This is a genomic window from Microbulbifer rhizosphaerae, assembly GCF_014191725.1.
Lineage (GTDB): Bacteria > Pseudomonadota > Gammaproteobacteria > Pseudomonadales > Cellvibrionaceae > Microbulbifer > Microbulbifer rhizosphaerae.
The window spans coordinates 1-57,671 of record NZ_JACHWZ010000001.1 but is presented as its reverse complement, the minus strand read 5'-3'; the positions used below and the strand labels follow the sequence as shown (position 1 = coordinate 57,671).

28 protein-coding genes (1 of these 28 running past the window's edge) are annotated in these 57,671 nt (G+C 63.5%); 8 read left to right on the top strand and 20 right to left on the bottom strand.

Translation table 11 applies throughout. The features are described from left to right. The 5 genes from FHS09_RS00140 to FHS09_RS00120 form a co-directional block, all read right to left on the bottom strand. Positions 1-5,831, bottom strand: partial view of a non-ribosomal peptide synthetase gene (locus FHS09_RS00140; RefSeq protein ID WP_183455524.1) — the 5' portion only. The gene continues 3,337 nt to the left of window position 1, outside the view; the window shows 5,831 of its 9,168 coding nt (coding positions 1-5,831); its start codon is at positions 5,829-5,831; the stop codon falls past the left edge of the window. Between the two features lie 5 nt (positions 5,832-5,836). After that, complete coding sequence (locus FHS09_RS00135; RefSeq protein WP_183455523.1) at positions 5,837-15,622, bottom strand: non-ribosomal peptide synthetase; 9,786 nt, start codon at positions 15,620-15,622, stop codon at positions 5,837-5,839. Between the two features lie 215 nt (positions 15,623-15,837). After that, positions 15,838-20,457 carry a non-ribosomal peptide synthetase gene (locus FHS09_RS00130; protein WP_221191703.1) on the bottom strand — a complete coding sequence of 1,540 codons (4,620 nt, stop codon included), beginning with the start codon at positions 20,455-20,457 and terminating at the stop codon, positions 15,838-15,840. Then, positions 20,454-22,487 (bottom strand): AMP-binding protein, encoded by a 2,034-nt coding sequence (locus tag FHS09_RS00125; RefSeq protein ID WP_183455522.1) that lies wholly within the window; start codon positions 22,485-22,487, stop codon positions 20,454-20,456. Before FHS09_RS00125 ends, FHS09_RS00130 begins: the two co-directional genes overlap by 4 nt. Before the next feature lie 40 nt (positions 22,488-22,527). Next, positions 22,528-23,523, bottom strand: a complete 996-nt coding sequence (locus FHS09_RS00120; protein ID WP_183455521.1) for a TauD/TfdA family dioxygenase — start codon at positions 23,521-23,523, stop codon at positions 22,528-22,530. 261 nt (positions 23,524-23,784) lie between these two features. Between FHS09_RS00120 and FHS09_RS00115 the strand changes: the two genes are divergently transcribed. Both FHS09_RS00115 and FHS09_RS00110 read left to right on the top strand, forming a co-directional pair. Continuing rightward, positions 23,785-23,994, top strand: coding sequence for an MbtH family protein (locus FHS09_RS00115; protein ID WP_183455520.1), 210 nt, complete (start codon positions 23,785-23,787; stop codon positions 23,992-23,994). A gap of 22 nt (positions 23,995-24,016) precedes the next feature. Next, positions 24,017-25,456, top strand: a complete 1,440-nt coding sequence (locus FHS09_RS00110; protein WP_183455519.1) for a diaminobutyrate--2-oxoglutarate transaminase — start codon at positions 24,017-24,019, stop codon at positions 25,454-25,456. Between the two features lie 258 nt (positions 25,457-25,714). Here FHS09_RS00110 and FHS09_RS00105 read toward each other — a convergent pair whose 3' ends face one another. The 7 genes from FHS09_RS00105 to FHS09_RS00075 form a co-directional block, all read right to left on the bottom strand. Continuing rightward, positions 25,715-26,566, bottom strand: coding sequence for a GNAT family N-acetyltransferase (locus FHS09_RS00105; protein ID WP_183455518.1), 852 nt, complete (start codon positions 26,564-26,566; stop codon positions 25,715-25,717). A gap of 555 nt (positions 26,567-27,121) precedes the next feature. Beyond that, entirely contained in the window at positions 27,122-31,432 is a 4,311-nt protein-coding gene (locus tag FHS09_RS00100) for a putative Ig domain-containing protein (RefSeq protein ID WP_183455517.1), read from the bottom strand. Positions 31,433-31,966: 534 nt separating this feature from the next. After that, positions 31,967-32,914, bottom strand: a complete 948-nt coding sequence (locus tag FHS09_RS00095; protein WP_183455516.1) for an ABC transporter substrate-binding protein — start codon at positions 32,912-32,914, stop codon at positions 31,967-31,969. 20 nt (positions 32,915-32,934) lie between these two features. Then, positions 32,935-33,993 (bottom strand): FecCD family ABC transporter permease, encoded by a 1,059-nt coding sequence (locus FHS09_RS00090; protein WP_183455515.1) that lies wholly within the window; start codon positions 33,991-33,993, stop codon positions 32,935-32,937. Further along, the gene (locus FHS09_RS00085) at positions 33,990-35,003 is read right to left on the bottom strand and encodes an iron chelate uptake ABC transporter family permease subunit (protein WP_221191702.1); all 1,014 of its coding nucleotides are present in this window, start codon (positions 35,001-35,003) and stop codon (positions 33,990-33,992) included. Before FHS09_RS00085 ends, FHS09_RS00090 begins: the two co-directional genes overlap by 4 nt. Next, complete coding sequence (locus FHS09_RS00080; RefSeq protein ID WP_183455514.1) at positions 35,000-35,809, bottom strand: ABC transporter ATP-binding protein; 810 nt, start codon at positions 35,807-35,809, stop codon at positions 35,000-35,002. Before FHS09_RS00080 ends, FHS09_RS00085 begins: the two co-directional genes overlap by 4 nt. A 187-nt stretch (positions 35,810-35,996) precedes the next feature. Next, on the bottom strand, positions 35,997-38,279 hold the full coding sequence (locus FHS09_RS00075) for a TonB-dependent siderophore receptor (RefSeq protein WP_183455513.1): 2,283 nt from the start codon (positions 38,277-38,279) through the stop codon (positions 35,997-35,999). An 86-nt stretch (positions 38,280-38,365) separates the two neighbouring features. Here FHS09_RS00075 and FHS09_RS00070 point away from each other — a divergent pair, with 86 nt between their 5' ends. Continuing rightward, positions 38,366-39,124 (top strand): thioesterase II family protein, encoded by a 759-nt coding sequence (locus FHS09_RS00070; protein WP_183455512.1) that lies wholly within the window; start codon positions 38,366-38,368, stop codon positions 39,122-39,124. Here the strand turns inward: FHS09_RS00070 and FHS09_RS00065 are convergent. Both FHS09_RS00065 and FHS09_RS00060 read right to left on the bottom strand, forming a co-directional pair. After that, positions 39,016-39,747, bottom strand: coding sequence for a 4'-phosphopantetheinyl transferase superfamily protein (locus tag FHS09_RS00065; RefSeq protein ID WP_183455511.1), 732 nt, complete (start codon positions 39,745-39,747; stop codon positions 39,016-39,018). The two genes, FHS09_RS00070 and FHS09_RS00065, sit on opposite strands and share 109 nt — an antisense overlap. A 13-nt stretch (positions 39,748-39,760) precedes the next feature. After that, positions 39,761-40,258, bottom strand: coding sequence for a GNAT family N-acetyltransferase (locus tag FHS09_RS00060; RefSeq protein ID WP_183455510.1), 498 nt, complete (start codon positions 40,256-40,258; stop codon positions 39,761-39,763). 404 nt (positions 40,259-40,662) lie between these two features. Here FHS09_RS00060 and can point away from each other — a divergent pair, with 404 nt between their 5' ends. The 4 genes from can (at position 40,663) to FHS09_RS00040 (ending at position 44,846) form a co-directional block, all read left to right on the top strand. Further along, complete coding sequence (gene can, locus FHS09_RS00055; protein ID WP_183455509.1) at positions 40,663-41,319, top strand: carbonate dehydratase; 657 nt, start codon at positions 40,663-40,665, stop codon at positions 41,317-41,319. Positions 41,320-41,560: 241 nt separating this feature from the next. Beyond that, entirely contained in the window at positions 41,561-43,198 is a 1,638-nt protein-coding gene (locus tag FHS09_RS00050; RefSeq protein WP_183455508.1) for an FAD-dependent oxidoreductase, read from the top strand. A 95-nt stretch (positions 43,199-43,293) separates the two neighbouring features. Next, positions 43,294-43,806: a flavin reductase family protein gene (locus FHS09_RS00045; protein ID WP_183455507.1), complete on the top strand. Its 513-nt coding sequence runs from the start codon at positions 43,294-43,296 to the stop codon at positions 43,804-43,806. 263 nt (positions 43,807-44,069) lie between these two features. Then, entirely contained in the window at positions 44,070-44,846 is a 777-nt protein-coding gene (locus FHS09_RS00040) for a glycerophosphodiester phosphodiesterase (protein ID WP_183455506.1), read from the top strand. A gap of 194 nt (positions 44,847-45,040) precedes the next feature. Here the strand turns inward: FHS09_RS00040 and FHS09_RS00035 are convergent, their stop codons facing one another. The 3 genes from FHS09_RS00035 to FHS09_RS00025 all read right to left on the bottom strand — a co-directional run bounded on the left by FHS09_RS00035 (position 45,041) and on the right by FHS09_RS00025 (position 46,026). Continuing rightward, on the bottom strand, positions 45,041-45,346 hold the full coding sequence (locus tag FHS09_RS00035) for a helix-turn-helix domain-containing protein (protein WP_183455505.1): 306 nt from the start codon (positions 45,344-45,346) through the stop codon (positions 45,041-45,043). Beyond that, on the bottom strand, positions 45,339-45,482 hold the full coding sequence (locus FHS09_RS00030) for a hypothetical protein (protein ID WP_183455504.1): 144 nt from the start codon (positions 45,480-45,482) through the stop codon (positions 45,339-45,341). The genes FHS09_RS00035 and FHS09_RS00030 overlap by 8 nt, the downstream gene beginning before the upstream one ends. 112 nt (positions 45,483-45,594) lie before the next feature. Then, entirely contained in the window at positions 45,595-46,026 is a 432-nt protein-coding gene (locus tag FHS09_RS00025) for a winged helix-turn-helix transcriptional regulator (protein ID WP_183455503.1), read from the bottom strand. Between the two features lie 98 nt (positions 46,027-46,124). Between FHS09_RS00025 and FHS09_RS00020 the strand changes: the two genes are divergently transcribed. Then, complete coding sequence (locus FHS09_RS00020; RefSeq protein WP_183455502.1) at positions 46,125-46,985, top strand: SDR family oxidoreductase; 861 nt, start codon at positions 46,125-46,127, stop codon at positions 46,983-46,985. Between the two features lie 114 nt (positions 46,986-47,099). Here FHS09_RS00020 and FHS09_RS00015 read toward each other — a convergent pair whose 3' ends face one another. The 3 genes from FHS09_RS00015 to FHS09_RS00005 form a co-directional block, all read right to left on the bottom strand. Beyond that, positions 47,100-49,841, bottom strand: a complete 2,742-nt coding sequence (locus FHS09_RS00015; protein ID WP_183455501.1) for a Kelch repeat-containing protein — start codon at positions 49,839-49,841, stop codon at positions 47,100-47,102. Positions 49,842-50,638: 797 nt separating this feature from the next. Then, entirely contained in the window at positions 50,639-51,058 is a 420-nt protein-coding gene (locus tag FHS09_RS00010; RefSeq protein ID WP_183455500.1) for an energy transducer TonB, read from the bottom strand. After that, the coding region (locus tag FHS09_RS00005; protein WP_183455499.1) for an FG-GAP-like repeat-containing protein at positions 51,024-57,671 on the bottom strand (6,648 nt) is incomplete at its 5' end. The genes FHS09_RS00005 and FHS09_RS00010, both read right to left, overlap by 35 nt.

The following is a 57,671-nucleotide window of genomic DNA, read 5'->3' as shown; positions in this document are numbered from 1 at the left end:
GCCAGGCGCGCGGCCATCTCCGCCGGCAGCGCCTCGCCGCCGGCGAGGGCGACCACGCCGGAAAGGGCTTCCGCGCTCTCTTCCAGCAGCAGGCTCCAGGTGGCCGGCGTGGCCTGCACCAGTTGCACGTCCCGCTCGCGGATCAGCGTCAGCAGCGCCGCCGGGTCGCGGCGTTGGTCGTCGTCCGCGATCACCGCGGTGCCGCCGCGGGCCAGGGGCAGGCAGAGTTCCAGCCCGGCGATATCGAAGGTGATGGTGGTGAGCGCCAGGAAGCGCTCCACTCCCTCCAGCGGCAGTGCCCGCTCCATCGCCAGCAGGAAGTTGGCGAAATTGCCGCGGGAGATCTGGACGCCTTTGGGGCGGCCGGTGGAGCCGGAGGTGTAGAGGGTGTAGGCCAGTTGGTGGGGTTCGGCGGGGCGCGGATCGCGGCCATGGGCGGATGGCCGCCCCGCGGATGGCCGCCCCGCGGATGGCCGCCCCACCGCTCCTACAGGGGATAGTTGGATCTCCAGTTCGGACCAGGTGACAGTGGGAATAGCCAGACGGGGATCGCGGCCAGCGGCCGCTCCCGGCCGGACCGCTCCTACAAGGGCCCTCTCCCCCGGCCCCTCTCCCGCTTGCGGGAGAGGGGAGAACTCGTCCGCACACAGAAGCAACACCGGAGTTGCCTGCTCCAATATGTATCCATTTCGCTCCGCCGGATGCGCCGGGTCGATCGGCAGGTAGGCGGCGCCGGCTTTCTGGATGCCCAGCAGGCAGATTGCCAGGCGCTCGTCCCGCGGCAGGCAGAAAGCCACCAGCGCTTCGGGGGCGACGCCCCGGGCCAGCAGCCAGTGGGCCAGTTGATCGGCGCGCTCCCTCAGTTCGTCATAGCTCAGCCGGCGCTCCCCGCTGATCACCGCGGTGCGCTGCGGGTGGCGGCGGGCGGCGGCGTCGAAGCGGGCCACAAAGTCCACGATATCACTCTGCGGCGCCGCCTCTCCCGCCGCGGGCCGGGCCGCCGCGGATGGCAGTTCCAGGGCGGCCAGGGGCGACGAGGTGGCCGCGGCGAGGCGCCCGAGGAGTTCGATATAGTCCTCCGCCATCCGCGCCACCGTCTCTTCCCGAAACAGGGCGGTGGGGTATTCCAGCAGCAATTCGGTGCTCCCTTCTCCCTGCTCCCCGCGCTGTTCAAAGAGGTTGAAGGCCAGGTCGAACTTGGCGCTGACCCGCTCCGGCGCCAGCGGCTCCACCGTGAGCCCGGGCAGTTGGATGCGCCGCTCGCCGCGGTGGTCCACCTGGTAGTTGAAGGCCACCTGAAACAGAGGCTGCCGGGAGAGATCCCGCTCCACTTCCAGGGATTCCACCAACTGCTCGAAGGGCAGTCCCTGATGTTCCAGGTCCTCGCGGTGCCGTTGCCCCACTTCCCGCAGGTAATCGCCCAGGAGCTGGCCGGGGCACAACCGGCAGCGGTGCACCAGGGTATTGAGAAACGGCCCCACCAGGTCCTGGCTGCGGGGGTCGTCTCGCCCCGCCACCGGCACGCCGACAGTGAAATCCGCCTGACCGCTGTAGCGCCACAGCAGCAGCTGGCAGGCCACCAGGCAGACGGTGAAGGGGGACACTCCCAGGCTTCGCGCCAGGGCGTCCACCTCCCGCACCCGCTCCGCGGGCAGGGTTCTTTCCAGCCGACGGCCCGCGGCCTCCCAGCGTGCTGGCCGGGGCTTGTCCAGGGGCAGGGACAGATCGAAGCGGGCACCGTCGAGCCGCGCCCGCCAGTAGTCCAGCAGCGACCCGGCTCCCCGCTCATCCAGGGCTCGGTACTGCCGTACCGCCAAGTCGAGGAATTCCAGTTCCCGCCCGGGAAACTCGGCTTCCTGCCCCTTGCTGGCGGCGCGGTAGGCCTCGGCGAAGTCCCGCACCAGCAATCCCATGGACCAGCCGTCCACGGCGATATGGTGCACGTTGACCAGCAATCGGTAGTCTTCTTCGGTCGGTTGGAACAGGTCCACCGCCAGCAACGGGCCCCGCTCCAGGTCGAAGGGCCGGGCTGCGGCCCGGGCCGCGGCCTCGCGCCAGTCCGCCTGCTCCGCGGAGTGGTCGCGGAAGGAGAACTGAGCCTGCTCCACCACCCGCTGCCACACCTGGCCGCCTTCCTCGAAGAAGCGACAGCGCAGGGATTCGTGGCGTTCCACCAGTTGCCCAAAGGCCCGGCGCAGCGCCGTCACGTCCAGCCGACCGCGGATCGCCAGCAGTTGGCAGACGTTGTAGGCGGCGCTCTCCGGCTCCAGTTGCTGCAGGAACCAGAGGCGACGTTGGGCCGGTGACAGTGGCTGGGGCTGGTTGCGATCGACGCTGGGTATAGATGAGGTAGTGGCGGGCCCACTGCCGGGGCCCTCATTCGCCTCTGCCGCCTGCAACGCCCCAACCAGCGCCCGCGGCGTCGAGTGCGCCAGCAGCAGACGCGGAGTCAGCGCCATATCCAGTTCCCGGGCGCGGGCGACCAGTTGCAGGCTGAGGATGGAGTCACCGCCGGCGCGGTAGAAGTCGTCGTCCGCTCCCAGGTCGGGGCGGCCCAGCAGTTCGCGGAAGAGGTCGCGCAACTGGCGGAGAAGGGAATCGCCGGCCAGCTCCGCCTCCTCGGCCATGGTCCGCAGACGGCCGTCGGCGGCCACTTGGCGCGGGGTCAGGCGCAGCCCGGCGCGGGCCGCCAGGGCGATCAGGCGCAGGCTGAGAATGGAGTCGCCGCCGAGCAGGAAGAAGTCGTCGTCCGGCCCCAGCTGCTCCACCGGCAGCAGCTGGCGCCAGATATCCGCCAGTTGCGCCTCGGTTTGGCTCAGCGGGCGCTCCTCGTTCTCCCGGGGCCGGCCTGTTCCGGGCAGGGGCAGTGCGCTCCGGTCCAACTTGCCGTTGGGGTTCAGGGGCAGGCGCTCCAGCGGTATCCAATGGGCGGGTACAAGATAGTCGGGCAGTTGGTCGCGCATACGCGCCTGAAGCGCCTCCAGGTCGAAACCCTTCTTTTTCACCTCCAGGTAGGCCACCAGTTGACGGCCGTGTTCCAGCTCCGGAGCCAGCACCGCGGCGGCAGCCACTTCCGGCTGTTCACCCAGCCAGCGCGCCGCCTCCCCAGGCTCCACCCGGAAGCCACGGATCTTGATTTGGTCGTCCAGGCGCCCGAGGAATTCCAGCCCGCCGCGGGGGTTAACCCGCACCCGGTCGCCGGTGCGATAGCTGCGCCCGGAGCCATCCGCCGCCGGCGGGAAAGCGGCAGCGGTCTGTTCCGGCTGCCGCCAGTAGCCCAGCGCCAGTTGCGGACCCTGGATAACAAGTTCACCGGCGGCGCCCCGCGGCACCGGGTTGCCGTCGCCGTCCAGTACCAGCAGGCGGCAGCCGGGCAACGGGATGCCCAGGGGAAGGTAGGGTCCGGCGCGCTGCGCGGCCGGGTCGACCGGCTGGCAACAGACACCCACGGTGGCCTCGGACGGGCCGTAGTGATTGACGATGCGCAGTTGCGGCGCCAGGGCCCGCAACTGCTTTACCAGCGCCGCCTCCAGGCCCTCGCCGCCGAGCACCAGGGTGTGCCGGGGCAGCAGCCGCCGCGGCTCGGCTACCGCCAACAGCCCCTTTAAATGGGAGGGCGCTATCTTGAGGCAATCCAAGGGCTCGCGGGCCAGGTAGTCCGCCAGCGCCGGCGGGTCGAAGGCCCAATCCGGGTCCGGCAGCACCAGGGTGCCGCCGCTGTACAAGGCGCCGACCACCGCGGTCAGGCCCAGGTCCGCGGCGACCGTGGCCAGGGTGCCCTGGCGGGCGCCCGCGGGCAGTTGCAGCCGTTCGGAGATGGCGGCGGCGTAGTGGGCGAGTCCATCGTGGCTGACCAGCACTCCCTTGGGCTGGCCGGTGGAGCCGGAGGTGTAGAGCAGGTAGGCGGGGGCTTCGGCGCGGCTGCGGCTGTCCTCCCCGCCGGGTTTGCCTTGGGGCCAGCGGTCCAACACCAGCATCGGGCCCCGCAGTTGCGGGTCCGGCGTGGCCAGCACCACCAAAGCACAGTCGCTGTCCTCCAGCAGTTGTTGCAATCGCCCGGCCGGCTGCGCCGGGTCCAGGAACACTGCCACCGCGCCCAGGCGCCAGCAGGCCAGGGTGGCGGCGATCTGCAGCGGGGTGCGCCGCAGGCACAGGGCCATGCGGTCGCCCTCCCCCACGCCTTCGCTTCGCATCCGCCGCGCCAGCGCGGCGGCCGCCCCGGCCAGTTCCCGGTAGCTGTAGCGGCCGTCCGGGGACACCAGGGCGCAGGCGTCCGGCTGCCGCCGGGCCAGTTCTTCCAGCCGCCGGTCCAGCAGTTGCGGGGGCTCCGCGAGCGCGGGCGCGGCCAGATCGCTGACGGCGTCGGTCCAGCGCAGTTGGGACAGGCGCAGGCCGGGGTTGTCGAGGACCTGTTCAAAGGCTTCCTGCAGGTGCGCGAGCATCTGCCCGGCGGTGCTGCGCTCGAACAGTTCGTCGCTGTATTCCAGATCCAGGCGCAGGCGACCGTCCGGCAGTTCCACCAGGCGCAGGGTGAGGTCGAAGCGGGCGTGCTGCTGCTCCGGCTCGACGATTTCCACTTCCGCGCCGGGCAGCTGGAAACTGCGGCTCTCCGGCAGGCTCAGCTGCACGAACATGGCCCGGAAAAGGGGCTCGCTGTCGCCGCCGCCGGCGCGACCGATCAGGGCGGGCAACTGCTCGAAGGGGACATCCGGGTGATCGAAGGCGGCCGCGGTGACCTCGCGGGTGCGTTTCAGGGATATGCTGAATTCCGGATCGCCTCCCAGGTCGTGGCGCAGCACCAGGGTGTTGAGCAGGGGACCGATCAGCGGCGCCAGCTCCGGGCGCTCGCGGTTGGCGATGGAAGTGCCCAGGCAGAGATCGCGGTCACCGGTGTACCTGGCCAGCAGCCAGGCGAAGGCGGTCTGGCCGTAGATATACAGGGTGGCGCCGGCGTCCTTGGCGGCCCGGCGGATGCGCTCGCTCAATGCCAAGTCCAGCGGGCGGCTCAGGCTTCCGCCGCTGAAGCGCCGGTCGGCGACTGGGGGGCGCGGTCTGTCCAGGGGCAGGTTGAGGGCTTCCGGGGCGTCCCGCAGAACTTGGCGCCAATGCTCGCACTGGGACCGGTAGTCGTCGCTGTTCATCCACTCCCGCTGCCAGAGGGCGTAGTCCCGGTACTGCACCGGCAACTCCCCCAAGCGGGGCGACTCGCCGGCCAGCTCCGCCCGATAGCACTCGCCCACCTCCCGGTTGAGCTGCTGGGCGGACCAGGCGTCGAAGGCGATATGGTGGATGGTAAAGAAGAGCCAGTGGTCGCCGTCGCCGGTTTGGGACAGGCGGATGCGCAGGGGCGGCTCCCGCTCCAGGTCGAAGCGCTGGGCCATTTGCCTCCGGTACTCGGCCCGGCACCAGGCGGCGCTGTCGCCACCGTCCATCGACGCCGGTTGCACCGCCAGCGCCGGCGCCCATTCGGGCAACACCTCCTGCTGGGCTTCGCCGTCCCCGCCGGCGATATAGCGGGTGCGCAGTATCTCGTGGCGCCGGATTACCTGCGCGGCGGCGCGCTCCAGGGCGGCCAGATCCAGTTCGCCGCGGAAGCGCAGCACCGAGCAGAGGTTGTAGAGGGCGCGCCCGCTCAGTTCCTCCGCGGCCAGGAAGCGGCGCTGCGCCCGGGACAGCGGGTAGCGGGCCGGCTCTTCGGCGGGCTGGGTGGCGATGGGCAGCCGCCAGGCGTCTATGCCCTGGGCGGCCAGGCGGGCGCGGAACTCGCGTCGCTTTTCCGCCGGCAGCGCCGCCAGGCGGCGGGCGATATTCATTGCGTCGGGTTGGTCCATCTCTATCATTCCTCGAATTCCGCCAATAGCTGGCTCATCGCATCCAGTTCCTCCCGCACGCGGCCGCCGGCCGCTTCCACCTGTTGTGCCAGGGCGACGATGGTGGGGATTTCGAACAGGGCACGCAGGTCCGGCCTGACGCCGAACTCCCGCTCCACCCGGCCGATCAGGCGCATGGCCAGCAGCGAGTGGCCGCCCAGTTCGAAAAAGCTGTCCTCGATCCCCACCCGGGGCAGCGCCAGCAGTTCCCGCCAGATTTCCGCCAGCTGCTTCTGCACCGGCGTGGTCGGGGGCACGTAGGCGGCTCGGGCCAGGTCCTCTCCCTGTGGGCGCGGCAGCGCGCGGCGGTCGATCTTGCCGTTGCTGTTGAGCGGGAAGCGCGCCAGCGGCACCAGGGCGAAGGGCACCATATAGGCGGGCAAACGCCGCTTCAGGTGGTCGCGCAGGGCGGCCGTATCCGGCTCGCCATCCGCCTGCACCCAGGCGATAAGGCGCTGTTGCTCGTCGGCCATGACCACCGCCTCGCGCACCCCGGGCCAGGTCCGCAGTTGGGATTCGATCTCGTCGGGTTCGATGCGGAAACCGCGCACCTTGATCTGGAAATCGGTGCGGCCGATGCACACCAGGGCGCCGTCGGCGCGGCGGCGCGCCAGGTCGCCGGTGCGGTACATACGGCCGCCGGGCACACCCGAGAAAGGGTCCGGGAGGAAGGCGCCGGCGGTCTGCCCGGGGGTGTGCCGGTAGCCGCGTGCCACCCCGGCGCCGGCGATATAGAGTTCCCCGGTGGCCCCCCGAGGCACCGGCTGCAGGCAGTCGTCCAGCAGGTAGCAGCGGGTGTTGGCCAGCGGAAAGCCGATGGGCACCACCCCCCGCTGCTCGCCGTCCATCGGCTGCGCGGTGGACCAGACGGTGGTTTCCGTGGGGCCGTACATGGCGGTCAGGCGCACGCCCAGTTGGCACAGGCGGTCGGCCAGTTCGCCGGGCACCGCCTCGCCGCCGATCAGGCCACGGATCGCCGGCCAGCCACTGTCCCGATGCGCCAGCAGCAGCTGCCAGCTGGCCGGGGTGCCTTGGAAAACCGTGGCCTTTTCCAATTCCCCGAACAGCGCGGCGCCGTCGGCGGCCTGCGCCGGCTCTACCAGGCGCACCCGGGCGCCGCGGATCAGCGGCAGGAACAGTTCCGGCTTGGACATATCGAAGGCGCAGGTTGTGGTGGCCAGCCAGCAGTCCCCCGCGTCCAGTGGCAGTTGGCGCTCCATGGCGTGCAGGAAGTTGGCGAGGTTGGCGCGGGTGATCTGCACGCCCTTGGGACGGCCGGTGGAACCGGAGGTGTAGATTACGTAGGCCAGTTGGTCGGGACTCTGATCGCGGCCATGGGCGGATGGCCGCCCCGCCGCTCCTATAGTTAGCTGTTCCGCCTCCAGTTCTGACAGGGTCAGGGTGGGCACCGGCGAGTTGGGAGCGCGGCCAGAGGCCCTCTCCCCCGGCCCCTCTCCCGCAAGCGGGAGAGGGGAGTTTGGTCCGGAGCCATCCCCGGGTCCCGAAAAACTACCCAGGCACAACACTGGCACCGCCTGTTCCAGTATGCGGCGATTGCGCTCCGTCGGCTGAGCCGGATCCAGCGGCACATAGGCGGCGCCCGCCTTTAGTACCGCGAGTAGCGCCGGCAGCAGGTGGGGGCCGCGGTCCAGGTGTACCGCCACCAGTTGGTCCCGCCCCACCCCGCGTTCGCGCAGGCAATGGGCCAGGCGGTCAGCCCGGCGGTTCAGTTCGGCGTAGCTCAGGGACCAGTCCCGGGATTCCACAGCGATGGCATCGGGGGTGGCCGCCGCCTGCTTCTCGAAGCGGGCCACCAGGTCATCCTCCCGCCAGTCCAGGGGTACCTCGGTGCGGTTCCACTGCGCCGCCGGCGCTTCCCGCTCCAGGGACAGTTGGCACAGCCGCGCTTCCGGTTCGGCGAGCATGGCTTCCAGCAGGCATTGGTAATGCTCCGCGTAGCGGGCCGCGGTGGCGGGCAGGAACAGGTCGGTGCTGTATTCCAAAGTGCAGGTCCAGCCGTCCCCGGCCCGCTCTACCTGCAGGGCGATATCCGCCAGTGCGAAATCGTTTTCCACCGACAGCCGCCTGGCCGGCAGGCCGGCGAATTCTCCAGCCTCCGTCGCGGGCAGTTGGATCAGGTTGAACAGGGCCTGGAACAGCGGGGCGCGACTGGGGTTCCGATCTACCTGGAGGGCATCCACCAGCTCCTCGAAGGGCACGTCCTGATGCTGCTGAGCGTCCAGCAGCGTCCGCCGCACCTGCTGCCAGAGCTCCTCCACCGACTGCCGGGTTGCCAGGGAGCAGCGCAGCACCTGGGTGGTAGCGAAGTAGCCGATCAGCTGCTCGGTGTGGCCGTGATGGCGCTGGGCCACCGGCACCCCCAGCCACAGGTCCCGCTGGCCACTGTAGCGGGACAGCAGCAACTGCCAGGCCGCCACCAATGGCACGAAGGCGGTTAGCCCCTGCCGGCGGCAAGCCGCGTCGACCTGCTCCACCAGCGCCGATGGCAGCGGGAAACGGTGGCGGCTGCCGCGATGGGTCGGCCGCGCCGGGCGCGGCAAGTCAGTGGGCAGGTCCAGCAGTGGCGGCTCGCCGGCCAGTTGTTTCTTCCAGTATTCCAGCTGCTCTTCGATCCGCGCGCGACCGGCGGGGCCCCGCCACCAGGCGGATACATCCGCGAATTGCAGCGGGAGTTCCGGCAGCGCCGCCTGCTCGCCGGTGTGGTGCCGACGGTAGAGAGCGCCCAGTTCCCGCACCAGTATCTCCAGGGACCAGGCGTCGGCGGCCATATGGTGCACGGTGAGCTGGAGCACGTTCGACTGCTCCGGCAGCCGGTACACCGCCAAGCGCCATAGGGGGCCGCGTTCCAGGTCGAACTCTGTCTCCGCTTCGGCGCCCAGCAGTCCGGGCAGCTCGGTTTCCGTGCAGGGCAGCGGCGGGCGCGGGGCGCCGGCGGCCTCCGGCTCCAGCAGGACCTGCAGCAACTGGCCGTCGCGCTCGGCGAAGACGCTGCGCAGGCTGTGCTGGCGCTCCGCCAGGTCCATGGCCGCGGCGCGCAGGGCGCGGGACTCCAACTCTCCGTCCAGGCGCAGGGCCAGGGAAAGATTGTAGGCGCGGCTGCCGCCCTCGAAGCGGTGGATAAACCACAGCCGCTGCTGGGTGAAGTGCATGGGCGCGGGGCCGCCCTCGCCCCGCGGCGGTATCGCCTCCACCGACTCGCTTTTCGCCAGGGTCGCTGCCAGTTCCGACAGCACCGGCTGCTCGAACACCCGGCGCAGCGGCAGCTGCAAACCGCAGCGCTCGCCGAGGCGGGCCACCAAGCGGGCGGCCAGCAGGGAGTGGCCACCGAGGGCGAAGAAGTCGTCATCGGGGCCGACGCTGTCGCGCTCCAGTACCTCCCGCCAGATCTCCGCCAGGCGATGTTCCCAGGGCGTCATGGCTCGGCCGGTGGCCATGGACTCTGGGGCCTCCGGCGCGGGCAGCGCGCGGCGGTCCACCTTGCCACTGGCGGTCTGCGGCAGAGCCACCAGAGGCACCAGTTGGGCGGGCACCATATATTCGGGGAGACGTGCGGCCAGGTGCTCAACCAGTTCTGTCTGTTCCCCGCGGCCGCTGTAGTAGGCCACCAGGCGGGCGCGGTCGCCTTCGCCAAGCACACTCGCCGCCGCGGCCTCCACCGCCGGATGGCTCTCCAGCAGGGCCTCTATCTCGCCCAACTCGATACGGAATCCGCGCAGCTTGACCTGGAAATCCCGCCGCCCCAGGTATTCGAGACTGCCGTTGGCCACCCGCACCCGGTCGCCGGTGCGGTACATACGCGCGCCCGGCAAGGGGCTGTAAGGGTCCGGCAGAAAACTGGCGGCGGTCAGCGCCGGCGCGCCGAAATAGCCGCGGCCCACGCCGGTGCCGGACAGGTAGAGTTCGCCGGCGGCGCCCGGGGGCACCGGGCGCAATTGGTCGTCGAGCACGTAGCAGGCGCTGTTGGCCACCGGGGTGCCGATGGGTACCTGCAGTGGGGCCTCCCCGGTTCCGAGTGACTGGAAGGTGGCATAGACGCTGGCTTCGGTGGGGCCATAGCCATTGGTCAACACAGCGCCGCGGCCGGCGATGGCCTCGGCCAGGACGCCGGACAGGGCCTCGCCGCCGGCAATGGCGCGAATACCGTCCCAGGGCTGGCGGCTGTGGCGGACCAGCAGGCGCCAGCTCGCGGGGGTGGCCTGGACCACAGTAATTCGATGACTCTCCAGCAGGCGGTCGATCGCCGCCGGGTCGCGGGCCTGGTGGCGGTCCGCCAGCACCGCGGTGGCGCCCGCGGCCAGGGGCGCGAGCAGTTCCACCACGGCGATATCGAAGGTACAGGTGGTGAGTGCCAGTACCCGGTCGCCGGCGCCCAGGTTCAGGCGGTGGTCCAGTTCCGCGAGCAGGTTGGCGAGGTTGCCGCGAGTGATGGCGACACCTTTGGGGCGGCCGGTGGAGCCGGAGGTGTAGAGGAGGTAGGCGAGTTGTTGGGGGTTTACCGGACTCTGATCGCGGTCGTGGGCGGATGGCCGCCCCGCCGCTCCTACAACGGATTGGTCCGCCTCCAGTTCTGACAGAGCCAGAGTGGGTACCGGAGAGTTGGGATCGCGGCCAGCGGCCGCTCCTACAGCGGTTGGCGACTCGTAGGATGGGCAAAGCGCAGCGTGCCCATCAGCACACAGGCGCAGCGCGGACGCGGCCCGCTCCAGTATGTGGCGGTTTCGTTCTGCCGGCTGCGCCGGGTCCAGCGGCACATAGGCGGCGCCGGCCTTGAGTACCGCCACCATGGCCATGGGCAGGGACAGGTCGCGCTCCAAGCAGAGGGCGACGCGGTCCTCCGGGCCTATGCCGCGGCGGCACAGCGCCGCCGCCCAGCGGTCGGTGATCCGGTCCAGTTCGCCGTAGTCCAGCGCCGTATCCCCGGCCACCAGGGCGATCTGTTCGGGGGTCTCGGCGGCTCGGCGGCGGAACAGTTGCAGCCAGTCCTCCGGCTCCGCCTTTTCGCCGCGCAGGATATTACCGCGGTCCGCGGGCAACGACAGTTCGCCGCAGGGCGTCTCTGGCTGCCGCAGCAGCGCGGCGAGCAGCTGGCAATAGTAGCCGGCCATGGTGGCCACGGTGCTCTCGCGGAAGAGGTCGCCGCTGTATTCGAAGTGCAGCTCAAAGCCGGCGTCGCTCTCGTGCACGTCCAGCTTGAGGTCGCACATGGCGGTGTCCGGGCGGTTGTCCACCGCTTCCGCCAGCACGTCGCCGAGGTCGAAGCGGTCCAGCGCCATGCCCGGGAGGTAGTTGAACATCGCCTGGAACAGGGGGTTGTAGCTGAGCTGGCGTTCCAGGCCCAACTGTTCAACGAGGTAGTCGAAGGGCAGGTCCTGGTGCGCCTGGGCCTCCACGGACTGCTGGTGTACCTGCTTGAGCAGGACCTCCAGGGACTCCGCCGGGTTCAGCCGGGTGCGGTAGACCAGGGTGTTGACGAAGCAGCCTACGAGAGGCTGCACCGCCGGGTGGTGGCGGTTGGCCACCGGCACGCCCACGAAGATGTCGTCGTTGCCGCTGAAACGGTGCAGCAGCAGTTGGAAGGCGGCGAGCAGGATGGCGAAGCTGCCCCACCCCTGCCGGCGGCCAAGTGCTTTGACTTCTTCGGCCAATTCCTCCGGCAGCGCGACGGTATGGCGGCCGCCGCGCCAGCTGGCGCGCTCGGGACGGGGGAAGTCGGCGGGGAGCTCCAGGGGTTGCCGGTCCCCGTCCAGGCGCTTCCGCCAATAAGCCAGTTGGCGGCGGCAGTCCTCCCCTTCCATCCATTCCCGCTGCCACAGGGCGTAGTCCGCGTACTGCAGTGGTAGGGGTTCGCGGATCGGCGCAGTTCCATCGGCGAGGGCGCGGTAGTGGCTGCAGAAGGCCTCGATCATCAGGCGCAGGGACCAGCCGTCGGCGACGATGTGGTGGCAGTTGATGGCCAGCGCGTGCTCTTGGGGCCCAAGTCGATATAGACGGGCCCGCAGCAGCGGCCCGCGCTCCAGGTCGAAGGGGTCTTCGGCGTCCGCGGCCAGGGCGCCGCGCAGCGCGGTTTCTGGATCGCTTTCCGCGCTCAGGTCCACCAGCGGCAGCTCTACCTTCAGTTCGGGTTCGATCACCTGCACCGGCGCACCGTCGCAGTTTGCGAAACGGGTGCGCAGTACTTCGTGGTCGTCCACCAGCAGTTGCAGGGCGCGGCGCAGGCAGCGGCTGTCCACCTCGCCCATCAGGCGCACGGCGCCGGGCAGGTTGTAGGCGGGGCTCTCCGGTTCCAGGTGCTGCAGGAACCACATGCGCTGCTGGGCGTAGGACAGGGGCAGCACTTCCGGCCGGGGGCCCGGCTGCGGGCCGGGATCGCCGGCGCTCTCTTCTTTCTCCAGCCACTGCGCCATGGCGGCGATAGTGGGGTGTTCGAAGACTGTGCGCAGGGGAATATCCCGGTCCAGTTGTCGGCTGAGTTGGCCGATCAGTTGGGTAGCGAGCAGCGAGTGGCCGCCCAGCTCGAAGAAGTTGTCGCCGGTGCCGATCCGCTTGAGGTCGAGCACTTCCCGCCAGGTTTCCGCCAGTTGCTCTTCCAGCGGGGTCTGGGGGGCACGGTAGGGGGCGGCGCTCTGGGCGGAGAAATCCGGTGCCGGCAGGGCCTTGCGGTCCACTTTGCCGTTGGCGTTCAGGGGCAGGCGCGGCAGGAATACAAAGGCCGATGGCACCATGTAGTCGGGCAGGGTCTCCGCGGCGAAGCGGCGCAGTTGGTCGATTGCGGGTTGGGGTTCCGCCACCAGGTAGGCGACCAGTACGGCGGCGCGGCGGTCGTCCTGGCGGGCGAGCACCACTGCTTCGCGCACCTGTGGGTGCCGGTGCAGGCGGCTTTCGATTTCGCCAAGTTCGATGCGGTAGCCGCGCACTTTTACCTGGTGGTCTGCGCGGCCGACGTATTCCAGGTCGCCACTGGGCAGCAGGCGGGCGAGGTCGCCGGTGCGGTAGAGCCGGGAGCCGTCCGCGGCGAAGGGGTCGGGCACGAAGGCGGCGGCGGTGCGCGCGGGTTCCCCGAGGTAGCCCCGCCCGACGCCGGTGCCGGCTACGCAGATCTCTCCCACCGCGCCTTCGGGGAGCAGTTCCAGGCGGTCGTTGAGGAGGTAGAGGCGGTTGTTGAGGGTGGCGCGGCCGATGGGCACGTTGTGGGCCGAGTCCGGCAGCGGGCTAATCAGCGGGTGGAAGGCCACGTCGTCGGAGCACTCCGCGGGGCCGTAGGCGTTCATCATCGGCACTTGTGGGAAGCGTTCGCTCCAGCGACGGGCCAGTGCGGGGGGCAGGGCCTCGCCGGTGGGGAGCAGCCAGCGCAGGTTGGAGAGGTCGGCGGTGTCACTGGCAGAATCCAGGATGCCCTGCATCAGGGAGGGCACTATTTCCAGGATGGTGATGCCGCGGTCCCGCACCGCTTCCACCAGCGCTGCCGGGTCCTGGGCCACGCAGTCCGGCAGTATCACCGTTTGCGCGCCGAGGATGGGGCCGGCGAGGCATTGCCAGACGGAGATATCGAAGCATTGGGAGGCGGTTTGGGCGATTACGTCCCATTCGTTTAGATCGAGGCCCGGGCCCAGCGACTCCGAATCCGGCGATGTGGCGGGCCTGCTACCGGGGGCTGTTTGCGGGACACGGGCTAGGCGCCCCCCCGATGAATACATCCCTGTACGCTCGGCGTCGGCATCCCTGCCTCCGACGGTCCCGCAAGAAGCCCCCGGCATCAGGCCCTTCGCATCGCGTTTGTCGCTCCATCCAGCGCCTGGGGTCTTGCCCAGCATATTGTTGAGCATGCCCTCCCTGGTCACCATGGCGCCCTTCGGGGTGCCGGTGGAGCCGGAAGTGAAAATTACATAAGCCAAGTTGCTTGGTGACACTGCCACCTGTGGGTTCCCGCAGTCGCGCAGGGGCTGGGCGTCCATATCGAATACCAGGCGTTCCGGCGCATTGGGTATTTCCAGGGATTCGAACTCCCCGCCGCACAGCAGCAGCGCCGGGCGGCCCTGTTCCAGTACCGCGGCGAGGCGCTGCGGGGGGTGGGTTGGGTCCAGGGGCATCCAGGCGGCGCCGGCCTTTAGCACGGCAATAATCGCCACCACCAGGGCCGGGCCGCGCTCGTCGAGCAAAGCCACCAGGTTGTCCGGTCCCACGCCGCGGTCGATCAGTTGTTTTGCGAGCAGGTTGGCGCGGGTGTTCAGTTCGCCGTAGCTGAGGGTCCGGTCGCGGTAGCGGATCGCCGCGCGTTCCGGGTGGCGCCGGGCGCGTTCCTCCAGTCGGCTTACGTAATCCGCGCCCACTGGTTTTTGCGGGCCGGGGGCCCAGTCCCGCAGTTGGCGGTCGCGCTCGCTGTCGGTGAGCATCGGAAGTTCGCCGATTCGTGCGCCCTGCCCCGCTTCCAGGCTTTCGCCCATGCTCAGCAGCAGGGCGGTGAAGTGTTCCAGCATCCGCTCCACCGAGGGGCGGGTGAAGCTGTCGGTCTGGTAGGTGATCTGCAGGTGGAGGCGTTCGCCGGGGATCACCACCACGGTGATGGGATAGTTGGTGTGGGTGCGGTTGGCGGCGTCGCGGACGATAAATTCCAGGTTTTCCTGTTTGAGGCCCGCATCCAGGGGGGCATTTTCGAAGACGAACAGGCTGTGGAAGAGTTCGCCGTCCACTTCACTCCACTGCTGGATCTGCGCCAGGGATACTGTCTCATGCTCGCGCAGGGCGAGGTTTTCCCGCTGCAACGCCTGCAGCCAGGGGCCGGGGGGTTCGTCACCGCGGACGCGCCAGCGCAGCGGCAGGGTGTTGATAAACAGGCCGACGATGGATTCCATTCCTGCCAGTTCTGCGGGGCGTCCGGCCACGGTGACGCCGAACAGCACGTCGCTATTGCCGCTGTAGCGGGACAGCAGCAGAGCCCAGGCGCCCTGCACCAGGGTGTTGAGGGTGATATTGAGGCGGCCGGCGACACGCTGCACGCGCCCGGTCTGTTCCGCGGACAATTGGTGCACACAGTCCACCACCGGTTCCGGGGCGTCGAGGCCGGGGCGCTCGATGCCCAAGGGCGTTGGCTCGGCGAAGTCGGCCAGCCGGCCATGCCAGAAGGTCTTGTGGTCTTCCGGATTTTTCTGTTCCAGCCAGCGGATAAAGTCCCGGTAGGGCCGGGGTTTGGGCAGTTGCAGGGATTCTCCGCGACACAGGGCGCGGTAGTGCCCGAGGAAGTCCATCATGATGATGGAGAAGCACCAGGCGTCCATCAGGATATGGTGATAGCTGCGCACGAACTGGTAGGTATCCGGGGCCAACTTGAACAGACGCACCCGCATCAGCGGCGCGCGGGTGAAGTCGAAGCCGCTCACGCGCTCTTCGCGCAACAGTTCCTCCAGGCGCTTATCCTGGGTTTCCGGGTCCAGGTTCGACCAGTCCCCGTACTCCACCGGCAGTTCCACCCGCCGGTGCACCACCTGCAGCGGGCGTTTCTGTTTCTGCCAGACGAAGGAGGTACGCAGTAGTTCGTGGCGCTCCACCACTTTTTCCCAGGCTTGGCGGAAGCGCACCAAGTCCAGGTCTGCCATTTCCATTACGTGGCGGTATTGCAGCAGGTACATGCCCTTGTCCGGATGCATCAGGCTGTGGAACAGCAGTCCCTGCTGCATGGGCGCCAGCGGGTAGATGGTCTCGATATTTCTGGAGATGGACTTGGCCTTGTCGCTCATGGTGCTTCTCTGCTTTACAAATTCGAATTCAAACGCCTCAGTCGTGGGCGATTTCCCTGTAGGAGCCTGCAAGCAGGCTCCTACAGGTCCAGTGCCTCCAGCAGGCCTTAGGCCTTACAGGTCGCACCGGATTTTGATGGGCACGTCGCTGCGCTCCTTTGCCCATCCTACGGGTGCCGATTGCGTAGGACGGGCAAAGCGAAGCGTGCCCATCGTCACGGGTTCAGGGTCTCCAGCAGGCCCTGAAGCTCGTCGTCCGACAGCCCCGCTTCCGGAAAATCGGAGGCCGTAACCCGCCCCGCCGACGGGTCAGCGCAGTGGCGTACCAGGGCCGCGAGTTCGTCGAAGAATTCCCGGGCCAACCTTGGCACTTCCTTCTCCCCGTGCACCGCCGGCACGTAGCGCCACTCCGCCTGCAGGCGGCCGCCCAGGACCAGGGCGTTGACGTCCAGCCAGTGGCTGCGCAGGTTTTCCTCTGCTCGCGCGCCGGGGCAGGACCACTCCTCGATGCGGAACAGCTGTGACTCCCCGCCCCACTGGTCGAACTGCCCCAGGTAGTTGAAGGTGATCAGCCCCGCGGGCGGCGGCAGCGCCGCCCCGCGCAGGAACCGCAGCAGGCCGTAGCCGATGCCGGATTCCGGGACCAAACGCAGCGCCTCCTTGGTCGCGATCACCGCGTCCTCGTCGGATTCCTTTACCGGCAGGGCCAGGGGATAGCGGCTGGTAAACCAGCCCGGGGAGCGGCTCACGTCCGGCGCCCAGTCGCCGGGGGCGCGGCCGTGGTTTTCAAGCTCGACCGCCACCCGATCCAGGCCCTGCCAGCGGCCGAGCACCCGCGCCAGGGCCGCGAGCATCAGGTCTTGGGCGCCGGTGTTGTAGGCCTCGTGACATCCCCCGAGCAGTTGCGCGGTGGTGTCGGCGTCCAGGCTGAGGGTGCAGGTGCGGCTGTCGGCGTAGCGGTTGGGCGCCGCGGGCAGTGACGGCTGGTCTTGCAGTTGCCGCTTCCAGTAGGCCAGTTGCCCGTCCAGGTCCGCCCGCGCGGCGCGCTCTGCCAGTGCCTGCGACCACTGGTGGAAGCCAGTGGTGGGCGCCGGAAGCGCCGGCGTCTCGCCGGACTCATCCGCGAGATACAGCTGCTCCAGCTCCATCAGCAGTTGGCGCCAGGTCACGGCGTCGACAATCAGGTGGTGGGCGGTGCACAGCAGGCGGCCGGCGGCGGGGAAATAAACCAGCTTGATCATCGGCGGCCGGTCCAGGGCAAAGCCCTGCTGGTGGAATTCCAGGCGCTCCGGATCGGGGGGGGCGCCGTCGATCGCGAAGACCCGCGCGGCCATATCCGATTCCCAGGGTCGGTAGCGCTGCCGCCACTGCCCACTATCGTTTTCGAAACGCGCCCTAAGAACCGGATGCCGCTGCAGCATCGCCGCGATGGCGCGCTGTAACCGGTCGGTTTCCAGAGTGCGCTGTACGTCCAGCAGCAGGGACTGGTTCCAGTGGCCGGGCTCGGGCTGCTCCAGACCGAAGAACCAGTGCTGGATCGGGGTCAGCGGGAAATCGGAATCCGGGGCTGCGGAGCCGCCGGATTGCGCCGCCGGATCTCCCGTCCGCTCCACCACCCGGGCCAGGGCGGCCACGGTCTGGTGCTCGAAGATCATCTTGGGGGTTAGCTGCAAGCCCTGCTGCTTGGCGCGGGCGATAATCTGCAGACTGAGAATGGAGTCGCCCCCCACGGCGAAAAAGTTATCGTCGGCGCCGATACTGTCGTTGCCCAGCAGTTCGCAGGTGATGGCAAGCAGCGTCGCCGCGGCGCCGTCGATATCGGTATCCCCGGCGCCTTCGGTTGCCGCCGGAGCAGGAGCTTCCGGTTCCGGCAGCGCGGCCTCGTCCAGCTTGCCGTTGTTTTTAAGAGGCAGCGCCGGCAGCAGTACCCAGGCGGCGGGCAGCATATAGTCGGGCAGCTCCGCCGCCAGCGCTTCCCGCACTGCGTCCAGTTCGCCCTCCTCGCATACCAGGTAGGCCACCAGGCGGTTCTGTTCGCGGCTGTCCGGGCGGTTGACCACCGCGACGTCGCGCACCTGGGGCCGGGCCTGCAGGAGCCGGGCCACCTCGTCCGGTTCCACCCGGTAGCCGCGGATCTTCACCTGCCGGTCGATGCGGCCGAGGAAGTGCAGCTGCCCCTCCCCGTTTATCTTTGCGCGGTCGCCCGTGCAATAAAGGCGCTCGCCGTCCCGATCGACGAAGGCGGCGGCGGTGAGTTCGGGACTGTTCAGGTAGCCCTGGGCCAGGGTGGGTCCGCCCAGGCAGAGTTCGCCGGCGACGCCCCGGGGCAGCAGTTGCCCGGCGGCGTTGCGCACGCTGGCGGTCACGTTCGCCAACGGGCGACCGATGGGGATTTCCGCCGGCGCCGGGTCCGCCACTTCGCCGGTGACGGCGCCGACGGTGGCCTCGGTGGGGCCGTAGTGATTGAGAATGCGCAGGCCCGGCGACAGGGCCCGCACCTGTCCCACCAATTCCGGGGACAGGGCTTCGCCGCCGCACACCAGGCACAGTCGCGGCAGCAGCCGGGCCGGCCGCGAGGCCACCAGCAGTGCCTTGAGGTGCGAGGGCACCAGTTTCAGGCAGTCCACCGGCTCCCGCTCCAGCTGCGCGGCCAGTTCCTCGGCGTCGAACGCCAGGGACTCGTCCAGCAGCCGCAGGCTGCGCCCGGTGAGCAGGGCGCCGAACATGGCGGTGTAGCCGAGGTCGGTGGCGGTGCTGGCCAGGCTGGCGAGGCTGGCGCCTGCGGGCAGTTCCAGGCGCTTCGCCACCGCCTGGGCGTAGTGCTGCAGTGCCCCCTGGCCGATCACGACACCCTTGGGGCGGCCGGTGGAGCCGGAGGTGTAGATCAGATAGGCCGGCGCCTGCGGGTCTGCATCCTCCGCCAGAGTACCGGTCAGCGACGGCCAGCCGGCACTCGCTTTCAGCCAGGCGGTGGCGGCGGGCAGCCAGTCCGGCCGCTCGCCCAGGCCCACCGCCAGCCGCGGTGCTGCGTCCTCGCAGACCCAGGCCAGCCGCGACGGCGGCCACTGGGGGTCCAGGGCCACATAGACAGCGTCCCGCTGCCAGCCGGCGAGCATCGCGGTCACCAGTTCAGCTCCGCGGGGCAGACACAGCGCGAGGCGGTCGCCGGCGCCCAGGCCCTGTTTCGCCAGGGCAGCGGCGCAGCCGTTGACCCGCTCCGCCAGTTCTCCGTAACTCAGCGATTGCCCATTGCAATGGATGGCCGCGGCCTGCGGCCGCTCCCGCACCTGCCTAGCGAAGGCGCCCCGGGCGCTGACATCGGGCCAGCCGCGGGCCTCCCCGGCCAGCCGTGCGGCCATTTCCCGCGGCGGCCACTCGAGGTCCTCCAGGCGCCGCCCGAGCCAGTCCGGCGAGCGGCGCACCAGTTCCAGGAACAGGTCCCGCAGCCGCGCCACCGTGGCCCGGGCGTAGAGGGCACGGTTGTAGCGCCACTTGCCCAGGAAACCGTCCTCTCGGTCCACCACCACCAAGTTGAGTTCGTGGGCCGCGCCGCGCTGTTCCGCCAGCAGTTGCCGCTCGATCATCCGCTCGCCGATCGGCAGCGGCTGTTCCCGGTTGAGGGTGAACATATGCTGGAACAGGGGTGCGCGGCCCGCCTCGCGCTCCGGCCGCAGTTTTTCCACCAGGGTGGCGAAGGGGTAGCGCTGGTGTTCCAGGGCCTCGTTGACCTGCTGCCGCACCCTCCGCATCCAGTCCTCGAGGGTGAGCTCTTCGTCCGGGCGGCAGGCCAACACCAGCGGGTTGACCAGGTAGCCCACCAGCTCCCGATGCTCCGGCGCCAGGCGCCCGCCACTGGGCGTGCCGATGGTGAATGCACGCTGGCCCGACAGGCGCCCCAGGAACCACTGGAACAGCGCCAGCCAGTAGATATAGGGGGTGACGCCCAGCTGCCGCGCCGCCTCCCGCAACTGGCGGCTGTCCGCGGCGGTCAACGCAAAGCCGATTTCCTCGCCGTCGAAGGTCTGTTCCGTCGGGCGCGGGAAATCCACGGGCAGCTCCAGGCCGGGCACGCCGTTCAATTGGCGGCGCCAGTAATCCAGGTGGGCATCGCCCTGCTCGCGCACCGCGCGGGCCTGTTCCGCCATCCAGGCGCGGTAGCCACCGGTGTCCGCTTCGCCCGGCTCGCCGCCGAGAATCAGTTCGGCAAAATCGCGCAGCAATATCTCGAAAGCGGCGAAATCGGCGGCGATATGGTGCACCACCAGCAACAGGTGAGGACCCGTCTCCTCGTTGTCGCTCTCCAGCAGCAGGGCGCGGCACGCCTGCCCCGCCGCCAGGTCCAGGGGACGGTCTGCCTCCCGGGCCAGTTGATCCCGGAGTTCACCGCCGGAGAGGCCCGCCAGCTCCAGCGGCCGCGGCGCCCTCTTTCCATCCAGCCACTGCACCGGTTCGCCGTCCCGCTCACTGTAGGGGCTGCACAGGATGGGGTAGCGCTTCTGCAGCCCGGCAAAGGCGCGTGCCACCGCGTCGGTCGAGATATCCGCGTGCAGGCGGGCGGCGAAGGCCAGGTTGTAGGCGCTGCTCTGCGGCGCCATGCAGTTGAGGAACCAGAGGGAACGCTCGTTGGCGCCCAGGGGCCGGGCGTCGAAGTAGTCGGGCTCCTCCCGCAGGGCGGCCAGCAGTTCCGCTTTGCTTTTCCGAAGGCGCTCGCGCAGGGCTTCGTCCAGGGTGCCCGGGGGCGCGCGGAAGGCCAGGTTGCCGCCGTCAACGGAGGGGGTAACGGAAAGGGTGATGCCCCGGGACCAGCATTCGTGCATCAGAGTCCGGGCCGTCACAGCACGCCCTCCTGCCAGGTCTCCACTTCCCGGGTCTCGTCGGGGGAGGCCAGGTAGCCGGCCAGCGCCTCCACCGTGGGGTAGCGCCAGAGGATATCCGGCTCCAAGCGCACCCCCAGGCGGGTGGACAGCTCGTGATTCAGGGTCATGCCGGCGACGGAATCGAGGCCGCTGGCCTCCAGCGCCAGGTCCGGGGTTATCCGTTCCACCGGCCTCCGGGTCTGGGTGGCGATCCAGTGGCAGATCCAGTGGGCGATACCGGCGGCATCCCCCACCGGCAGCTCCGGGGCCTCGCCCCCGGTATCCCCCTTCGCGTTCCACTGCTCGACCAGCTTGAGTTCGCCCAGGGAGTAGGCGCGGCGCGCGGCGGTGCGCTGGATTTTGCCGCTGGTGGTGCGCGGCAGGGACGCCGGTGCGATCAGCGCCACGGCGTGCAGTTGGAGGTCGTGCTCCGCGGCCACCGCCGCGCAGATGTCGCGGATCAGCGCCCCAGTGTCCACGGCGCCGGACTTGCCGGCGGCGCGGCGGTCCACCTCCTGGACCAGCACAGCGGCTTCAGCCTCCCCGGTGTCCAGGGCGAAGGCGGCGCCGCCGTGGGCGATCAGGTGCGGGCTCACCGCCTGGGCGGTGGCCTCGATATCCTGGGGGTAGTGGTTGCGGCCGCGGACCGGGATCAACTCCTTGATGCGGCCGCAGACGAAGAGCCGTCCGTCGTGCAGGAAGCCCAGGTCGCCGGTGCGCAGGTAGGGCCCCTCGCCCTCGAGGCGCGCGCCCAGGGCCTCGGCGCTGAGTCCTTTCTGACGCCAGTAGCTGCCCGCCACGCTGGCGCCGCGTACCCAGATTTCCCCCACCGCCCCTTCGGGAAGCGGGTACTGCTCCGCCGGCTCGACGATTCGCACCTGCATCTCGCCGTTGAGCTGGCCGGAACTCACCAGGGTGCGACCGCTGCCGGCGGGGCACACGCGCCCGCGGGCCAGCTCGGATTCGTCGACGGTCAGGGTGCTGTAGCCGCCGCTGGACGTACCGGTGACCATCAGGGTGGCCTCGGCCAGCCCGTAGCAGGGCGCCAGCGCCTCCGACGTCACGCCTGCGGGGGCAAAGTGTTCCGCGAAGCGCTCCAGGGTGGCCGCGCGCACCGGCTCGGCGCCGTTGAAGGCAATGCGCCAGTTCGACAGGTCCAATTCCGCCACCTGCTCCGGGGCGATCCGCTCCACGCAGTGGTCGTAGATAAAATTGGGCCCGCCGCTCACGGTGGCGCCGCTGCGGGTCATCAGTTCCAGCCAGCGCAGTGGCTGCTGCACCACCAGCGGCGGCAGGGTCAGCAGGGCGCGGCAGCCGCTGAACAGCGGGGTGAGCATCTGGCCCACCAATCCCATATCGTGAAACAGCGGCAGCCAGGAGACGAAAATATCCTCGGGTGTGAGCGCCATTTCCCGCTGCATCAGCGCCACATTGTGCAGCAGGTTGGCGTGACTGATCGCCACGCCCTTGGGCGCGCCGGTGGAACCGGAACTGTATTGCAGCAGGGCGACGTCGCCGGCTTCGATCCCGGGCTCGCGCCAGTGTCCGGCCCGCTCGCCGTCCTCCGCCGAAACGGCCACCACCGGGCAGGATAGCGACTGTTCGCGCGCCCATTCGGATACCGCCCCCTGGCCCTCGCCGTCGGTGAGCAGCAGGCCGGCCTCACAGTCGCTGGCGATCGCCCCTATCCGCTGCCAGCCCCGCCGCTTGTGCGGGGGGCGGTAGGCGGTGACCGCGATCATGCCCGCGTAGAGCGCGGCGAAGAAGCCGACGATATAGTCAATGCCGTTGGGCATGGGGATCAGCACGCGGGTGCCGGGGCCGGCCAGCGCCTGCAGCCGCGAAGCCAGCCCCCGCGCGCGGCGGTCCAGCCCACCGTAGGTGAGCCGCTCGCTCACTTCGCGGGCGTCGGCAAGGAATTCGAAGACCACTCTGTCGGGCTGCTGCGCGGCGCTCTGGCGCAATTGGGTTACCCAGTGTTCCGCGCGGGAGGGATTTTTTCGCTGCATCCTGTAGCTTTCCTGAATTGTTTTTTGATTTTTGCCTGAGCTATTCCGGCTGCGGACAGGGCTCCGCCATGGCGACAATCACCTTGCGCTCCCCGCGATAGGTACTGCGCCCATGGGCCACCAGCATGTTGTCGAGCATCATCACGTCGCCCACCCGCCAGGGGAAAACCACCTGGCAGCCGTCGAACACTCCGCGGATTTCGTCGAGGGCCGTCTCCTCGATGGGAGCGCCGTCGCCGTAGTAGACATTGCGCGGCACCTCCGCCTCGCCCACCACGGACACCAGGGTTTCGCGCACCTGGGGCGCCAGGTTGGAAAGGTGAAAAAGATGGGCCTGGTTGAACCACACCGGCTCCCGGGTGACCGGGTGCGCGGCGACCGCCTGGCAGCGCTGCCGGGTGCGCAGTTCGCCGTCGGGCTTCCACTCGAAAACGATTTGATTGGCGCGGCAGAAACGCTCCACCGCCGAGCGCTCTTCGGTATTGAAGGCCTGCTGCCAGGGCAGGTCGAGACCGTTGCCGTAATTGCGCACGTACATCAGGCCGCGGTCGGCAAAGCGCGTGCGCAGTCCGGCGTCCAGGCGGCGGTACACTTCCCGGCTGTCGGCGATGGGCGTCTCGCCACCGGACTCGGCCACACGGATACTGTGAAACCAGATTTTCATCGGCCACTGCAGGGTGTACGACTGCTCGTTGTGCAGCGGAATCACCTGGTGGGCGGGATACTCGGTGGAGGTGTAGACCCCCTTACTGAGCCGGGTGCGGGGAGTGGATGCGTAATCGTAGCTGAGCAGGTCGTGGCCGAAGGCACGGGCGAAAGCCTCGAAGTCCTCCTCGCCGGAGAAATCGAAATCCCGCAGCAGCAGGCCTCCCACCCGGTAGAGATGTCTGTCCACCAGTTGGCGGATATCCTCGATACAGCTTCGCCAGTCTGTCCCCGGTTCCGTCGGGGTCAGCATCAGGGGCAATTCTCCCCCGCTCGAATCCCTGCCCTGCTCCCCTGCCGTGGAGAGCGCTCCTGTTGTCACGCTGGTCATGCGGCTCCTCAATGTGTGGTCGGTTATTCCATACCTCCGGCGACGCAGTGAATTTACAGAAGGGTCAGCCAAATTACAATTGATAATCGTTCGCGTTTATCTTCTAATGTGAATTCGTTCTTAAAAATCAGAGTTCGGGGTTGGGACAGGACCTCCCGCTGTGGCACAAAGTGGTTTCGGGCCCGGAGCTGTAAACGGCCATCGGGCTCGATCAGTAGAGTGCGTCACGCCCCAAAACAAAACGAATGAGGAGATAAATCCATGAGCATGGACGACCCGGATACCCGGTTTACCGTGGTGATCAACGAGGAAGAGCAGTACTCCATCTGGCCGGATTACAAACCGGTGCCGGACGGCTGGCGCGAAGCCGGCAAGAGCGGCTCCAAGGAAGAGTGTCTAATCTTTATCGAGGAAGTGTGGACGGACATGCGCCCCAAGAGCCTGCGCGAGGCCATGACCAGGGAACATTGATCACAGCGAGGGAACGCCATTCATGGACGCTATCGTATCGGGGCAACCGGCCCCGGACTCCGCCGGACTGCCCGGCTTTGACCTGGCCAGCTTTGCCGGCCAGCCGCTCCGCCAATTGGACGGCAATGAAATTCTCGAGCGCCAGGCGCGGCGGGAATCCAATGCCCGCAGCTATCCGCGGCGCCTGCCGCTGGCCCTCGCCGAGGGCCGCGGTATCTACCTGCGCGACACCGCCGGGCAGCTGTATATCGACTGCCTGGCGGCCGCCGGGACCCTGGCCCTGGGGCATCACCACCCGGCCACCAGCAATGCCATCCAAAAGGCCCTGGCTGACGGCCTGCCACTGCAGACCCTGGATCTCGCCACGCCGCTCAAGGACCGCTTCGTCTCCACCCTGTTCGACCTGCTGCCCGGCACCATCGCCGGGCGCGCGAAGATCCAGTTTTGCGGCACCTCCGGCGCCGACGCGGTGGAGGCGGCGATCAAGCTGGCGAAAACCGCCACCGGCCGGCAGACGGTAGTCGCTTTCAGCGGCGCTTACCACGGCATGACCCAGGGCACCCTCAGCCTGATGGGCAACCTGGCGCCCAAGCAGCCCCTGGGGTCGCTGCTACCCGGAGTGCAGTTCCTGCCCTTTCCGCAGCTGAAGCGCTGTCCCCTGGGCCTGGGCGGCGAGGCCGGCATCGACGCCAGCCTGCAACTGCTGGACACCCTGCTCACCGATCCGGAAGCCGGCGTGGTGAAACCGGCGGCGGTGATCGTGGAAGCCGTGCAGGGCGAAGCCGGCGCCCTGCCCGCCCCACCCCGCTGGCTGCGCGGCCTGCGGGAGCTGACCCGGCGCCACGGCATAGTGCTGATCCTGGACGAGGTGCAGGCGGGCATGGGGCGCACCGGCAGGCCCTTCGCCTTCGAGCACGCCGGCATAGAGCCGGACGTTATCGTCCTGTCCAAGGCCATCGGCGGCGGCCTGCCGCTCTCCGTGCTGGTCTACGACGAGGCCCTGGACACCTGGCAACCCGGCGCCCACGCCGGCACCTTCCGCGGCAACCAACTGGCCATGGCCGCCGGCACCGCGGTGATGGAAATTCTGCGTAGCGAGCAACTGGACGCACAGGCGGAATCCGTGGGGAACCGCCTGCACGCGGCACTGGCCAATCTTGACAGCCCGCTGATCGGCGAGGTGCGCGGGCTTGGATTAATGCAGGGCGTGGAGATAGTGGACCCGGAGGGCGAGCCCGATGCCCTGGGCAACCGACCTCTCGATGGCAGCCGCGCCCGTGCGCTGCAGCGCGCCTGCCTGCAACGGGGCTTGATCCTGGAAGTGGGCGGACGCCATTCGGCGACGCTGCGCTTCCTGCCACCGTTGATTATTCAGGCCGAAGAGATGGATGTTGTTGTCGAGCAGTTTGCGGAGGCTGTTGCGGAAGTAGCTGGCTGTGCGGATTTTCCCGGGGCGGCATAGGCCGCTCCGCATAAGCCACGTCACCTTGTAGGATGGGCACAAATCGGCAGGGCCGAAGGCGCCGTGAATACCTGGAGCGGCTGGAACTGCCGATTTGGACGCCGGGGGCACCTACGCAGCACGCGAGCACCATGGATGGTGCGAGTCAACGGAGCGCAGCGACATGCCCATCTTCCGGGGCTCTGATGGGCACGCTACGCTTTGCCCATCCTACGAAAAATCGCCCTGCGGACTCTTTAACTCAGCGCTATTGATCTCTCACCCGATTTCAAAAGAAGTAATACCGAAAATCCGATTGACCGGCATATCGGGTTCCGGCCCCTTGTACATTCGCGCTGTCTCGAACACGACGTTCATGTTGTAGCGCTTCGCCAAATCCACAGCCGCTGGATTGATTTCCGGTACATCGAGGTAAAGGGGCTCTGAGGGCTGAACTGCCGATCTCAGTGCCAGAAAGAGTGATTCGGCCAGTTCCGGATCGTCCGCAAAAAGCGGACCGATTTTGTACCCGGAGCGACACTTGCGGAGCACACCGTAACCTGCAAGCTTCCCCCCATCCCTGATCCCGAGAGCAGTACATTCAGGTTGCTCAATCCAGGCCTTGATGAAATGCGAACGGTCTGCGGGGAAGAAGGGGCGGTCATAGGCAGCGATGGTTTCAAAGGGCAGGGATGACAACTTTACGATTTCAGCGTTTATCGGGAAATCGCCGCCACCAACTCCTTCATAGCGACGATTGCGAAAAGCGAGCCTGAAACCGGACTTTTTGTAGCTGTCCTGCTGGGCAACGACACCATCCAAGCCGACATTACACCCCCGCAGATACTGTAAACCTGCATTCCAGATCTGGAGGCCATATCCATGTCCCCGATATTCAGGTTTAACAATATAGAAACCGAGAAAACCAAAAGTATCGCTGTATTTCACTACCGATATCGTGGCGATAGGCTCTTCGTCAAGAAAGCCGATAAGAAAACCGCGAGGGTCGGCGGTGTAATAGCAATCCGCATCGTATATACCTGGATTCCAGCCTTCTGCTGCGGCCCAGGAAATCGCGATGTCTACTTCTTTTCGGGTTGCGCTTTTGATGGAATAATCTTTATTTTGCATAGCACTGTCTTAATTATCTTGTCTACTTTCAACGACTTATAGTATCCCATGAGCGCCCACGCTTTTTGTGGCCAAAACGAGTTCAAGCGACTTGTATGGTCAAATGTCTTGTCTCGTGCATCGCCAACACAGCAATACGCTGCACGCGGCACAATGAGACCAGAATGCTAGCAGTACGATCAGAAGCGCAAAGATCCCGGCTACCAGGAAGTTATCAGCATCAAATTCACTTATCTCCCTGCCCCTACAGCCAAACGCTTACAGCAGTGGCTCCGCGTGTCTTTAGGCCTTCAGCTGCGTCTTTCCCTAACGTCCGACGTTTTGGTTTATGCGCCCTTTATCCACGTTCGAGGATAGGGATCTGTTACGCATTTCTTTCCAGAGAACCCGTTTTCGGGCGACAGTCCTCGGTTATTACCTTGGCCTCGAAGCTCGCCGCACGGTGGACTTAGGTGAGGAGGTGGGTGTCTTATCAAATATCCCCTCCTGCCGCTTGTGAAATTCCCTATGGGAAGGACATCCATGTCCACGCTGCTAGAGAAAACTGTGTTCTACCTAGTCGATCAGCAACGCACCCTCTCCCTTTGTGCATCTTAGCGCCTGAGGACCACGCGCGCAGACTTGCGAGTGGTGACCTTTCATTTGGCTAATCGCGCCAGTATTGATGTGCTGGAGACTTTGCTGACTAACCATATCTCCCCAGCATGTCACAACGCCGCTGGACTGCAACGCGCAGGATGTTCCCCATCCGGCGTGCAGTTCAATCACGTCATTCAGATTGGAAGGTACATTCAGAACTCCACCCTTGCTGGAACCCCAGCACTGCACACCGATATCGTCAGCAAGACAGGTATGCCCTGAATCTGAACTGTTGGGATAGGGATACATTCCGCCCGCAGCAATCGCGGTTGGGTTTAGCAGGTTATAGCGCGGGGTAGACTGATCGTAGTAGTTGTCCCCCCAACATCTTGAAGTCGCGCCATCGATCACGCAGTTATGAGCTTGCCCCGCTGATAACAGCCTCGGCTGATTTAGGTTGGTCGGCACATTTAAAAGCCCATGGTTGTTACTTCCCCAGCAAACCACACTGCCGTTATCGATTGCACAGGTTTGGTAGGAGTCTGCTTGGATCTCTGTCACGCTACTGAGAGTTCCTGGGGGATTCAAATTATTCGTCGATCTACCCCAGCAGTGCATACCACTGTCTGCCCAAACACAGGAATGGTACCGGCCAAGACCTATCACTTTCGGCGAATTAATGTCTTGCGGTATATCTAAAAGGGTTGGTTCGTTAATAGTCGTGCCAAAGCACATGACCTGGTCGCCATTAATTCCACAGACGTGATCCTCTCCAACGTCAAAGTCGGCCAGGTTGTACCAGATCGATGATTGCCCATAGTCATTCTTGCCCCAGCACACAGCTTGTCCGTTTGCAGTTGCACATACATTGTAAGGACCACTGATAATTTCCGAAACCCCGGTCAAGTTTGCAGGAACGGCCTGCTGACCGTTGCTGTTGCTACCCCAGCACTTTACATCACCTACATCGTTCAGCGCACATGTATGGTAATAACCCGCATCAATGCTCACCACGTTGCCCAGGCCGAGCGGAACGCTGGTCTGCCCTTGGCTATTATCTCCCCAGCATCGAACTTGGTGGTCTACCTGCAACACGCAGGTATGCAGACCGCCAACGGCTATGTCGAGGGGTAAATCCAGATCAATGGGAACGTCGCTTTGGAAGTGGTCATTGCGACCCCAGCATTCGACATTGGCGCGGTCGTGGCTGCAAGCATGGTACTGAAGCATGTCAATCTTTTGTACGTTGCTCAGGGTGTTCGGCGGAAGATTCACGTTGTAGCTGGCACTGCCCCAGCATCTCACATCTCCGGCCAGAGTAATAACACAGCCCGTGCCCCCCAATGTGGCAACAGACAATTCCACAGCATCGTCTATGGGCGTCGTCTGAATGTCGGTAACCAGAGATAGGTAGCTTTCCCCCCAGCAAGTCACATTGTTACCTTGCAGCGCACAGAATCCATTATTGGTATGTGCCACCTGCTCGGCAGCACTCAAGTGGCTCGGTACGGGTAGATAGGTATTCAAGCCCCAGCAGGTGATCTGGTTGTCCACAATTGCGCAGCTGGAGTTTGTGCTCAGGGACAGACCGCTGATGGGACTAAGCGGTATGCTAGACGCATCTACAGGATCCGAGCCTGAAGCAAACTCCTCAAGGTTGCTATAACCGTCCCCATCCAAATCATCCTCGGCATCGTCCAGAGTGGGATTTAGACCGTGCTGTACTTCCCAGCCGTCATCCATACCGTCGCCGTCGGTATCACGCAGTAGTGGATCAGTGAAATACACCGATAATTCGTCAGCATCCGTCAAGCCATCCCCGTCATCATCGGAATCGCTATTGTTACCAATGCCGTCGCCATCGGTATCTTGCCACTCACCTGCGTCGTACGGAAAGGCATCAACTGAGTCGTCGACACCATCGTTGTCGTCATCGGCATCCGCATTGTCACCAATGCCGTCCAGATCCGAGTCAGACCACTCACTTGGATCGTAAGGAAATACATCGACGTCATCAAAATAGCCGTCGTTGTCCGAATCCCGTTGTGACGCTGCACAACCGTTCCCGTCCACGAGTTTCCCCGACGGTGTTGCCGGACACTGATCGTTCGCATCCACTACGCCGTCGCCATCCGTATCAATGGCGTTGAGGTTGAGGCTATAGATCTCCAGATTGTCGATGGCCATATCACCCAAATATCCACCAACTGCTGTAGCGCGCAAACGCAGCTGGGACACCGAGTAAGCACTTAGGTCGATATCGGCAGACACGTAAAGCGAATCATTGCTAGAGTGTTGTTGGCCGGCTATGGTCCACACATCATTGATCCAGTTCCCGCCCGAAAGCACGTCCACGGCCAGCGCGCCCATGTCTGATCCGTACATGTGGTAGTCGAATTTCACGTGCACGTTGCTCGCGGACAGGGGCGCACTCTGAAGTATGGCTGTGTCACCTGCGGTGTAGGCGAAGCCTGACGAGGTCTCCAGATAGAGATAATAGGTGCTACTAGCGGCACCGGTGGATGGGCCCGTACCGCTCGAAGGTGTGGTGCCTGAGTGACGGGTCCAGTCTTTGTTGTCGGCCCCCACAACGTTAGCCCAGTCGCCCATATTGGACTCGAAGTTGCTGCTGCTCAGGATGATGGGCGCGGAACCGTCCTGGACGGTGATTGTCATCGTTGCCGTGCTGGACAGGCTGCCGTCGGAAGCTTGTACGACGAAGGAGTTATCTCCTACATCGCTACTCGACGGCGTGCCGCTGAGCGAACCATCGCTACCCACCTGCAGCCACGAAGGCCCGGAGACTTTGCTGAAAGTCAAAGGATCCCCATTGCCGTCGCTCGCATCCACGCTGATGCTCCCGCTGTAGCTTTGATCCTGATAGGCATCCGCTTTGGTCAAGGGATCACTCACAAAGGCAGGGGCAACGGGCCCACTGGGAAGGCTTGCTATTTCAATATTATCGAGGGCCATATCGCCCCAGTATCCACCGGCCGCCGTGGCGCGAAAGCGAAGCTGGGAAACCGAATAAGCACTCAAATCAATGTCCGCGGAAGCGTACTGGGCAGTGTTGCTGGTTTGCTGCTGGCCGGAAATGGTCCATACATCCTGGATCCAGCTTCCGCCGGACAACACGTCCACGGCCAGGGTGCCCGTGTTCGCCCCATACATGTGGTAGTCGAACTTCAGGTGAATACCGCCTGCGGAAATAGCAGGTCCTTGCAATATCGCTGTATCATCTGCGGTATAGGCAGAGCCCGACGAGGTCTCCAGATAGAGGTAGTAAGTGCTGCTGCCGGCGCCACTGGACGGACCCGTACCGCTCGAAGGCGTGCCGCCTGAATGGAGGGTCCAGTCTTTGTTGTCGACACCTGTGATATTTGCCCATTCGCCCATACCGGACTCGAAGTCGCTGCTGCTCAGCAAAATGGGGGTAGAATCATCATTAACCGTGATCGTTAAAGTCGCCGTGCTGGACAGGCTGCCGTCGGAAGCTTGTACGACGAAGGAGTTATCTCCTACATCACTACTCGACGGCGTGCCGCTGAGCGAACCATCGCTACCCACCTGCAGCCACGAAGGCCCGGAGACTTTGCTGAAAGTCAAAGGATCCCCATTGCCGTCGCTCGCATCCACGCTGATGCTCCCGCTGTAGCTTTGATCCTGATAGGCATCCGCTTTGGTCAAGGGATCACTCACAAAGGCAGGGGCAACGGGCCCACTGGGAAGGCTTGCTATTTCAATATTATCGAGGGCCATATCGCCCCAGTATCCACCGGCCGCCGTGGCGCGAAAGCGAAGCTGGGAAACTGAATAAGCACTCAAATCAATGTCCGCGGAAGCGTACTGGGCGGTGTTGCTGGTTTGCTGTTGGCCTGAAACAATCCAGACATTGTTGACCCAACTCCCCCCCGACAGCACGTCCACAGCCAGGGTACCCATATCTGCCCCAAACATGTGGTAATCAAAGCTTAGGTGAATATCGCTTGCATTGATGGCTGGGCTCTGAAGTATGGCTGTGTCGCCCGCCGTATAAGCGAAGCCTGAGGATGTCTCCAGGTAAACGTAATACGAGCTACCCCCTGCCCCACCGGACGGGCCCGTACCAGAGGAGGTTGTGCCACCGGAATCGCGACTCCAGTCTTTGTTATCGCCATTGCTGACGTTGGACCAAGAGCCAAACCCGCTTTCAAAGTTATCCGATTCAACAATGATGGCTTTTGCGTTGAAACTGAGGAACGAGGACAAAACGGCAATAGAAAGAATCAACTTGTGGCGGAGATACATAATAAATCCCTTTGTAGCTTGTTATTCTCGAGTACGCCGTAGAAAAGATGGCGAACATAAAATGCAGTAGGCACGATCAACCTTGTCAGGTAAGGATCAGCTGCTATACAGCCTATTCAAGGACACCGAGCTGTATTGATCGCGAAGGTTAATAGCAATCATCGCCACTTGGTCATAGTTGTGGGGAATGAAATTCGGCATAAGCTGCCTCCCTGTAGGCGTTGCCTATCATATCTCAATTGGTGCCGAACTCATATTTGTCTATAGCTTTAGAAGCGAAATATTTATACTTGTAATCCGGATAGGGCGGGGGCTCATGAACCCGCTCTCCTCATCGTTTGCACCTAGAACAACCTTCCGGGAGAATTTACCGCCCTACAAAAACTGTCTTGAAATGCCTATCGACTTCGGTCTTTGGTGGGCACGTCGCTACGCTCCTTTGCCCATCTTACAAGCTAGCCCTCTCCCCCAACCCCTCTCCCGAAAGCGGGAGAGGGGAGCTAATCTTTCGAGATTCGGGCAGGAGAGATATTTTCAGCGCACCTTCGCCCGGATCTCCTCGGCCCGGGAAACCCTATCCCGCTCTGCGATATGAGAGAGCAACAGTGAGGCGGTGCCCAGCAGTCCGCCCATGGATTCGCCGTAGCGGCTGCGATTGAAATAGAGGAACTGGCCGTGGCGGACGGCGAATAGTTGACGCCATTGGGCGGATTCGCGGAAAGATGCGGTCTGCTGTCGGGTGTTGAGCAGGGGTTCGTAGGTGTCGATGATAAAGTCCGCATCGAAATCCCCCACGCGCTCCAGGCTGTAGGGGACGTGGAAGCGGGCTTTTTTGTAGGCCTTGGGATGACCCAGGCCCAGGTCGCGGATGGCTTCGTCTATACCGCCGCGGCCGATCAGTTGAAAATTGTCTTCGTAGATTTCCAGGGTGGTTACGGTGATGGAATCGGGGTTTGGCACCAGGCGATGGAATTCTTCCAGCATCCAGCGGTACTGTTTGAGCTGGTCCTGGTAGCTGCCCCGGCGGCCGACCAGGTCGGCCAGTTGCCCGGCGTATTTCTTGATGCCCTCTTCCTGTACCGGGAGTATCACCACCGGCGCTATGGCCGAGAGTATCGGCTTCAGTTCCCGATGGTAGGAAAGGCCGAGAATCAGGTCCGGCTTGAGTGCGGCGATGGCCTCCAGGTCCGGCGACTTGTGGCCGCCCACGTACTGAATACCGGAGACGTCGAAGCGGTGCTCGACGCCGCGGAACAGCGGCTCGGACATCAGCTTTTTGCGGCCGGTGGAGCCGCAGGGTTTGACGCCCAGTTCCATCAGCTGCACGGTGAGGCTGAAGTCGTGCAGCGATACCACGCAGCGGGGGTTTTTCGGCACTTTTACTTCGCCGAAACGATTTTTGAACACACGGGTCTCCGCCGCCTGGGCAACAACGCCAAAGGCCATTACCAGCAGCAGCAACAGGGTTTTATTCCAGGACATCGCTTTCTCCTACTTCTTATTCAGTTCGCAAATTCCCGGCGGCGGGCTATCAGAAAAATAAAATAGGGGGCGCCCACTATCGCGACCACCAGCCCCGCGGGCAATTGCAGCGGCGCGAATACCCAGCGCCCCAGGGTATCCCCGATCAGCACCAACAGCGCACCGCTGAGCGCGGCCAGCGGCAGCAGTATGCCGTGGCGGTCCCCGCAGCACTGCCGGGCCAGGTGCGGCCCGATCAGGCCCACGAATACCATGGTACCCGCGGTGGCCACAGCGCTGGAGGTGAGCATCACACTGGCCAGCAGCAGAACAGCCAAAGTGCGGCGCTGGGAGAGGCCGCGGCTGGAGGCCACCGCCGGCCCCAGCTGCAACAGGTTGAGCTGGCGGAAGGCGAACATCGCCGGCACCCCTGCGAGCAGGAACCAAAGCGCCAGCACCCGCACCTCGGTCCAGGTGACCTTGTGCAGGCTCCCCCCGAGCCACATCAATGCCGACTCCACCCGGTCGATATCCCCGTAGGTGAGCAGCAACTCGGAGACAGCCTGCAACATGGCGGTCGTCCCTATTCCCACCAGGATGAGGCGCAGCGGCGAGAAATCCCCCCGCAGGGCCAGCATCAGGATGAACACCGCCACCACCAGGCCACCGGCCAGTGCGGTCAGCGGCAGTAGATAGACGGGCACCAAGCCGGGAAACAGCACCAGGGACATCAGCATGGTGACACTGCCGCCGGCCTCCACGCCGATCAGCCCCGGGGCCGCCAGGGCGTTGCGGGTAAGCGACTGCAGTATCACTCCCGCCAGGGAAAGGCAGGCCCCCACCAGCATGGCGGCGAGGATACGCGGCATACGCAACTGCCAGAGCACCTGGTGTGCCATCGCACCTTCACCGGAACCGGACGGTTGCCACAGGCCTGCCCAGACCTGCTGCCATCCCAGGGGAAAGCTGCCTATGGTCGCCGCGGCCAATACAGCGGCGAAGAGCCCCAAGGTAGTCAACAAAATCCAGCCCAGGTCCAAGGGACGGAAGCGCAGGGAAAATTCCCCGAGGCGCAGCGCCGCCGGGGCGGCCCACCTCATTTCACCCTCCTGATCACCAGGGCGATAAATAGGGGCCCGCCGATCATCGCGGTGACTATGCCGGTATTGATCTCGTAAGGCCGCACCGCAACCCGGGCCAGCAGGTCGGCCAGTACCACCAGCAGGGCCCCCACAATTACCGAGTAACCGAGTATCCAGCGGTAGTCGGCGCTCACCACCAGGCGCACCGCGTGGGGCACTACCAGCCCCACGAAACCGATGGGGCCGGCCACGGCCACCACACTGCCAGACAGCAGCACCACCGCCACCAGCCCCACCACCTTCAGCCGCAGGATATTGACCCCCAGCCCAGCGGCAGCCCGCGCTCCCAGACGGTGAGCGTCCAGCGAGCGCACCTGGGACAGGGCCAGCAGCAGGCCGATTACCAGGTAGGGAGTTACCTGCAGGAGTTTGCTTACGTCGGCGGCGCCGATGGCGCCGGTGAGCCAGTGGCGCAGCTTTTCCAGCCCCTGCTGGTCCAGCAGCAGGACGGTGGCGGTCATCGCCGAGAAGAGCGCGGCCACCGCGGCCCCGGCGAGGGTGAGCCGCACCGGATTGTGGGCGCGGCCGCCCAGCAGTGCCACTATCACCGCGGCGGAGACCGCGCCCAAGAAGGCGTACCAGGGGAGATAGGCGAAATCGGTTCCGGGCACCATCAGCAAGCCCGCCACCACAAAGAAGGCGGCGCCGCCGTTGATGCCGAGTATGCCGGGGTCCGCCAGGGGGTTGTCAGTGATTGCCTGGATCAGCACGCCGGCGACCGCCAGCGCCGCCCCTACCACCACGGCCACCAGCAGCCGCGCCAGGCGGCTGTCGCGCACCACGGCGTGGTCGAGGTTGGTTGGGTCGTATTGGGACAGGGCCTGCCAGGTGGTGGTCCAGTCCAGGGCCTTGGCCCCCAGCCCCAGGTGCAGGAAGGCGGTGAACAGCAGCACTAGGCCGAGCAGGCCCAGGCCGGCGAACGACAGCCAGGGCCGGCGCGCCGGCGACAGCTCGGCCGCGTCGCTCACAATCTGGCCTCCCGCGATACCAGTTCCAGTTCGGCGGATTCCGTGCGCGGCACGCAGAGGGGGTTGCCGGAGTGCGGGTCGCGAATGATATGCGCCCTGAAGCCGAACACAGCTTCCAGGTTGTCGGCGGTGAAAACCGAGGCTGGCTCGCCCTCGGCGTGGATGCCGCCGTCCCGGAGCATGATCAGGTGGTCGGCGTAGCAGGCTGCCTGGTTCAGGTCGTGCAGCACCGCCACTACGGTCTTGCCGCGGGTGGCCAGGTCCGCCGCCAGTTGCAGCAGTTCCACCTGGTGGGCGATATCCAGGTAGGTGGTGGGTTCGTCCAGCAGCAGCACCGGGGTGTCCTGGGCCAGGGTCATGGCGATCCAGCAGCGCTGGCGCTGGCCGCCGGACAGTTCCGTCAGGGGCCGTTGCAGCAAGTGTCCGATATCGGTCAGGGCCACGGCGGCATCCACCGCGCGCTGGTCTTCGTCCGACCACTGCCGCCACCAGTTCTGCCAGGGGTAGCGCCCCTGCATCACCAGTTCCCCGACGGTGAGGCCGACGGGGGTGCCGGTAATCTGCGGCAGTAGGCCGATGCGGCGGGCGATATCCCGACGGGAGAGGCCGGCGAGTGGGTCAGTGCCGAGGGAGACGCTGCCGCTGTCGGGCTTCACCAGTTGCGCCAGCACGTTGAGCAGGGTTGTCTTGCCACTGCCGTTGGCGCCGACCAGCGCGGAGAAACGGCCGGCGGGTATCGACAGGTCGATGCCGTCGAGTACACGCTGGGTTCCGAAACGGACACTGATGCCTCTGGCGTTTAGCAACTGGCTGGCTCCCCTGATAAAACTGCCGCGCCACCCGAAGGTGGCGCAGCTTTTTCCAGCGACAGGTTATACCACAGGGGTGGGATCGAATGGGACCGAATCGAGGTATCCGGATAATACGACCCCGCCCCGCCGCTCCTACAGGGCATGTCCTCAATTCAGTGCCATCCCGCGAAGGGATTATTTTTTACAGCTCATACCGCACGCTGGCATACACCGTCCTCGGCTCGCCGACATTGATGCGGAAAGCGTTGAGGTTCGCCGGGTAATATTCCTTGTCGGTGAGGTTCTTGATCCCCGCCTGCAGTTTGACCTGCGAGTCACTCGAAACCGGCAGGTAGTACCACGCGGCCAGGTCGAAAACCGTGTAGGAGGGCAGCTTCCAGGTGTTGGCGTCGTCCCCCTGGCGGCTGCCGGTATAGACCGCGCCCGCACCCAGGCCGAGGCCGCGCAGGCGGCCGTCGACAAATTCGTAGGTACCCCACAGCCGTGCGGAATCCTCGGGAACGCCGTAGGGAGTGTTACCCTCGTTGTCCCGGCTCTCTTCGCCGTCGTCGATGATTTCGGCATCCACGCGGGCGTAGCTGAAGATCAGGTTCATGCCGTCGACGACCTGCACCGATCCCTCCAGTTCGATACCGCGGCTGTCCTCCTCACCGTTCAGGCGCAGCTGCAGGTTTTCCGCCTTGGCCACGTTGTGCCGGTTGAGGTCATACCAGGCCAGTGACAGGCGCACGCGGTCGTCGAACAACTGGCTCTTGATGCCCAGTTCCACCTGCTTGGCCTTTTCCGGATCGAGGTTGTCCGGAGAGGTCACGCCGGCGGTAATGTCGGTGTAGTTGGGCTGGAAGGATTCACTGTAGGCGCCATAGGCGGATACACCCGGTACCACTTCATAGAGAACACCGAGCTGGCCGCTGAGATTGTGGTTGTGGTCGGATTCCTCGCGTTTTTCCGGCGTCGCATTTTCCACGAAAGCGACGGCGCTCAGCGCGGTGTAGTAGGCGGTCTGCTCGGCCTCGCGCTCGAAGTAGTCGTAGCGCAGGCCGGCGAGCAGGTTTAGGCGCTCGGTGAGCTGCGCCAGGTTTTGTACCGACAGGCCGGCCTCCTGGGTCACTTCGTCGTTGCGGCTGATTTCCGTCTGGGTTTTCGGCGCCGCCAGCGCGAGCTGCTCGTCCGCATAGATATCGATGACGTCCACGCCGTAGGTGTAAATGCCGGGGATGCCGGCTCCGGTCAGCGCGAGGCCGTCGGTGTGGTCTACGCCGCGGCGGTAGTAGTTGGCGCCCACGTAAAGATTGTTGTCCACACCGCCGAGTTCAAAGGTGCCGCTGAGGCTGTTGGAGACAAAGAAATCTTTTTCGGTAACGTCCAGGTTGCCATCGTGGGTGCGCGCCAGCAGGCCGTTGTTTTTCTGCACCGCGCGGGTGGTCAGCCCGGGGTTCAATCCCGCCGCCGGGCGGGCTTGGTAGTCGTCGAATTTTTTCTCGAAGGCACCGATCTTGAAGCGGTTGGTCCAGCCGTTATTGAAGTAGTGGTCGTAATCCATCTGCACCAGCAGGTCGCGGCTGTCGCGGATATCGAATTCGCTGCCCAGGCGCCGCTCCCGCGGGATATCGGCGATTTCCAGTTCGCCGTTTTCGTTTTCCACCGCGACAGTGCCGCGGTCGATGGGCACTTGCTGATCGTTCAGGCTGATCCGGAAGGTAACTTCGTCCCGCTCCGTGGGCATCCAGGTGAGCGACGGGGAAATGCTCAACCGCTCGATGCTGGTCGCTTCGGTGCCGTCGGTGGTGTTGACTTCGCGGAAGGTCTCCGAGTCCTCGACCGCGACCACGGTTCTGTAGAGAAGCCTGTCGGAGCCGAGCCGGCCGCTGCTGTCCAGTGTCAGCTCCCGGCCGCCGTGCTCGTTGAGATCGAGCTGCACGGAAGTGGCGTTCTGGGCCCGGGGCTTTTTGGTGACCACGTTGATAATACCGCCGGGGCTGACCTGCCCGTGGAGGATGGAGGCGGGGCCCTTGACTACTTCCACCTGCGCGATATTGGAGACGTCGATCTGGTAGCGGGCGCTGACCGGGTTGCCATCCACGAACAGGTGGTTGTTGGCGATGCCGCGAATCAGAAACTCGTCCTCGGCGCCGCCGAAGCCGTGAGCGCGGGTTACACCGGCGACGTTGCGCAGCACGTCGTTCAGGTTCCTGGCGTTCTGGTCCAGGATCACCTGTTCCGGGATCACCTGTACCGAGCGCGGCAGTTCGTCGGTATCCGCATCGAAACCGGTGGCGGCCTCGGATTTGTCGAACACGTAGTTGCTCATATCGGTGCCGTACACCGCCACCGTCTCTATTCTTTCGGAGGATTCCTCGGCTTCCGCTGCGAGGGCTGGCAACTGAGCCGCCATGGCGATACCGGCGCAAAGCATCCGGCTTCCGCCCCAAATCAGCCGCCGGTTCTTGTTCGTATGGCCCATAGCACCTGGTTCCTTAGTCGGTTCTTTTTCTGAGGTGCGAAATACTACCATTTGATACGTTTAATGATAATACTTATCATTAAGAAATGACGCATTCCCTCCTGTCCCTCTTCTGCCTCCCCTGCGCCGGCGCATCCTCCGCCATGTACCGTCCCTGGCGAACATTGCTCGGCGGGGGAATCGAACTGATTCCGCTGGAATATCCTGGCCGCGGCACCCGGTTTGGCGATCCCTTCGCGACGACGGTGGATGGGCTGGCGGCGGAGATGGCCCGGCGGGTGCGCGCGCAGGGCGCTTCGCACTACGCGCTTTTTGGGCACAGCCTCGGCGCCGTTATCGCGTTTGAAACGGCGTGCCAGCTGCGGGAGCTGGGCCATCCACCGGCTCGGGCGCTGATTGTCTCCGCGCGCCGCTCGCCGGAACTCCCCGTCCCTCCCCGCCGCCTGCACGACGCGCCGGACAGTGAACTGATTGAATTTCTCCGCGAACTCGGGGGCACTCCCGAGGCCGCGCTGCAAATGCCGGAAATGCTGGAACTGCTGCTGCCGGTGCTGCGCGCGGATCTTCGTCTCTACGAGAACTACCACTTCCGGCGGGGGTTGCCGCTGGACTGCCCTATTTACGCGCTGGGGGGCCGGGAGGACAGCGGCACTTCGGTGGAAAATATGCGGGCCTGGAGCACCCACACCCGCAGCGATTTCAGCCTGGAGTTATTCGAGGGGGGACACTTCTATCTTCAGGAGCACCAGTCCGCAGTGCTGGAATACCTCAACAGGCTGCTCACCGATGGATCGGAGGTTTCGGCAGCGGAAACCGGGGAGACCGTCGGCTCGCCGTGCACCTGAAAATAGCGCACGCCGCAATGGGGCTCTAGCGGAGCGGCAACGCTCAAGTGAAAGTCGCCCCCCTGGCGGCTCCAGCAGTGCCAGCGGCTTCCATTCACTGTGGCGGACGCGAATTCGTCCGACAATATCTCGCAGCAGAAACTGGCCGGGGGGGTGGAAAATCCGGTACCCAGCGCCTTGAGGATGGCCTCCTTCACCGTCCACAGGCGAAAAAAGGCAGTGTGAAAACACCCCTGCCCCGCCAGCCACTGCCGCTCCCGCGGGTGAAAAACCTCCGCGGCCAGGGCTTCGCCGTCATTCAGCTCCCGCTGCCGCTCGATATCCACCCCCACCGGAAAATCCGCCAGCGCCACCGCCAGGCAGGACCCGCTGTGGCTGAGGTTGAATTGATACCGGTGGACGGGATCTATGCTGGGTTTTCCGTGCGGCGAGCGGGCAAAGCGCCAGTCCCCGGGGGCGGTGGTGGCATCGTAATGGCTGATCAACAGGCGCTTGAAAGTGTGCGCCTGCACAAAGGTGCGCCGATCCACCTCCCGCAGGAACCGCTCACTGCGCTCGCGCTCCTCGCGGCTCAGGCAGGGGGGCAAATCGGGGAATTCGCGGGTGAACCAGATATCGAGCACAGGAAAAACTCTTTTAAATATAGCGCTGCCAGAACTGCGCCGTGCCCAGTTCCTCATCCAGCGCATAGGGCTTGAAGCCGGACCTGCGGTAAGCGGTCTGCGCGGGTAGGTTCTTTTCCAGCACCTCCAGGGTCAACTTGCAGCAACCGCGGCTTTTCGCCTCGCGGGCGACAAAATCCAGCATCGCGGTGCAGACTCCCGCCCCCCGCGCCGCGGCACTTACCACCACATCGTGAATATTCACCAATGGCCGGCAGGCAAAGGTGGAAAATCCCATAAAGCAGTTCACCAGGCCCAGCGCCCGGTCACCGTCGTAGGCGAGCACACTGAAAGCGCCGGGGAATTCCGCCAACCGCTCCAGCAAATGCTCGCGGCAAAAATCGGACATGGGCTCGCCGCCGCCGAAAGGGTCCCGCGCGTATTCGTCCATCAATGCCAGGATATCCTCCCCCTGCCGGGAATCGCGGTAGTCCGCCATCACCACCTGCACCCGCGCCGCCACTTCACTCATTGTTGTTCTCCTGCTCTCCACATCCCGCCATTGCATCGCTTCTCCCCGGAAAAAACCGCCGGTAACTGCTAACCCGCGCCCGCTGTGCCAACAACCAGCGCACCCGCTTCCGAAACCGGGACAGCGGACCCGCCCGGTAAAGGCGGCGGCGGTGTCGGTGAAAACGGCTATGTCTCCTTGCCATCGATCAACCCTCCCTTGTTGTTCGTGGCAGATTAACAAAACCGGGACGGATTCGCTTGGCCGGGGACCACAAAATGGCTATCCTGCCGCACTAATGAACATCCAGTCATGAATTGACACGAAGTTAAGCGATAACCCTGATGCGAAAAGCCCCCCGGTAGCAGGGCCGCCCAGGTCTCAACTTAGTGCCATTGCATCCAGTCATTGTTGGGGAAACCGCGTTGCGCCCGCTCAAGCACCTGATCGAGAACAATTTGCAGTGGTCTCTCGCCACCCGGCAGGAAAAACCGGATTTCTTCCTCAAACTGTCGAAACAGCAATCGCCGGAGTACCTGTGGATCGGCTGCGCCGACAGCCGCGTGCCCGCCAATGAGATCGTCGGTCTTCTACCCGGCGAACTCTTCGTGCACCGCAACGTGGCCAACGTGGTGGTGCACACGGACCTCAACTGCCTCTCGGTAGTGCAATACGCGGTTGAGATTCTCAAGGTCAAGCACATTATCGTCTGCGGCCACTACGGCTGCGGCGGCGTGCAGGCGGCGCTGGATAACCAGCAACTGGGGCTGATCGACAACTGGCTGCGCCATATCCAGGACGTGCGCGATAAACACCACACCCTGATCGACCTCTTCCAGCAGAGGGAGCGAATGGATCTGCTGTGCGAGCTCAACGTGCTGGAGCAGGTGATCCACGTGTGCCAGACCACCATCGTGCGCGATGCCTGGAAGGCCAAGCAGCCGCTCTCGGTCAACGGCTGGGTCTACGGTCTCGAGGACGGTTTGGTGCACGACCTGGGCATCTCCATCACCCATCCCGGTGAAATCGCCGAGATCTACCACAGCGCACTGACCAATATCGCCCAGCGCGACAGCGAATAGAGCCGCATCGAGAGCCAGGAGAGTGCCGCCAGGCACAGGCGCAACAACTATTGCGACGTCCTCCGGAGGATTTTTTCGCTTATTTTTCCTAATATGTCCGGCCGATTTATTGGTAATCTGGCTCTGCCAGATTTTTTATCGCGGGCCTTAGGTTCACAAACTACTCATCGGCTCTCCAGGACGGGGGGCGCCTCACAGAACTCTAAAGCTCGCTTGTGTGAAGGTTGCGCCGGGGGGATACATGTCTGATTACCGCGTTTGGGAATGCCAGATTTGTGGCTGGATCTACGACGAATCCAAGGGCTGGCCGGAGGACGGCATAGTGCCCGGCACCCGCTGGGAGGATATTCCCGACGACTGGTGCTGCCCGGAATGCGGCGTCGCCAAGGCGGAATTCGAGATGCAGCCGGTGGCCTCCGAGCCCCGCCGGGAAGAACCTGAAATCAACGCTCCCGTCCTGCAAACCGAAACCGCCGAAGCCCCCGCGACCGCCGCCGGCTATCGCATCTGGGAGTGTATGGTGTGCGGCTGGGTGTACGATGAATCCAAGGGCTGGCCGGAAGACGGCATAGCACCCGGAACCCGCTGGGAGGATATTCCCGATGACTGGTGTTGCCCCCAGTGCGGCGTCAGCAAGGAAGAATTCGATATGGTGCTGGTGAACGAGGCCGAGCCGCAGCCGGCGGCCACCCCCGAAAGCGCCACCAGAGAGGGAGACCCCGTGGTGATCATCGGCACCGGCCTCGCCGGCTACCACTTGGCAAAGGAATTCCGCAAACTGGACAGTCACACACCACTGGTAATGATCACCGGCGACGACGGGACCTCCTACTCCAAGCCCCTGCTCTCCGCCTCCCTGGCCCACGGCAAAACCCCGCAGCAACTGGCCACCGCCTCCGCCGAGGAAATGGCGCGGGAATTGAACGCGGAAATCCTTGTGCACACCCGTGTCACCGGCATCGACGCGGAACCCAGAGTCCTCACCCTGGTACCCGAAGGCGGCGGCCACAGCGCGGAACTGCGCTACGGCAAACTGGTGCTGGCCACCGGCGCCGGCTGCCGGCCCCTCCCCCCCATCGACGGCGACGGCCGCGCGCGCCTGTTCCGCATCAACAGCCTGGGAGACTACCACCGCTTCCGCACCGCCCTCGTGGGGCGCCGGCGGGTGCTGCTGCTGGGCGCCGGGCTGATCGGCTGCGAATTCGCCAACGACCTGACCCAGGCCGGCTACGAGGTGGAGATGGTGGACCCGCTGGACTGGCCCCTGGCCACGCTGCTGCCGGAGGCCGCCGGGCGCGACCTGCAGCGCACCCTGGAGGCAGCCGGTGTCCGTTTCCACGGCAACACCCGCGTCACCGATCTTTCCCGCGACGGCGGGGGGCTTCGCGCGCGGCTGGATAACGGTGAAACCCTACACGCCGACCTGGCCCTCGCCGCTCTGGGTCTGCATGCCAATACCGGCCTGGCCGAGGCCGCCGGCCTGGCGGTGGACCGCGGTATCCTGGTGGACCGCCACCTACAGACCAGCAACCCCGACATCTACGCCCTCGGAGACTGCGCCGAGGTGGACGGCCACCTGCTCTACTTCGTGGCCCCCCTGGTCAGCTGTGCCCACGCCCTGGCCGCCACTCTCACCGGGAATCGGAGCAAAGTACACTACGGCGCCATTCCCGTGGCCGTGAAAACCACCCTGCGCCCCACCGTGGTCTGCCCCCCGCGCCGAGGTGCCGAGGGCGATTGGCAGATCGACGCCGGCGAGGACGGCGTGCGCGCGGAGTTCCGCGACGCCGGCAACCGCCTGCTGGGCTTCGTCCTGACCGGCAGCGCCATCGCCGCCCGGGACGTACTGACTGCCGAGTGCGCGCCGCTAATGGATTAGCGGCCACGCCCCAAACAATGCAATACGCGCAAACGAGCCGCTTTTCCCGTAGAATGGCCGTCACGACCAACTTTGCACAAGAATTGACCAGAAGTATGACGGCAGACAGCACTCAAGCCCTCTCCCCGGCCCTCTCCCGGAGCCGCGCCCTGCGCGACACCCTGGGCCAGTTCGCCACCGGCGTCACCGTGGTCACCACGCGGGATGCCGACGGCCAGCCGGTGGGCATGACCGTCAACAGCTTCAATTCCGTCTCCCTAGAGCCGCCGCTGGTGCTCTGGAGCATCGACAAACACGCCCTGAGCTACAACGCCTTTACCGCCAACGAGCACTTTGCCGTGCACGTACTCAAGGCGGACCAGCAGCATATCTCCAACCTCTTCGCCGGCCGCGGCACCGACAAATTTGGCCAGATCCACTGGCATTCCGGCCCGGCGCAACTGCCACTGCTGGACGACTGCGCCGCCCACTTCCACTGTCGCCGGATGCAGTGCATTGACGGCGGCGACCACACCATTCTGCTTGGGGAAGTGCTGGAATTCACCGCCAGCGGCGGTGAACCGCTGGTCTTCCACCGGGGCCGCTATCGCGCCCTGGCTGGGGACTGACTCCCGGATTGCCAGTCAGGCTCATTTCAGTGCCAAATCGTAACTACTTCACCCCGACAGTCCCCTCTCACCCTTTGGGGGAGAGGGTTAGGAGAGGGGGAGCCCGGTCAGCGCCCCCTCCCCCGGCCTCTCCCCGCAAGCGGGAGAGGGGAGAGTAGTTACGCCAAATCATCCAAAAAGGGTCACAAATAACGGTTGTTCTGTAACCGCAGCGTCATACTTCATGGGCACGCTGTTGTCGACTAGGCCAAGAGGTCAGGATTATGGAAACCCCGGGCACCCTTTTCTGTTTCGCCCACCGCGGCTACCGCCAGCGGGCCACTGAAAATACCCTGCAGGCCATAGAGCACGCACTGGAATTCGATATCGACGGTATCGAGATCGATATCTGGAATGTCGGCGGCCAGATACTGGTCAAACACGACCGTCGCCTCGGCCGCCTGATCGCCGGCAGCGAGCTGCTCACGGATATGTGCCCCAATGCTCTGCGCGAAAAACTGCTGCCCTGCGGCGGCCGTATTCCCACGCTGCGCGAAGTGCTGGAGCTGGTCTCCAACAACATACAGCTCAATATCGAGATCAAGGGCCCCAATTGCGCCGCGCTGGTGGCGCGGGAACTGGAATCCTACGTGCGCGACAACGGCGCCTGTTTCGAACAGTACCTGATCTCCTCCTTCGACCACCGCCAGGTCTACGAGAGCCTGCAACTACTGCCGGAAGTCCGCCGCGGCGCCCTCCTCGCCGGCATCCCCCTGGACCTAGCCGCCTGCGCCGAATCCCTCAAAGCCTACTCCATGCACCTAAGCCTGGAATTCGTAGACGCGGACCTGATCGCCGACGGCAAACGGCGCGGGCTGAAAAATTACGTGTACACGGTCAACAACGGAGAAGACCTGCACCTGGTCGCAGCCATGGGCGCCGACGGCGTCTTTACCGACGAGCCGCGGCTGATTATGGATTACAACGCGGGGGTTACTGCGGAGATGTTGATGCAGCAGCAGGGGCAGGCGAGTGATAGGGATTTGCCGCAGGCTCAATAAGTCCTGGCACTAAGCGTACAGGAATTCCTTTCTCAAGCTGGGCCAGGGCAGATCGGTCCCGATAAAGGCCGACTCTACCAAGATTTTTGAGGTGCTTTTTTGCCCGGAGGCGGGGTTTTCCGGAGCCGGATACAACAAGCCCCGGGCGCTTTCGCGTCCGGGGCTTGTTGCTTTTGGAGTGGCTGATGGCCGGATCAAGCCAGCACTTCCAGCCCCTTGCGGTCCACGATGTTCAGCAGCTTGAGCGAGGGGCCGTTGGGCTTTTTGGCCCCGATCTCCCATTTCTGTACTGTGGACTTGCTGGTGTTCAGGTAGAGGGCGAAGACGCCCTGGCTGGCCTTGGATTTTTTGCGGATGCGCCGGATCTGTGCGGCGGTGTATTCCTTCACCGGCGGCAGGCACAGGGCGTCGAACTCCTTGAGGGTGACTTCGTCCATCACCCCAGCCTTGCGCAGCTCTTGGGCGCTTTCGTGTACCACTTCCAGGATGGATTTATCCATCGTCATTCACCTCGATCAGTATGCCGGCTTTCACGGCCTTGACTATCTCTCTGTCGCTGTAGCCAAACAGGGTTTTGGCGTACAGTGCTTTTAACTCTTTGTCCTTGATGCTGGAGGAGGATTCTTGGACACCCATCAGATTCTTCAACCTGGCAGTCCATCACTTCGACTCCATCCACGGCACTTCCCGGCCCATATACGGGGCGCCGGGGTGTAACGCTCAGTCCTCACCCCGCGCCGGGCACGGTTTACCGTGTGACGCCCTCAGTGGCCGTTGGATCCGCCTGCGCGCTGGATCGAGCCTCCATCACCCGCAACAGGTTCAGCTCTATCCAGTCCGCCAGATCGGCCACCTTTCCCGCCACCTCCTCTCCCATAGGCGTCAGGCTGTACTCCACGAATGGCGGCACCACCGGGTGGGACACCCTCGATACGAAGCCGTCACGAGCCAGTGCCTGAAGGCTCTGCGCCAGCATCTTCTCACTGACACCGCCGATCTTCCGGCGCAGTTCGCCGAAGCGGTGCGTACCGCTGCGCAGCGCGATCAGGATCAGTACCCCCCAGCGGCTGCTCACATGATTGAGCACCTCGCGGGAGGGACAGGGCGCGGCGAACAAGCATCCCCGCCCGAAACGCTCGCTCAGGCCAATCGGCGGTTCCGCATCCAGTTTCTTGTTCATAGTACTTACCTTTTTGTGCGTACTTTCTAGAAGTTAGCATGAACGTTAGACTGGCTCCACTGATTTATTACGCACTCAAAAAGCAAAGGAGATAGACGATGATTGTGGTAACTGGTGCATCCGGCCAACTGGGCCGGCTGGTGATCGCCGAGCTGCTCAAGTCCGTACCCGCCGCCGAACTGGTCGCGGCGGTGCGCAATCCGGATAGCGTGGCTGACCTAGCCGCTCAGGGCGTAGAGGTGCGCAAAGCCGATTACAATGAGCCGGCCACGCTTAAGGCGGCATTCGAAGGGGCGAACAAAGTGCTGCTGATCTCCTCCAGCGAGGTCGGCCAACGTGCGCCTCAACACGCCAACGTAATCGAAGCGGCGAAAAAGGCCGAAGTGGGACTGCTGGTCTACACCAGCATCCTGCACGCCGACACCACCCCGCTACCGTTGGGGCTGGAGCATCGGCAGACCGAAGCGAAACTGGCCGGGTCCGGCCTCCCCCACGCGATCCTGCGCAACGGCTGGTACAGCGAGAACTATACCGCCGGCGTACCGGTGGCACTGCAGTTCGGAGCTGTCATGGGCTGCGCCGGCGACGGCCGCATCTCGTCCGCCTCACGGGCCGATTACGCCGCCGCGGCCGCGGCCGTACTCCTGGCCGAAGAGCAGGCCGGCAAGGTCTACGAACTGGCGGGGGACGACTTCTACACCCTGGGCGAGTTTGCAGCCGAAATCGCAGCGCAGTCCGGCAAGGCGATCAGCTACCAGGACCTGCCGGAAGCGGAGTACCAGCAGGCGCTGGTGGGCGCCGGACTGCCGGAACCGATCGCAACCCTGCTGGCCGAGTCCGATACCGGCGCCTCCAAAGGCGGCCTGTTCGACGACAGCAAACAGTTGAGCGCACTGATCGGTCGCCCGACCACGCCAATGGTCGAATCGATCCAACTGGCGCTGGCGTCACTGGGATAACCCACCAAAGGCCGGACCAGCGTCCGGCCTTTCCCGTGCGCGTATCCGCGTATCTACAGCAACAAGATTCTTGGACACCCATCACTAAAGACCAGGCCCCGACCCTCTTCACCATCATTGGGTGGTAAATTGGCGCCTATACCCCGCGCGCCATCCGTCTCCTTCGGTGAATTTCCACAGGTCTTGTCTCTCCCCCCATTCTGCCCCGAAAACCCACAGACCATCCTGGTCGGTAAGCAAGCCGAAATTGGAGCGCGGCGGCATGTTTGTGGGGATTTCTGCTTCTGTCCATACCTCTCCGTTTTCCGATACCCAGATATCGCCAGACGGGTTGCCGCTTCTATCCGTGCCACCGACCAGCCACAACTTGCCCCCATAGCTGGCAACTCTGTGCTCGATTCTGCCCCCAGGTAAAGGTATAGGGACAACCTGTTGCCACTGTTTTCCATCGCTGGAATACCACACGCCTCGACTATAGGTACCGTCGGATTCACGACCGCCAACCACCCAGAGCTTTCCGTCAAAACTGGCGACCTCATAATCTTTCAGCTCCGAGTATTCTGTTATGCCACTCTCACGCTGCCACTCTATCCCATTCGCAGAGGACCACACCTGGTTCTCTTCAGCCATCACACTGGCGACTTCGATGGTAGCCGTTCCAAACAGCCACAATCTGCCACCATGGACCAGGAACCTCCTGCTCTTCAGGACAGGCAGCTCCGAAGGCGGCACAACCTCACTCCAATGGATGCCATCTTCGGAGGACCACAGACCGAGGCCTGTAACTTGTCCTTGTTCAGACTTTGGAATACCAATTGCCCACAGCTTGCCGTTAAAGCTGGTCAATATACTTTCAAATGACGGGTTGAAATCGCCTGAAATTTCGTATTTTTCCCAGCTGAAACCATCTTCCGATGTCCAGATATAAGTATCTTCAATTTCTTCACTTGACCATTCGGGGTTATCGAAAGCCCAGTAGCTCCCCTTATGGGTGACAACAGTCTTTCTGTTTGTTCCCCGCACAATATTTCGCGGAAGCGGGTGATCAGATGACTCCTTTTTCCAATTGGTTGCATCAGCTGAAGAAAAGACACTGCTGACAGGCCCTACGTTACTGACTTCCCCGCCAGTCACCCAAAGCTTTTCCTTAAATACCTTGATTGAATGCAGCCAGGTTTCTACTACCTCACTATCTGTTTTCGTAAATTCCCATGATTCCCCAGCCCCTGTGGACCAGAATCCATACCCACCGAGTGGCCCCCATCCTCTGAACCAGAGTCTATCCATGAAGGAAACCACACCTTCAGCTACGGCATGCGCGGGTGCAGGTTCCGGCAACAGTTCCCAATCAATACCATTTTCCGATACCCACACCTCTGTGGCTTCGCGACGCCCCCAGCCTCCGAGCACCCAGATCCGATCCTGGTGAACGACCGCCACGTGATCGAAGCGGTTCGCAAAGGGCGTCTCTTCCACCTCTAACGTCCAGTTCGTGCCATCCTCTGAAGACCACACATCGGAATAATAAAAGTCCTCATCTTCCGCGAGCTCCCCGAAATTAACTCCTCCTATCAGCCATAACCTGCCATTGTGGCTAACTACCCGATGGTCCTTTCTCGGGGCAAACTCGGCGTTGTCCGTAATCTGCACCCAATTAATTCCGTCCTCAGTAGCCCAGACATCGTTCATTTCAGGGTCCGAGGTTACTATTCTCTTTCTCCTGTCCGAGCCCCCGATCACAAATAGTTTTCCCTCATGCACGGTTAAACTATGGCCACTTCTCTTGGGGAAATTGCTTTTCACCGGGTGCCATACCACCCCATCCTCTGTGGCCCATATAGACTCTTCACCCCTCCAGACGGCATTTCCGATTATCCAGAGTTTTTCCTTGAAGACGACAGATCCATGCTCTGACCGACGCAGAAAATGATGTGGCCAGGCGGACACCTGTATCTCATGCATGGAATCCTGCAGAGTATAGTATCCGGGCCTCTCCAGAGTCGCAGCGGTATCCACAACCTCTGTTCCTCCGATAACATCCACCTGCCCATTTTCACATGCCTGAAAATTTGCTATATCGCAATCCCTCTCGGAACTCCGGTAGAGATTCATACCTGTCGCAGCGGGGGATAACGAAACCAGCGTATCACTTTCTCCGGCCCAGGCAGTCATGCCTATGCTGGTTTCGATAACGTAGCTTGCCGTCGCGGACAGGTACTGCGGCCCTTCTTCCTGTACTGCTTCAATCGTAACGGTCCCCAGCGCATGTGCCTCCACCAGTCCACTGGCGTCGACCGTAGCGATGCCTGGATCGCTCGACGAATAGACAACGGTGCCATCTCCCAGTCCCGTAGCCGGATTGTGCAAGGTGCTCCCCACGGGTAGCCTTAACGGACCGGATTCGGTGAAGGTCAGTGTGTTCGATAACGCCTCCACTTCTACCGAGTAGCTCGCCGACGCCGACCTGTATTCCCCATCCTCGGCAATGGTGGCGGAAATAGAAGTGGTACCCGCGCCGATGGCGGTAACAGTACCTTCACTGTCCACCACCGCAACGAATTCATCATCGGACTCGTAACTAATGAGCCCGCTCCCGGGGGCACTCGCGGGATTTTCCTGCGTATCCCCAGGAACCATGTATAACGTATCCGGGGCTTCAAAGGTTAACTTCCGCTCCTTCAGCACAGGGGTAGAGGGAGGCGAGGGGGGATCATCTGACGTACTGCCGCCGCCTCCGCCACCACAGCCGGCGAGGAGGAAGCTCGAAAAAAGGATCAGGAGAAACTTCTTCACGCAGACCGAAATCAAAAAAGAATGTGGGCGAGACCAGTGACACGATAGGAAAGGCAAAAGCATGGAATTTCTCCCGAAAGGCAGACGTGAATCATTTCTTAATTATCCTGCAATCTAGCATGCAGGCCCGGCCTTCCTTTTGTTCTGTCGGGCTTTGGTGATTTCTTTTTAATGCAAAACTAAAGACCTAACCCCGGCCCTCGCCTACAACCCCCTCGATCACCATATACATTCCCCTAAAGATCGGCTTTCTGAAGAAGATAAAGCAAAGGTTCTTAGCTGTTATTCCCTTAAACTGTATTGTTTATACTTGATAAACATTAGGCAGCCTCGCCCCACCACCGTGGCAGCGGGACGAGGCTGCCTAATGGGTGACCCCTGACCCCTAGATGTAAATTGTAAGGCCTGACCCCGGCCCTCTGCGAGGCCTGACCCCGGCCCTCTGCGTGACCCCGGCCCTCTGCGTAAGGCCTGACCCCGGCCCTCTGCGCCACAAAGAGGGTCTTTTCGGTGCTCTATCCCCGCGGCCTACTGGCTCGCTGTCTACGCTTAACCGCCCGCGTCGCCACGGGACAGCCCAAGACTCGCTTCCGGGTGGTGACCAGCCTTGCCCGGGTGGGACTTGCACCCACGGGAAACCTACGCACAGTTTCCGTTAATCACCTCCTTGTTAATCAACTTCCCCTGCGCCTGAGCTTCGCTCGGCGCACTAAGGCCTGACCCCGGCCCTCCTGGAGATAGTGTGCGGTCTATCAAGATAGAAGCTGCCGCCCCCTCTACTGTCATTGGGACGCCTTTTAAATGGGTGTCCAATGCGTGCCACGTTTCCTTGATCCGTTTTTCCATAGTCAGAAACAGCTCTATGGGTGTTCTGTTTTGCTTACAAAAAAATTGAGAATGAAATAATGCCCTATTACTTTTACGGGATTACCGTCTTTTGCAGGAGGATGATATTGAGCCTCAGCGAAATACTTCTCGGCAGCATAACAAAAAGAAAACACTGGGCTACAATCAATGGCCTCAATATTTTTTGTATTCCCATCTTCATCAAGATCAAGTTTAACTAACGCCCAACCATCTTGTTTACTCTCTAACTGCTTTGTTGGATACAACACTTTAGGATTGTTTACAGGATCACCAACAGTTATCTGCCCCTTATTTAACTGATTTAGGCTGGGCTTAGCCTTTAAGGGTATTACATTGGAGACACACCCAGAAATAAAAGCCATTAGGGATATAAAAATTTTACTCTTCAACCTCTGGCCTATCATAAAGTTCATTCAGAATCTCCTGCCCTTCAGGGGTATACATCGGGTCGATAATATAATCATTAGTTATTTTATTTAAACCAGCTTCCGTAGATTTTTGGAGTGGTTTAGGTGCGATTTTGGATATAAATTTATTTTTAATTTTATTTGCAGCCTTAACATTTCGCTTTTCAACTTCTTTGATCGACATAACAGATTCATCAACCGATTCGAGAGCAGGATCATTGTCATAGGGCACATCTGCAGATTTAGCCCTATTAGATTTCGCCTTTTCAGTTGCGTCATAGAAACCTTGTCTACTTTCCCCATCAGGGTCCCACTCTTCAACTGTTGCACCACATGAAACTGCCCCCCCACACTCACTAAGGTCGGGTGTATTTTTCCTCCAATCCCAATCCTTATACGTAATCCTACCAACTGCGAATGCAAATGCAGCATAAACAGCCCCATTTGCAAATTTTCCACCAGTAGCCTCGGATACAGTGCCCCCAACAACAACACTACCCAAAAACTGAACAGGCCCAGACTGACCTTGAAGCACTCCGCTGGCATTGACCGCCGCTCCAACATAAGCGCTGACAAAGCCATGTCCAAACTTGCCTCCTTGTAAGACGCTGGTTATACCACCAACCACACCAAAGTAGAATGCCTCCGTTCCTGTCCAGCCACCGGCACCCAAGGAGGCCCCAAAATATCCCATAACGGCACCTGTAAACGCCGCTGTGGCTATCTGTTCGAAATCACCCCCTTGCGTAATCGCCTGGGCGGCGCTAGTAGTACCCATTGCCCACGCCCAGACCTCTGGTCCACAAGCCCCCTCACAAGCCACTGTCAGGACAACCGCAATAACAATCTTAACAGCGCTCCAGAAATCAATTTTGTAGCCTGACGAATCCGTATAGACCAGCGGATTATTCCGCACATAGCTGTACCGATTGTACATCTGCGTGTCAGAGGCCGCCTGGATAAACGGGTCCGCCTGCAGGAACCGGCCCAGCCTGGCATCGTAGATCCGCCCGTTCATATGGATCAGGCCCACTTGGTCCAGCATCTCGTGGCCGGTGTAGCCTCTTGTGGTGAGGCTGGTGTCGAAGCCGGTGAGATCCGCAGCGATCAGGACGGTCCAGTCCTGGGCGTTTCTTCTCTGGCCCCAGGGGTCGAAGGAAAGCTCCTGGATGACCGTGCCGCTCTTGTCGGTGATCACATCCACCGAGCCCAGGTGGTCCTTGTGCAGGTAGCGGCTGGTGCGACTTGTGCTGCCGTCGGATTCGGTGGACAGGGTGACGATAGCGCCGCCGGGGAGGTAGCGCTTGATTTCCCTCGACCCATCGGATTTGGTGATTTTTTCGACATTACCGATGTAGCGGGTTTCCGTTGTGTTATTGCTGCTGTCGGTGTCGATTCTGAGGTAGCGGCTCCTGTCGGGGCCGTACCGGAATTCGGTGGTGTGACCTCCCTTGGTGATGGTTTCGGGTTTGTCGAAGGTGGTGTAGACCAGGGTTCTGCCGCTGGAGTCGCTGGTCATATTGCCGTTGGCGTCGTAGCTGTAGGTGACGCCGTCGGAAGTGGCGCAGACGGCGTGAGGGCCGGCTTTTTGGTCACATTGCTCGTCGCTCTCGCTGTCTCCTGCGTAGTAGTAGTCGCCCACGTCGGACTTGTATTCGATATTGCCGAGGCCGTCGTATTCGACAATCTGCGCTTCCCGCTGCATTCCCTCGGCACTGACCTGGGCGCGCTTCAGGCGATTGAGGCCGTCGTACTGGAACTCCTCGAACAGGTTCTTGCCACCGCTGCGGTCGCGGCGGTTTTCCAGGTTGCCGAGATTGCTCCACTGATAGGTGAGGTCCTGGACCTGGGTGATGCCGAGCACCGAGGCGGTCTGGTGTTCGAGGCGGCCGGTGGCTGGGTCGTAGGTCCTGTCGGTGACTACGCCGTTACCCTGGCGGAAGCGGGTGACGTTGCCGCGTTCGTCCATGGCGAGGACGGTGTAGAAGTTTTCCCCGCTGGCCTGGTTGATGTTTTCCGCATCCACGACGGCTTCGAGGTAGCCGTATTGGTTGTAGACGTTTTCGGTGGCGCTGGAGCGCCAAGTGCCGTCGCCTCCAGCGTCGAACTGCTGGAAGACGCGGCCGTACTGGTCGTAGGTGGTGCGGGTCCAGTGGTCGTCGCCTTCTGCGAGGCTGGTGAGCTGGCTGTCGAGGCGGCCGAAGCGATCGTAACTCGGCACTTCGGCATAGTCGCTTTCGACGCCGATCACACCGGCAAGTGCGCCGGGCGGGACATCTTCCTCCCAGTGGGGGCTTCCGTCACCCTTGTTTCGATTATTGTTGTAGCTCCAGAGGGTTTCGCTTTCGATATTGCCATCGGTGTTCAGCTCCTCCGGGTCCTCGATATCACCGTTGCGGTAGTCGGTTCTCCGCTCCAAGCGGCCGAGGCGGTCGTATTCGTTGACGACCATCTGCCGCTTGGCGTCGATCTGCCACTCCAATTCGCCGAAGCCGTTGTAGCCGTAGTGCCACTCGCCCTTGTCCAGGTCGCTCATATACTCCTTGCGCCCGAGCTTGTCATAGCGCATTTCGGTGACGGTGCTGAGTCCGCCCTTGTCGCCTGTGCGGGTGGCGAAACGCAGATTACCCTGGGCGTCGTAGCGGTATTCCAGCTTGCCACCGAGGTTGTCTTTGACGAAGACCAGTTCGCCTTGTGCGTTTTTGGTCTCGGTCTTGGTGTGGCCCTCGGGGTTGGTGGTGACGGTTTTGTAGCCTTGATAGTCCACGTGGACATCGTGGGGCAGTCCATCGGTGCCGGTAATGCCGTTGTTGTTGAGGGTGCCCGGCAAGTCGGTGCCCACGACGCGGCCGAGGATGTCGTAGTCCATCGCCGTCCAGTACTGGGCACTGCCACTGTAGGGTTCGGATTTGCGACTGACGCGGCCGAGGTTGTCGTACTCGGTATCGGCATAGACCCAAGCGCCGTCGAAGCCGCGGGTAGCACTGCGGGTTTTCCGGCCCACGACGTCGAAGCAGGCCAGGGATTCGGCACCGCCGGCGTCTTTCGCCGTCTGCTGGTAGGCGCTGCCCGCGGGACAGTGGTCGCCGGGGGCGGACAGCAGAGTGATTGAGTGGGCTCCGGTCTGGTTGTATTCCAGAACCTTACGGCCGAAGGCGTCGTAGTCGAACAGGGTCTGGACGCCGGCGATGTCCTCCACCAGGGTGGGCTGGCCCAGTTCGTCGCGGGCCAGCACTCTGCTGGTTACCTGGCGGTAGGCGTTTTCCTCCGTTTCCAGATAGCGGCCCTGGCCGCCCTGGTAGGTCCAGCGGCTGCTGCGGGGCTCCTCGCCCGCAGTGGCCTGGGTGGCGGTTTCCTTGTTGCCGAAGTCGTCGTAGGTATAGGTGGAGGTGAGCCGCAGGGTGTCGTCATCCGGCTCGACTTTTTCCCACCACAGCAGGCCAGCCTCGGGGCCGTCCGGGTGGTAGTCGAAGCGGCTGATGCGCTTGACGCTATCCGTTGCGCCGTTTTCGGTGCGGGTGTGGATGACGATCGTCTCCACCAGGCGGCCCAGTTCCGGGTAGCCGGAGAGCATATGATCCGTATTGGCCAAGGTCAGGCTGCGGCCCTCGCCGTAGTCGTTCTCCGTGTCGGTGATGAAGGTGTCACCATTGGCGGCTAGAGTGGTGACGGTGATCCGTAGCGGATTGCCATGGTTGTCGTACTCGTTGACCGTGGTCACCGTCTTGAGTGGGTCGCCATCCGTGTTGCCGTTCAGGTCGTAGGTTTCCTCGATGCTCTCTGCAAGCCAGGGCTGGAGCGAGCCCAATTCGGCACTGCCATCTGCCAGTGCAGTGGCCCGCCAACCGGATTGCCAAGCTGCGCCGTTGGCCTTTTTGAGTTTCCAGGTATTGGTGGAGCGACTGAGCAGTTTACCGGCCGCGGTTTTCACCTCGGTGCTCAGGGGATACCCCCGGAAGGGGAAGTCCTGGCGGTAGGTGGTGGTGGTCACGACCCCGGTCTGTTCATCGACGGTACACAGCTTCTCGAAGCCAAGCAGGCCGCGGCCGCCAGCCTGGAGTTTGGCCTGGGCGTAGTGGTAGCTGATACTGCTGATGTCGTCGTCGCTGGCATCGCCGGCCGTGGGCGCACTGCTGTCCACGCGGGTGGCCACGTACATAGGGCCTATCAGTTCCAGGGTAGGGGAGAGTTTGCCCAAGCGGTCTTGGCCTTCCCAGCTGTCGTTCAGGGCGCTATAGAAAGACCCGGTACTGGCCACGCGGTATTCTCCGCCGCACTGCAGATTCACCTCCGGTTCGTCGTGGCTTTCAGTCGTGGTGTCCAGGACCAAGTGGGTGTAGTGGCCGCTGTTGGCGAGGGAGCCGTAGGCGATATCCGTTTCGGCACCCAGGCCGTTTGTGATTTTTTCGATGACATTGACAGGACCTAGGAAGCCGGTGGCTGGGTGTAGGACGGCGATATCGCTTTCAACCCGCACATAGTCAGTGACCCCATCGCCATCCATATCGGTGAACAGATGCAGGGCTTGCTCGTTGCCGCTGGTAATACGGAAGTCATCCGACCCGCTAAACTGCTGCTGCAACTCGTTCCAACGGCGCACTCGCAGTCGCCTTCGCCCTGCATCGTGCCAGACCAGATCCTGGTCGCCATCGTTATCGTAGTCGAACCACTGCAACTGGGCTTCTTCGGGCATGACGCCGAGGCTGACCGCGTCTTTGAAACTCTGGCCGGTGCTCAGGCGATAGTGGTAACGAGCCTTTTCCACCAGAGAATCGTCGTCATATGTATCGTCTTGCAGGATCAGGTCAGCAAGGCCGTCGCCATTAATGTCGGCGACATGAACTTTTTGCTTGAGGTCCCCGTGGCGCTCGAGCGCATCGACGCTAGAATCGCGATTTTTTGATTCGAAGTCTTCCCCAGACTGCCCGAAGTCCAGCAACTTGCCGCGGTTGACCAGCTGGTAACCACCCTGCGCATCGCCTTCGATGGATACCCGGTAGGCGCGGGTGTGCTGTTCCTGCAGCCAACCCGGCCGGCGACCTGTCCCCACCCGGGTCTTTTTGGTGTCGAATAGGATCAGATTGACGCGACCATCGCCGTTGAAGTCCCCAGCCGCGCCGGGGCTCAGATAATGCTCGCGGGACTGGTTGTCGGGGTCTTCCAATGTCCAGGATTCCAGCCCCTGGACCGTCAGCGGCTCCTTGGCGGCAAAGCGGTAGTAGTGGTGGGAACTGATAGGTTCATTCGGATCTATCTCCATCAGCCAGTAGCCATCGCTGCTGACAGCATCGACCAGGCCGTCGCCGTTAATATCGATAAAGCGCACGTCCTTGTCCTTCAGGCCCTCGGCCGCCAAGTAGTTGCTGCTCAGCTGCCAGTTACCGTTGCCTCTGGGGAGGGACAGGAGGATACGCCACTCCTCAGCTTTTTTCGCGTAAAAGGCCACGTCGGCGCGGCCGTCGCCGTTGTAATCCATCATTTCCCAGCGGTAGGGAGTCTTGCCCACATTGGCGGAGTCGCGGTAGGCGAGGCGTTCGAGACCGAAGCCACTTTCGTCGGCAAGGACATATCTGAAGTACTGGTCGTGGACCTCACCATCGTCATCCCAATCCGCTTCCAGCCAGATCAGGTCCATGCGCCCGTCGCCGTTGATATCCGCCGGACGCGCGCCCACGGCGGCGCGGTCGCGCTGGGTACTGAGGATGACGCTGTCCCTGACGCCGCCGGCAAAGCTGCCGGGCAGGGGCAGGCGCCAGTCGAAGACGGTGTCCGGCTGGCAGAGGGTGCCGTTGGGGCCGGCACACTGGCGGATGCGTTCGAGGCGACTGAGGTTGTCGCGGGGATCGCTCAGGTATTCCAGTGTGTAGCGGCGCACTTCCTGCAGGCCATTGCCGCTGTCATTCTGCACGCGAATGCCGCTTAGGCGTTTTTTGGTTTGCAGCAGTTCGCCCGCCAGGTAGCCGCTGATGGGGTCTTGCCGACCCTTATAGTCGAACACCATCTTGGCACCGGCGCTGCCGCCGCTGGTGTAGGCGTAGCGGATTTCGCTGATGCGGTGGCTGATATCGTGGTTAGGTTCGTCCCTGTCGACGTCCGCGGCGTAGACAAATTCGATAGGGTTCAGAGCACTGTCCTCGAAGCGGCTGATCCCCCAAGTCAAGGTGCGGGTCTTGTCTCCAACCATTACCCGCTGGCGGGAACGGTTGCCATCGCCGTAGTAGCTGATGGAGCCGTCCTTGCGCTCGACGGTGAAGTAGTCCGGGTGGCCGTCTGTGCCGCCGTGGGCTTTGATCAGGGCGAAGCTGTCGATCTCGGTGCGGTACAGGCTGCCGGGTTTTCCGTAGGTACCCTCTTCAACCGCCAGCAGCCGCTGGCCGTCCAGGCAGAAGCGGTCTTCGCCGCTCCAGGTGATGGCCTTGGCCTGTTTGTCCTGCCCCAGGGTCTGGCGGCAGCGGCTGATGGCGGAGAGGCCGCCCAGGGCCCAACCGTGGCCCACCAGGCCGTTGCCGCCCTGGCTGGAATAATTGAGGGAGAGTTCCGGGGCCACGCCGGCGGTGCCGGCGGGCAGGCTCAGGGGAATACTGTAGGTGGCCGCGCCGGATTCGTTGACGCGAAAGTC

Bases quoted from the DNA above. Each gene is read 5' to 3' on its own strand.
- FHS09_RS00020 (WP_183455502.1), top strand. From the start codon at position 46,125: ATGATTGTGGTAACTGGTGCATCCGGCCAACTGGGCCGGCTGGTGATC.
- FHS09_RS00040 (WP_183455506.1), top strand. From the start codon at position 44,070: ATGGAAACCCCGGGCACCCTTTTCTGTTTCGCCCACCGCGGCTACCGC.
- FHS09_RS00060 (WP_183455510.1), bottom strand. From the start codon at position 40,258: ATGAGTGAAGTGGCGGCGCGGGTGCAGGTGGTGATGGCGGACTACCGC.
- FHS09_RS00030 (WP_183455504.1), bottom strand. From the start codon at position 45,482: ATGGGTGTCCAAGAATCCTCCTCCAGCATCAAGGACAAAGAGTTAAAA.
- FHS09_RS00120 (WP_183455521.1), bottom strand. From the start codon at position 23,523: ATGACCAGCGTGACAACAGGAGCGCTCTCCACGGCAGGGGAGCAGGGC.
- FHS09_RS00105 (WP_183455518.1), bottom strand. From the start codon at position 26,566: ATGCAAAATAAAGATTATTCCATCAAAAGCGCAACCCGAAAAGAAGTA.
- FHS09_RS00075 (WP_183455513.1), bottom strand. From the start codon at position 38,279: ATGGGCCATACGAACAAGAACCGGCGGCTGATTTGGGGCGGAAGCCGG.
- FHS09_RS00115 (WP_183455520.1), top strand. From the start codon at position 23,785: ATGAGCATGGACGACCCGGATACCCGGTTTACCGTGGTGATCAACGAG.
- FHS09_RS00110 (WP_183455519.1), top strand. From the start codon at position 24,017: ATGGACGCTATCGTATCGGGGCAACCGGCCCCGGACTCCGCCGGACTG.
- FHS09_RS00135 (WP_183455523.1), bottom strand. From the start codon at position 15,622: ATGAGCGACAAGGCCAAGTCCATCTCCAGAAATATCGAGACCATCTAC.
- FHS09_RS00095 (WP_183455516.1), bottom strand. From the start codon at position 32,914: ATGTCCTGGAATAAAACCCTGTTGCTGCTGCTGGTAATGGCCTTTGGC.
- FHS09_RS00015 (WP_183455501.1), bottom strand. From the start codon at position 49,841: ATGCTTTTGCCTTTCCTATCGTGTCACTGGTCTCGCCCACATTCTTTT.
- FHS09_RS00050 (WP_183455508.1), top strand. From the start codon at position 41,561: ATGTCTGATTACCGCGTTTGGGAATGCCAGATTTGTGGCTGGATCTAC.
- FHS09_RS00100 (WP_183455517.1), bottom strand. From the start codon at position 31,432: ATGTATCTCCGCCACAAGTTGATTCTTTCTATTGCCGTTTTGTCCTCG.
- FHS09_RS00010 (WP_183455500.1), bottom strand. From the start codon at position 51,058: ATGAACTTTATGATAGGCCAGAGGTTGAAGAGTAAAATTTTTATATCC.
- FHS09_RS00070 (WP_183455512.1), top strand. From the start codon at position 38,366: ATGACGCATTCCCTCCTGTCCCTCTTCTGCCTCCCCTGCGCCGGCGCA.
- FHS09_RS00035 (WP_183455505.1), bottom strand. From the start codon at position 45,346: ATGGATAAATCCATCCTGGAAGTGGTACACGAAAGCGCCCAAGAGCTG.
- FHS09_RS00025 (WP_183455503.1), bottom strand. From the start codon at position 46,026: ATGAACAAGAAACTGGATGCGGAACCGCCGATTGGCCTGAGCGAGCGT.
- FHS09_RS00125 (WP_183455522.1), bottom strand. From the start codon at position 22,487: ATGCAGCGAAAAAATCCCTCCCGCGCGGAACACTGGGTAACCCAATTG.
- FHS09_RS00090 (WP_183455515.1), bottom strand. From the start codon at position 33,993: ATGAGGTGGGCCGCCCCGGCGGCGCTGCGCCTCGGGGAATTTTCCCTG.
- FHS09_RS00045 (WP_183455507.1), top strand. From the start codon at position 43,294: ATGACGGCAGACAGCACTCAAGCCCTCTCCCCGGCCCTCTCCCGGAGC.